At 41.1% G+C, this 47,556-nt stretch carries 38 protein-coding genes and 2 pseudogenes; 25 read left to right on the top strand and 15 right to left on the bottom strand.

The window, feature by feature from the left end; genetic code table 11:
- Together AC570I_RS00200 and AC570I_RS00195 are read right to left on the bottom strand one after the other, a co-directional pair.
- Positions 1–1,345, bottom strand: a pseudogene (locus AC570I_RS00200) (hypothetical protein); the annotation flags it as partial.
- Positions 1,346–1,374: 29 nt separating this feature from the next.
- Positions 1,375–1,881: a T9SS type A sorting domain-containing protein gene (locus tag AC570I_RS00195; protein WP_497403232.1), complete on the bottom strand. Its 507-nt coding sequence runs from the start codon at positions 1,879–1,881 to the stop codon at positions 1,375–1,377.
- A 381-nt stretch (positions 1,882–2,262) separates the two neighbouring features.
- Here AC570I_RS00195 and AC570I_RS00190 point away from each other — a divergent pair, with 381 nt between their 5' ends.
- Genes AC570I_RS00190 through AC570I_RS00180 form a run of 3 tightly spaced genes read left to right on the top strand, consistent with a single transcriptional unit; the run spans position 2,263 to position 5,403 of the window.
- Positions 2,263–2,973, top strand: a complete 711-nt coding sequence (locus tag AC570I_RS00190; RefSeq protein WP_497403230.1) for a glycosyltransferase family 2 protein — start codon at positions 2,263–2,265, stop codon at positions 2,971–2,973.
- A gap of 2 nt (positions 2,974–2,975) precedes the next feature.
- Complete coding sequence (locus AC570I_RS00185) at positions 2,976–3,344, top strand: DUF2304 domain-containing protein (RefSeq protein WP_497403228.1); 369 nt, start codon at positions 2,976–2,978, stop codon at positions 3,342–3,344.
- 10 nt (positions 3,345–3,354) lie between these two features.
- Positions 3,355–5,403 (top strand): tetratricopeptide repeat protein, encoded by a 2,049-nt coding sequence (locus AC570I_RS00180; RefSeq protein ID WP_497403226.1) that lies wholly within the window; start codon positions 3,355–3,357, stop codon positions 5,401–5,403.
- Between the two features lie 2 nt (positions 5,404–5,405).
- On the opposite strand, the gene AC570I_RS00175 is transcribed toward AC570I_RS00180, so the two are convergent.
- Positions 5,406–5,723, bottom strand: coding sequence for a hypothetical protein (locus tag AC570I_RS00175; protein WP_497403224.1), 318 nt, complete (start codon positions 5,721–5,723; stop codon positions 5,406–5,408).
- A 122-nt stretch (positions 5,724–5,845) separates the two neighbouring features.
- On the bottom strand, positions 5,846–6,640 hold the full coding sequence (locus AC570I_RS00170; protein WP_497403222.1) for a glycosyltransferase family 2 protein: 795 nt from the start codon (positions 6,638–6,640) through the stop codon (positions 5,846–5,848).
- 436 nt (positions 6,641–7,076) lie between these two features.
- Between AC570I_RS00170 and AC570I_RS00165 the strand changes: the two genes are divergently transcribed.
- The 8 genes from AC570I_RS00165 to AC570I_RS00130 all read left to right on the top strand — a co-directional run bounded on the left by AC570I_RS00165 (position 7,077) and on the right by AC570I_RS00130 (position 21,389).
- The gene (locus tag AC570I_RS00165) at positions 7,077–7,682 is read left to right on the top strand and encodes a hypothetical protein (RefSeq protein ID WP_497403220.1); all 606 of its coding nucleotides are present in this window, start codon (positions 7,077–7,079) and stop codon (positions 7,680–7,682) included.
- Positions 7,683–7,711: 29 nt separating this feature from the next.
- The gene (locus AC570I_RS00160; RefSeq protein ID WP_497403218.1) at positions 7,712–10,636 is read left to right on the top strand and encodes a DUF6603 domain-containing protein; all 2,925 of its coding nucleotides are present in this window, start codon (positions 7,712–7,714) and stop codon (positions 10,634–10,636) included.
- Between the two features lies 1 nt (position 10,637).
- Entirely contained in the window at positions 10,638–11,954 is a 1,317-nt protein-coding gene (locus tag AC570I_RS00155; protein ID WP_497403216.1) for a hypothetical protein, read from the top strand.
- Positions 11,951–12,856, top strand: coding sequence for a hypothetical protein (locus tag AC570I_RS00150; protein WP_497403214.1), 906 nt, complete (start codon positions 11,951–11,953; stop codon positions 12,854–12,856). Before AC570I_RS00155 ends, AC570I_RS00150 begins: the two co-directional genes overlap by 4 nt.
- Complete coding sequence (locus AC570I_RS00145; RefSeq protein WP_497403212.1) at positions 12,849–16,316, top strand: hypothetical protein; 3,468 nt, start codon at positions 12,849–12,851, stop codon at positions 16,314–16,316. The genes AC570I_RS00150 and AC570I_RS00145 overlap by 8 nt, the downstream gene beginning before the upstream one ends.
- A 14-nt stretch (positions 16,317–16,330) precedes the next feature.
- On the top strand, positions 16,331–17,980 hold the full coding sequence (locus tag AC570I_RS00140) for a Kelch repeat-containing protein (RefSeq protein ID WP_497403210.1): 1,650 nt from the start codon (positions 16,331–16,333) through the stop codon (positions 17,978–17,980).
- A 3-nt stretch (positions 17,981–17,983) separates the two neighbouring features.
- Entirely contained in the window at positions 17,984–19,819 is a 1,836-nt protein-coding gene (locus AC570I_RS00135; protein ID WP_497403208.1) for a PQQ-binding-like beta-propeller repeat protein, read from the top strand.
- Positions 19,820–19,916: 97 nt separating this feature from the next.
- Positions 19,917–21,389: a tail fiber domain-containing protein gene (locus AC570I_RS00130; RefSeq protein ID WP_497403206.1), complete on the top strand. Its 1,473-nt coding sequence runs from the start codon at positions 19,917–19,919 to the stop codon at positions 21,387–21,389.
- 96 nt (positions 21,390–21,485) lie between these two features.
- On the opposite strand, the gene AC570I_RS00125 is transcribed toward AC570I_RS00130, so the two are convergent.
- The 4 genes from AC570I_RS00125 to AC570I_RS00110 form a co-directional block, all read right to left on the bottom strand.
- Positions 21,486–21,698: a hypothetical protein gene (locus AC570I_RS00125; RefSeq protein WP_497403201.1), complete on the bottom strand. Its 213-nt coding sequence runs from the start codon at positions 21,696–21,698 to the stop codon at positions 21,486–21,488.
- Positions 21,699–21,964: 266 nt separating this feature from the next.
- Positions 21,965–22,456, bottom strand: a complete 492-nt coding sequence (locus AC570I_RS00120) for a tetratricopeptide repeat protein (protein WP_497403199.1) — start codon at positions 22,454–22,456, stop codon at positions 21,965–21,967.
- Between the two features lie 243 nt (positions 22,457–22,699).
- Positions 22,700–23,128 carry an O-antigen ligase family protein gene (locus AC570I_RS00115; protein ID WP_497403197.1) on the bottom strand — a complete coding sequence of 143 codons (429 nt, stop codon included), beginning with the start codon at positions 23,126–23,128 and terminating at the stop codon, positions 22,700–22,702.
- Positions 23,129–24,175: 1,047 nt separating this feature from the next.
- Positions 24,176–24,448, bottom strand: a complete 273-nt coding sequence (locus AC570I_RS00110; RefSeq protein WP_497403195.1) for a hypothetical protein — start codon at positions 24,446–24,448, stop codon at positions 24,176–24,178.
- 1,316 nt (positions 24,449–25,764) lie between these two features.
- On the opposite strand from AC570I_RS00110, the gene AC570I_RS00105 reads away from it, so the two are divergent.
- Both AC570I_RS00105 and AC570I_RS00100 read left to right on the top strand, forming a co-directional pair.
- Positions 25,765–25,974 carry a hypothetical protein gene (locus AC570I_RS00105; protein WP_497403190.1) on the top strand — a complete coding sequence of 70 codons (210 nt, stop codon included), beginning with the start codon at positions 25,765–25,767 and terminating at the stop codon, positions 25,972–25,974.
- Between the two features lie 140 nt (positions 25,975–26,114).
- Complete coding sequence (locus AC570I_RS00100) at positions 26,115–26,291, top strand: hypothetical protein (protein WP_497403185.1); 177 nt, start codon at positions 26,115–26,117, stop codon at positions 26,289–26,291.
- Positions 26,292–26,463: 172 nt separating this feature from the next.
- Here the strand turns inward: AC570I_RS00100 and AC570I_RS00095 are convergent, their stop codons facing one another.
- Positions 26,464–28,671, bottom strand: a complete 2,208-nt coding sequence (locus tag AC570I_RS00095) for a TonB-dependent receptor (protein ID WP_497403179.1) — start codon at positions 28,669–28,671, stop codon at positions 26,464–26,466.
- A 201-nt stretch (positions 28,672–28,872) separates the two neighbouring features.
- Between AC570I_RS00095 and AC570I_RS00090 the strand changes: the two genes are divergently transcribed.
- Positions 28,873–29,625 (top strand): porin family protein, encoded by a 753-nt coding sequence (locus tag AC570I_RS00090; RefSeq protein WP_497403177.1) that lies wholly within the window; start codon positions 28,873–28,875, stop codon positions 29,623–29,625.
- 37 nt (positions 29,626–29,662) lie between these two features.
- On the opposite strand, the gene AC570I_RS00085 is transcribed toward AC570I_RS00090, so the two are convergent.
- Both AC570I_RS00085 and AC570I_RS00080 read right to left on the bottom strand, forming a co-directional pair.
- The gene (locus AC570I_RS00085; protein ID WP_497403175.1) at positions 29,663–30,745 is read right to left on the bottom strand and encodes a hypothetical protein; all 1,083 of its coding nucleotides are present in this window, start codon (positions 30,743–30,745) and stop codon (positions 29,663–29,665) included.
- Positions 30,746–30,971: 226 nt separating this feature from the next.
- On the bottom strand, positions 30,972–31,403 hold the full coding sequence (locus AC570I_RS00080) for a glycosyl-4,4'-diaponeurosporenoate acyltransferase CrtO family protein (protein ID WP_497404634.1): 432 nt from the start codon (positions 31,401–31,403) through the stop codon (positions 30,972–30,974).
- 260 nt (positions 31,404–31,663) lie between these two features.
- On the opposite strand from AC570I_RS00080, the gene AC570I_RS00075 reads away from it, so the two are divergent.
- From AC570I_RS00075 to AC570I_RS00060, 4 genes are all read left to right on the top strand, one after another.
- Complete coding sequence (locus AC570I_RS00075; protein ID WP_497403172.1) at positions 31,664–32,155, top strand: hypothetical protein; 492 nt, start codon at positions 31,664–31,666, stop codon at positions 32,153–32,155.
- A 243-nt stretch (positions 32,156–32,398) separates the two neighbouring features.
- Positions 32,399–32,626: a sigma factor gene (locus AC570I_RS00070; RefSeq protein WP_497403170.1), complete on the top strand. Its 228-nt coding sequence runs from the start codon at positions 32,399–32,401 to the stop codon at positions 32,624–32,626.
- Positions 32,627–33,681: 1,055 nt separating this feature from the next.
- Positions 33,682–34,281, top strand: a complete 600-nt coding sequence (locus tag AC570I_RS00065) for a hypothetical protein (protein ID WP_497403168.1) — start codon at positions 33,682–33,684, stop codon at positions 34,279–34,281.
- Positions 34,282–35,032: 751 nt separating this feature from the next.
- Complete coding sequence (locus AC570I_RS00060) at positions 35,033–35,788, top strand: hypothetical protein (protein ID WP_497403166.1); 756 nt, start codon at positions 35,033–35,035, stop codon at positions 35,786–35,788.
- Between the two features lie 107 nt (positions 35,789–35,895).
- On the opposite strand, the gene AC570I_RS00055 is transcribed toward AC570I_RS00060, so the two are convergent.
- From AC570I_RS00055 to AC570I_RS00045, 3 genes are all read right to left on the bottom strand, one after another.
- Positions 35,896–36,141, bottom strand: coding sequence for a hypothetical protein (locus tag AC570I_RS00055; RefSeq protein ID WP_497403164.1), 246 nt, complete (start codon positions 36,139–36,141; stop codon positions 35,896–35,898).
- Between the two features lie 21 nt (positions 36,142–36,162).
- Positions 36,163–38,151, bottom strand: a complete 1,989-nt coding sequence (locus AC570I_RS00050) for an ATP-binding protein (RefSeq protein WP_497403162.1) — start codon at positions 38,149–38,151, stop codon at positions 36,163–36,165.
- Positions 38,152–38,358: 207 nt separating this feature from the next.
- The gene (locus AC570I_RS00045) at positions 38,359–38,985 is read right to left on the bottom strand and encodes an alpha-ketoglutarate-dependent dioxygenase AlkB (protein ID WP_497403160.1); all 627 of its coding nucleotides are present in this window, start codon (positions 38,983–38,985) and stop codon (positions 38,359–38,361) included.
- Positions 38,986–39,266: 281 nt separating this feature from the next.
- On the opposite strand from AC570I_RS00045, the gene AC570I_RS00040 reads away from it, so the two are divergent.
- Both AC570I_RS00040 and AC570I_RS00035 read left to right on the top strand, forming a co-directional pair.
- The gene (locus tag AC570I_RS00040; RefSeq protein WP_497403157.1) at positions 39,267–40,418 is read left to right on the top strand and encodes a zinc-dependent alcohol dehydrogenase; all 1,152 of its coding nucleotides are present in this window, start codon (positions 39,267–39,269) and stop codon (positions 40,416–40,418) included.
- A gap of 4 nt (positions 40,419–40,422) precedes the next feature.
- A complete protein-coding gene (locus tag AC570I_RS00035) occupies positions 40,423–40,908 on the top strand; it encodes a hypothetical protein (RefSeq protein WP_497403155.1) in 486 nt (161 codons plus the stop codon).
- A 240-nt stretch (positions 40,909–41,148) separates the two neighbouring features.
- On the opposite strand, the gene AC570I_RS00030 is transcribed toward AC570I_RS00035, so the two are convergent.
- On the bottom strand, positions 41,149–41,559 hold the full coding sequence (locus AC570I_RS00030; RefSeq protein WP_497403153.1) for a LytR/AlgR family response regulator transcription factor: 411 nt from the start codon (positions 41,557–41,559) through the stop codon (positions 41,149–41,151).
- A gap of 400 nt (positions 41,560–41,959) precedes the next feature.
- Here AC570I_RS00030 and AC570I_RS00025 point away from each other — a divergent pair, with 400 nt between their 5' ends.
- From AC570I_RS00025 to AC570I_RS00005, 5 genes and pseudogenes are all read left to right on the top strand, one after another.
- The gene (locus AC570I_RS00025; protein WP_497403151.1) at positions 41,960–42,415 is read left to right on the top strand and encodes a DUF2147 domain-containing protein; all 456 of its coding nucleotides are present in this window, start codon (positions 41,960–41,962) and stop codon (positions 42,413–42,415) included.
- A gap of 30 nt (positions 42,416–42,445) precedes the next feature.
- Complete coding sequence (locus tag AC570I_RS00020) at positions 42,446–43,366, top strand: helix-turn-helix domain-containing protein (protein WP_497403149.1); 921 nt, start codon at positions 42,446–42,448, stop codon at positions 43,364–43,366.
- A gap of 138 nt (positions 43,367–43,504) precedes the next feature.
- A complete protein-coding gene (locus AC570I_RS00015) occupies positions 43,505–44,182 on the top strand; it encodes a hypothetical protein (RefSeq protein WP_497403147.1) in 678 nt (225 codons plus the stop codon).
- A gap of 331 nt (positions 44,183–44,513) precedes the next feature.
- Entirely contained in the window at positions 44,514–46,952 is a 2,439-nt protein-coding gene (locus tag AC570I_RS00010) for an alkaline phosphatase family protein (protein ID WP_497403145.1), read from the top strand.
- 239 nt (positions 46,953–47,191) lie between these two features.
- Positions 47,192–47,556, top strand: a pseudogene (locus tag AC570I_RS00005) (OmpA family protein); the annotation flags it as partial.

Raw genomic sequence — 47,556 nt, 5'->3', positions numbered from 1 at the left:
GCCCAGTTGCTCCGTTTGCACCAACTGCACCTGTAGCACCAGTTGCACCTGCTATACCTTGAATACCCTGAGCGCCTGTAGGCCCAGTGGCTCCGTTTGCACCAACTGCACCTGTAGCACCAGTTGCACCTGTTATACCTTGAATTCCCTGAGCACCTGTAGCACCAGTAGCACCGTTTGCACCGGCTGCACCATTTAAACCAGGAAGACCTTGTGGGCCTGTTGCGCCTGTAGCACCAACCGCGCCAGTGGCACCATTAGCACCAGCTGCACCATTTAAACCAGGAAGAGCTTGTGGGCCTGTTGCTCCTGTAGCGCCAGTTATGCCTTGAATACCTTGTGCACCTGTAGCCCCAGTCGTTCCGTTTGCACCAACTGCTCCTGTTGCTCCCGTAACACCTGCTAAACCTTGAATACCCTGAGCACCTGTAGCACCAACCGCACCAGTGGCACCGTTAGCACCAGCTGCACCATTTAAACCAGGAAGACCCTGTGGACCTGTTGCTCCCGTAACGCCTGCTAAACCTTGAATACCCTGAGCACCTGTAGCGCCAGTAGCACCAGCTGCACCATTTAAACCAGGAAGACCTTGTGGGCCTGTTGCTCCCGTAACACCTGCTAAACCTTGAATACCTGGAGCGCCTGTAGCACCAACTGCTCCAGTAGCACCTGCTATACCTTGAATACCTTGTGCGCCAGTTGCCCCAGTAGCACCTGCTATACCTTGAATACCTGGAGCGCCAGTTGCCCCAGTAGCACCTGCTATACCTTGAATACCTGGAGCACCAACCGCGCCAGTGGCACCGTTAGCACCAGCTGCACCATTTAAACCAGGAAGACCTTGTGGGCCTGTTGCTCCGTTTGCACCCGCAATACCTTGAATTCCCTGAGCACCTGTGGCACCAGTAGCACCTTGTGGTCCAGTCGCACCCGTAGCACCTCTTGATCCCGGTGCATTAAATGCATATGTAGCATAAGGTACGCTAAGCAATTTAGCCGTTCCCATGTCTACATAACCTGAGCCGGTGTTAAGTTCTGTCTGAATATATTTTTGAGCAGCTGCCCAGTCAATGTTGTTAAATACACCCCTGGAAACGGAACCGCCGCCAATATCTATTGAGAACGTCCCGAACTGATTGGATCTTACCGTGTGGGTTTCCTGATAATCGATATTGCCGGTTGCAGAACCACTTCGTATCGAAATCCGGATACCAAGATTCGCATTAGATAAAATGGTTCCATTGTTGTTCCTTGCAATTCCCTGGAATTTGAAGTTCTGGCTTTGCGCCTGGGCAGCCGCAAGCGAAAACAACAGAACGAGCGTTAATAAAGCTTTTTTAAGCATGGGATGATGATAAAAAATGAATAAGGGTATTATAATTTTACAAGTTTCACAGTTCCTTTGGCCAGATCATTCCGCACACGGACATAATATGTACCGCCTTTAAACCTGGAAATATCCAGATCAAGGTTCAGGCTAAAATCTTTTGTATATTGTATTGACTTAGTAAATAGTATTCTTCCCAGAACATCGCAGATTTCCAGTGTATAATCACCATCTGGCATATTCCGCATATCCAGTTTTGCATTATCTCCGGTAGTTGGATTGGGGAATACAGCCAGCTCGCGGGTAACAATTGCAAAAGGCAAATTAATAAGCTGATCACCCTGGATAAAACCTAAAGTGAGGATTTTGCCTGCATTAGCATTCACGAAAAGCTCTGCAACTGGTTCGCCAATGGTATAAGTTAGAGTGATATTTCCAGCTGTTGCACTTTCGCCGGCAGTAGAGATCACGCTGCGGTCCAATAGCTGGGCATGAGCGGTATTGATGCACAGCATCACCGCAAGGGATGTTATAAGTGTTGAGAGCTTAATCATATCTTGTGTGCTCAAATGTAAAAAAATAAAGTGTTGTAAATTTATAATATTTTCAAATAGGGTATTTTTCCCCTATTTTTTACTTGATTTAAATCAAACTTTGTTGAATGTTGTTGTATTGCTATAGCCACAAAGGCATGGCTTCGAATAACACAAATTGATTACGATCCCCGTCACATCAAGTTAAATGTAACGCTACAAGCACACTATGGCACATCTATTTATTTTGAGGAGTAAAAATTTATAAGATAAAAATGTTGACCGCTTACAGTAATTTTATTCTAAAAAATTCAATTCATTCCCTCGCTTTTGTTTTACGATGTAAATCATTCATTTTTTTTATATTTTTGGAACCATAGACACCCTTGTCCAAGAATTAACGTGAAGAATCTCCTTGTTGTAATCCCTTGTTTTAATGAACACATTGCATTACCGAAACTACTGGATGAGTTGCTGGCACTGAAACTAACAGCAGCCTATACTCTTGATATTGTGGTAGTAAACGATTATTCTACAGACGCTACTGCTGCTGTAGCCAGCAGGTATCCGGTAAACCTGTTAAACCTTCCGGTTAACCTGGGCATTGGGGGTGCCGTTCAATGCGGGCTTCGGCACGCTTTGCATACCGGAGCTGATCTGGCTATTCAAGTTGACGGAGATGGCCAGCATCCTCCCGGGGAAATTCAAAAACTATTGGCCTGCTATGAACGGACAGGAGCAAACCTCGTAATTGGCTCCAGATTTTTGGAGAAAGCCGGATTCCAGTCCTCATTAGTCAGAAGAATGGGGATTTCCTATTTTCACTGGCTGAACAAAGCCTTTACCGGAAAAAATATTTATGACAGCACCTCAGGTTTTCGCCTGTTCGATAAGAAATCAATAGCCCTTGCGGCAAAATATTATCCCGACGATTATCCGGAACCAGAATCACTGGTGATGTTTGCCCGAAAACGACTTGTAGTGTGCGAAACGGCGGTAGAGATGCGAAGCCGGGATGGAGGAAAATCATCTATTGGCAACTTTGCCTCATTATACTATTGCATTAAAGTAACCATTGCCATGATATTTTCTGCAATCCGAAAAGTTAACTAATTATGGGGAGAATTCAACTCATTACGATCATCACCAGCCTCGCATTTTTGTTCTATATCTGCAGGTTAATTATCAAAAACCGCTTACGGGAGGAATATTCAATTGTATGGTTTCTAAGCACATTAATTCTTGTTATTTTCTCCTTTTATGAGGACGGACTGAATCTTCTGGCGCGACTTGTAGGCATCGCGATTCCGGCCAACCTCGTTTTCGCAGGATCTATATTCGCTATTCTGATTTACCTGCTGCACCTAAGTGTGGCAACTTCTAAATTACAGCGACAAAACAAACAAATGGCGCAGGAAATAGCGCTGATGAAAAAACAAATTAACGATATTGAAAGCAAGGAGAACATCAATCCCCTTTCCTGATCTGACAACTATGACAACTTCGACCAATAGAATTCTGATTATTTTTGCCTCTTTAGTACTGGCGCTCCTGATATTTGCTTATGCCAATCATTTCGGCAATACCTTTCACTTTGATGATGCACATGCCGTAGTGGATAATGTGTCCATTCGGAGTCTTAAAAACATCCCTGCATTTTTCTCAGATCCTAAAATGTTCAGCGCTGACCCGCAACACTGGGGTTTAAGGCCACTGGTGACTACAACACTTGCCATAGACTATGCGCTGGGCAAAGGGCTCAATCCGTTCTATTTTCAACTCTCCACCTTCTTGTGGCACATCCTCCTGTGTGCACTTCTATACCTGATCTATCAGAGATTGTTGAGAAACAGCAACACGCCATGGGCGTCTTACATTGCGGCCATTGCAACAGCATGGTTTGCCCTGCATACTGCAAACGCAGAAACGCTAAATTATGTAATCTCACGCTCGGATGTTTTATCTACTTTTTTTATCCTGCTTTCGCTGGGCACATATATTTTCTGGCCGGAAAAACGTAAATACTATTTGTACCTTATCCCTGCAATGCTTGGTGTTTTCGCTAAAGAAACTGTCCCTGTATTGCTTATCATTCTGTTTTTTTATAAATTAATTATTGAAGAAGAGGTTAGCCTGACCCGGATTTTTAAATTACAGCAACTTAAAATTGCATTAAAAGTATTCATTGGACTCCTCCCCCTTACCCTGGCTATTCTGGTCGTGCAGATCTATACCCTTTCCAAAATATCCAGCGTTCCGGGCATAACAAATCCATGGCTTCCCTATGTACTGACGCAAAGTTATGTCTGGTTACATTACTTTATTTCCTTTTTTATTCCTGCCAATCTCAGTGCAGATACCGACTGGGTGGTTATTACCAATTTACTTGATGAGCGGATCATCATGGGGGTGGTATTTGTTATTTTATTGGTGATTGGTATTGTTCGCACATCAAGAACTCCTGAAACAAGACCTGTGAGCCTTGGCCTTATCTGGTTTGCAGCTTCCCTCCTGCCAACTTCACTGGCACCCTTCGCTGAAGTTACAAACGATCATCGCATGTATTTTGCCTTTACAGGGCTGGCACTCGCAGTCGTTACCTATCTGGGACTGAAAGTGAAAGACCTGAACATTGCAAATTCACCATTTTTCAAGTACGCCATTTCAGGGTTGTTAATACTGGTGTTGGGTCTGAACGTATATGGCGTACGCAAACGCAATATCATCTGGAATAGTGAAGAAAGTCTTTGGTATGATGTAACGTTAAAAAGCCCGAATAACGGGCGGGGCTTAATGAATTACGGATTAACTCAAATGGGAAAAGGCAAATATGATATCGCTGAAAGCTACTTCATCCGGGCGCTACAGTTTTTGCCCAATTATTATACCCTTCATATCAATCTGGGTGTTTTAAACGGGGCAAAACAAAACCACCTGGAAGCAGAGCGATATTTTAAACAGGCTATAACTTTGCAACCCAATGCTTTTGAGACTTACGCCTACTATGCCCGTTATTTACTGGAACAGGGTCGGTATACAGATGCGTCACAATATGGGGAGCAGGCGCTCTCACTTAACCCAAACTCACAAATGGCACTCAACATACTTCTCGAAACCTATAATCTTGAACAAAATTGGGTTAAGCTATCAGAAAGAGCCAATAACCTTCTTTTGTTATTGCCTGATGATCAAAAGGCTAAATCTTATCTGGAAGCAGCAAAAAATAAGCAACCGATAGCCGCCAGAGCCGAAAATCAGACCAATACACAAACTCCTACTGCTGCAGATTATTTGAATGCCAGTTTGATCGACTATAATTCAGGTAACTATCTAAAATGTATTGAGGCATGCCAGGCAGCTCTTCAACTGAATCCTAATTATGCTGATGCCTACAGCAATATGGGTGCGGCATACAACCAGCTTGGCCAATGGCAAAACGGTGCCAATGCCTGCAAAAAGGCTTTGGCAATAAACCCAAACCATAAGCTGGCTAAAGGCAATTTGGATTGGGCAATGGGCGCTTTAAAACCTAAAAATAAATAAGATCATTTCTGTAACATTACGAAAATCCCGACCATTACCACCAACGCGCCAATACTCTGTTTCAGATTCAGCACCTCGTTGAGGTAATAGCGGTTAACAACCAAAATAAATACCAGCGAAATCAGTGTAATAAAAACTGATACGGTTGTAGCCGCATCCGAAAGGTAAGGGATTTTAATTAACGTATTATTGATAAGCACAAAAGACATCCTCGATACTACAGCAAGGAACATCGAAAGCGCAAATCGCCAATTGGTAGCAAGGGCAATCAAATTCGAAAGCTGAAAGAGGTTTCCCTGAATTAAACTTTTACTGCCCAATATTGCAATTGAAAAAGCACTAGAAAAACAGTAGAGCGTTGTAAAAAGGAACAAGTACAAAAATTGGGACGTTAAATTTTGCATACGGGTGTTAATTTAGGGGGAATATAAAAAACTCATTCTCACAACTGATTATCTTTGTATCCAAGTTTATAAAAGCGAGACAAAATGCCGGCAATGGCGGATCCCCATATTTTTTTGAACATTGCAGCTTCTTCCCTGCTTCTTTGGCCACTTTCAAGCTGAGCGGTTGTTTCTGATTCCTGGTGTATCCGGTGGAACAGAAGCTTTTTGGGGATATAAATAAAGTAGCCTTTCTGCTGCGCCAGCCTGTACCAGGCCTCCCAGTCCAGTGCACAGAAATAGGACTCATCAAACCTAAAATCAGGCAGATAAGATTTATTGATGGTTACCGACGGACAGCAGATTGCATCGCCCAAAGAAAGGGATATTTTTTTGAGCAAATTCATTTTCAATTGCTTGCTGATTAAAAACGGTAGAAGCAATAACTTTTTAATCAATGCATTTCTTGATCTTCCTCTGATCTTCCCATGAACAAGATCTGCATAATCGGTAAAAATCAACTGAACCCCTTCCTGTCTCAAGCGGTTGTAACCCTGAACCACCTGAGCCGTAAAATCCTTTTCGTAAACATCATCCTGGTGAGCAAGCGTTACCAATGGTGTATTGGCTTTCTCTATCGCAAAGTTCCAGTCAGAACCAATTGATCCCCCTTTTCCTTCATTTATATGATAAGCTAAGCCATATTGCTCAGCCAACGCCTTCAAATGGTTATTTGGGGTCGAGGTGGTCAATATGATTTCACTAGGCAAACTTTGTGATTTCAGGCTGATGATACATTCTTCCAGATAAGGTGATTGCTGGTATCCCAAAATAGCAAAAGTATGAGTGCGCATAAAATTGAAGAATATTGAACTCCGATGTTTTTTATATCGGTAAATATTACAAATCTAATGAATATTCATAATACAGGAGCTGCCACATTAAATTTACCGCCTATAATGCATTACATATGCTCCAATTGTTTTCATCTCACCAGAAATGATCACCGTAAAAATACCTTTTTATTTATTTTCAATTGGATTTATTGGAATTAATTCGAATCTTTAGTCACGCTATCCATACAACCGAACGCTCCAATGCAACATCCCTTTATTCAGAAAATATCTATCTGTTCAGCCTCCGATGTATTCGCTGATCATATACTTCTTTTGATATCCCAAACTCCTGTATTTTACACCAGCATTTGTTGAACCAGGCATCCGTTAGCACTAGCGTCTGCTGATTTGCATTTATTCACATAATCACATACATAAACCAACTCAATCAATCATGCCCGTAAAAATTAATTACCTATCCATCGACCTGAACATTGGTGGACACAACATTCAGCTAGTATCAGACAAAACCAAACCTGTTGCTGACCTGCCTCCGGCGGTACAAAGCAAGGCTGCCCTGTTAAAAAATCAGGATTCTACCACTACTGCGCTTAAAAAAAGTCTTTTGGGAGGCTTGGCTTTTAAAATGGAGGAAGGCAAAGTCATCACGGTAACGATAAAACAGCTTATTGCTTTCATGGACGATAAATTTTCGAACATGAGTAGCACATTTAAATCTTTTTGCACCTCTGCAATGGGGGGGACAACCGGCGAAGCACTGGACGGAATAGAGATCTCAATCTGGAATCTGGAATTCAGTACCAGGATAAGTTTTAGTTTTTGTATGAAACTGGCATTAAAAGATGAGTTTTACAACGCGATAATACCGGCAACCCTGCAGGATATTCGTAAAGTCATCCAGTTAAACAGCATTGGATTTGGACTGGAGTACACCCAGGCAATTGTAATCCCTCCTGACACCAAGGAAAAAACAGCGGAAGAAACAGCCGAAGAAACAGACCCAACTAATCCGGATTCGACGGACGAAGAAACAACATAATTTAGGTTAACCGTGTAAAGTTTTCAAGTTTGAATCTAGAAGCGCGTCTCATTTTCGATCTGCAGCTGGCAGGAGTCAACGTGTCCTTATCCACCGTATTCCATGATCCGGCAATGGCTGGCAATGGGGCCGCTTTTTCCAAACATTTCTTTTCCGGGTCTACTAAAGGACTTAATCTTTCGGTGAGTGATTTGCTTACCGGTCTGATTGGCAAGCTACAGCCAAAGGGGCATGAACATCCAGAAATACCCAACGAAATATTTCCTGAAACAATAATTAAAGACCTTTATGTCAGCTATTCAGGTAGCCGTCATGAATTTTCTGTGGTGGCGCTCGGCCAGGTAGATAAACAATTAGTAGAGTTCTTTTTTCAACACTCCACTGACATTAGTACGCAGTCTACTCGGTATTGTTTTGGATTGAGAACTGACATTAAGGGATTGGAGAATCTACCTATGGTAGGAGAACAGCTCAGCGGTTCCGGGATAAACGGATTAGGCTTTGTGTATGCTTCCAAATCAGGTGAGTTTTATCTTCCACACCTTTCGCCGGAAAAAGATAACGACGTTAATACGGCGAAGGCTACACGAATATCAATAGCTGAACCAGATGGTACCTCTCCCGAATTCTATCAAAAGGGTTTAAATTTTGCAGGCAAACTCAACCTTACGAATTTACCGGATCAGTCGGTAGACCTGAGCCTTCCGGTAGAAAAAAATAAGGAATCTGCAGTCCCTGCTGAAAAACAGGAGCTCAAACTTAAAGATGCTGTACAAGATCCTTTTCACCCGGCAGCGAAATGGTTTCCCTTAAATAAAAAAGTTGGTCCACTTACCCTTTCCAGGATTGGCTTTGCGTATAACCAGGGTGAAATCTCCGTATTATTCAATGCCAGTGTGGCTATGGCCGGGCTTACAATCAATCTTGAAGGTTTGGGTTTAAGCGTAAAACCATCAGAGTTGCTCCGGGGGAACCTGGATTCTCTCAGATTTACGCTTTCCGGCCTGGGACTGAGCTTTAAAAAAGATCCGCTGATGATTAGCGGCATGTTGCTGAGGGTAAAAGAGAAAGCAAATGAAAATATTTCTTTTTATGGAATGGCCCAGATATCGACTTCGAATCTCAGTATTACCGGTATCGGAGGCTATTCACAACTTAAAAGCAATCAAACCTCCTTCTTTATCTACGCGATGTACAACGGTCCTATTGGAGGACCCGCGTTCTTCTTTGTAACAGGTATAGCGGCAGGATTCGGATATAACCGATCGATAAAACTTCCAGAATTAAAGGATGTTGCAGACTTTCCGCTGGTAGCGCTGGCTATGAATCCTTCAGACGGATCAGATATCAATACGCAGTTCAGCGCTGTGGCAGGTTCGCTGGAAAAATGGTTACCCGCAGCCCCAGGCGACTACTGGCTGGCATTGGGCATCAAATTTTCTTCCTTTAAGATTATTGAATCCTTTGTTTTGCTCACGGTTGCTTTTGGTACAAAACTGGAATTTGCCATCATGGGTCTTTCAGTGCTCAAGTGGCCACAGCAGCAGCGTAGCGGCACAAACATTCCTGCAATTGCTTATGTAGAGCTTGCCATCCTGGCTAGATTTGGTCCTGAAAGCGATGTAATTGCTGTGCAGGCTATGATCACGCCGAACTCATTTATATTTGACAAAAACTGCCATTTATCCGGTGGTTTTGCCTTTTACACCTGGATATCAGGCAACCATGAAGGGGATTTCGTGGTTTCATTGGGTGGCTATCATCCTGAATTTAAAGTACCCAGCCATTACCCTAAGGTTGACCGCCTGGCCCTAAACTGGAAATTAAGTGACAAGGTTTCCATTTATGGGGAAATGTATTATGCACTTACACCAAAAGCCATCATGGCCGGCGGCAAATGGGAAGTGGAATACAATCTTTTCTTTTTGAAAGCATCGGTAAGTATATATGCTAATGTATTCATTGAATGGGCTCCGTTTCACTATGAAATAGACGCGGGCATTAGTGTCCGCATTGAGGCCAACATCAAAGTACTTTTCGTCAATGTACACTTTAAACTGGAAATGGGCGCGAAAGTTAGCATATGGGGGCCGCCATTTGCCGGACAGATTCACGTAGACTGGAGTATTTTTTCGTTTACAATACCTTTTGGAGACGCGGGAAACACAAAATCCGTAGCATTGAGCTGGCAGGAATTTGCCACTTCATTTATTCCGCAAAAAAATGGAAACCCGGCACCTATTGATGCCAGAATCACTGCGGGAGTTATCCATAAAATGAAGAATATGGAGGGAAAAGAAATCATGCTGGTGAATCCTTATGATCTGACACTCTCATTGGATTCCTTTTTTCCGCTGAGCTCGATAGAATACTGCGGAAACGCTATAGATGAAGAAGTGCTGACCCAGGTGAGCGGTGCAGATGCCCCTATCCTTTTTTCTCAACGTGAATTGAGCTTTGGAGTGAAGCCTATGGAGAAAATACAGCTGAAATCTGTTTTATCTTTTTGGCTGGAATTAAATGGTGTGAAGGTCTCGCAAAACATCAGACACATTCCTGTTGCAAAAGGCATGGCTTCGGCGCTATGGAAAGGTGCCGGGGTTAAACAATACAATCAAGGCGATAGCATCATCAGAAACATGGTGAGTAAGATCCTGCTTAAAACGGTTGACCCGGCAAGTGCAGCCATCAGCTATCCGATAGTTTATCAAAATATTGGAGAGGATTCAGTGTATAACTTACCTTATTACAACAACGACGATTCAACCTATCAGGAAGATATCGAACTCGTCATCAGCAACCGACTGAAAGAAGGCAATGCAGAAATTGAAAATTTCCTTAAACAGCTTGGATTTACCGGAGGTTTTGATATGTTAAGCTTCGATGAACTGGGAATTGAGGATCCGGCTTTTCGGGCGTCCATTGGTCAGAATATACCCAAAATAAATAAATGATATGTTATTGCATCGAGATAAAATAGCCCTGGGCGAAATTAAACTACAAGAGATAGCTTTACCTCCGCTTAAATCCGGAGATTACCAGTTAAAATCAAGTATTACACTGGAAGAAGTGGAGAATGGAAAGAATGTATTTTATGCTGCGCCTGCAATAGAATTTAAGGTAGCCTCCCCACGTTTTAAACTCGAGTCGGATCTTATTCACAGCCTATATCCGGCGTCTGGAAGTACAGGAGCATATCATAATAGCTTGCCTCATATTGTTTTCAACCGCAAAACCTTGCCCTGGGAAAGAGTTTATGATGTTCGCTCACCCGAAATACCCTGGTTGTCTTTGATCATGCTCACCGAAAAGGAAATCAACGACCAAAAAATTGTATTTAAGGAAATGGCTGTCAAAGACCTTGCTGTCGCCCAGATGCCAGATATGTTGTTACCTGAGCTCGGAGAAATTCAGCCATGGGAAGATCCTGAAGCCAGGGTGAATGTTAGCGAGATGCCACTGGAATTCTTCAGACAACTGGCTCCCGGACCAAAAGACTCCTGCTTGCTGACACACTGCAGGCAAGTAGACACGCTGTCGAAAGAAAATACCGGAAGTAATGAAAAAGGATGGTACTCATCCATCATCTGCAACCGGAGGCCCCAGGCTGGCGAAAACCAAACCATAATCCTTTTTTCAATGGAGGGGCATCAACGTCACTTTGATGGGAAAGGTTCCGGACAAATCAGGCTGGTGGTTTTACAACAGTGGAGTTTTCGCGAACAAGGAAGAACGCTTACTGAAATCGCGCAAAGTTTGTGCAATAATATCTCGCCCTACCGCATCGCTATTCACGAGAAACACCATCCGGAGGAGTATAAAGCTCCCGCAAAAGTGGCAGCAGAAAAAGCCCTCCGGCTGGGCTATATGCCCATGGCGCACCAGTGGCGAAATGGTCAAAAATCCCTAAGTTGGTATCGGGGGCCTTTTGTTCCTGTAGATATTCCACTAGGGGAACCGCATCAGTTTAACAACGCTGATCAGGCGCTGAGGTTCGATGAGCCTTCGGGAATGTTTGATGTTTCTTATTCCGCGGCCTGGCAGCTTGGCCGAGTACTTGCCTTTGCTGATCCGGGCTTCATTAAGGGCCTGGAACAATGGAAAAACAACCGCAAAAATGAAAAACCCTTATCCGTAGCCCGCAAAATATTATCTGAGCAAAAGCAGATCAGGGCTGAGGACCTTAAAGAAATCATGTTGAAAGTAGAAACCGATGAGATTCTTACCGCTTTAATGATTGAGATGTGGGATATAAATACCGATGAACCATGAGCCAGTTTGATTTGTTTTCAGAAACGCGCAGCGTACTTCAGGACAGATCTATTGATCATGATCTTAACACGCCTGAATTGCCCGCCGAAGTAAAATCCTTCCTCGGACGCCTTGGAACCTTGCAAGGTATTCCATCATACTATTTACTGCCCGACGATCGCTACGCAGACGCTGAGAGCATAACCATCGGGATGAATGAGGGGCAAGAGAGCCTCAAAATATTTTCTCTGGACAAAGAATGGATAGCAGCATTAATGGACGGAGCATTAAGTGTAGTCTCAGCAGATGATCAACAGCAACGTTTAATTTTACTGAAAAAGGCTATGAGTGGTCAGTATGTTGCAGAGCTATTTTTTGAGGAAACCAAAAACAGGATTAAAAAACAAATAGAAGGACAATATTCTCCCGAAGATTTTGTTGAAGCGCTCAACAGCCGCATCAAAGAAAAAGGGATAACACTGGATGACAGGGGAATACCTGAACCTGGCCTGGCACAAACAAACTGGCAATACACTGGCTTTTTAATGCGTTCCACACTAATACAGGGCTGGAACAAAGGCCTGGAATTAAAAGTGATGGGTAAAGACCGTAATGATGCAAATACAATACTACCTATCGTTCGAATGGAACAACTGGATTCGGACCTGCTTTTATGCCTATGCGAAGGGAAAATTTCCTGTATAGAAATCACCCAGCCACCAGAGGCAACGCATTTCGAGATCAGCAATAAGAACTTCAGGCAACGGAAAAACAGCCTGCCGGGCGTCCTGGATATATCCCAGATGGCAAATGATCTGGAAACAGGTTCTGCAGTTGGCCTTGCCAGGGGTATGCTTGCCTTGCCAGTAAAAATTACACTTAATATTCAATGGAAAGATTATACTCAAAATTTTCATGACTGACATCAAAACTGAAAATCGGCAGCACCTCTTTGTACCCATGCATTTAGATGCACTGGTGATTAACCACAAGGATTTTAAATGGAAAGATCTTTCAGTAAAATATAGAAATTTAAATAATTACGATGATTTTCAAGGTCTTGGTTCCTTTCTCGAGGCCGATGTTTCTCAGCAGGAAAGGCCGGCAAGGCCTGATGCCTTCGGAATACATCTGCACTGGACGCTACCAGGATATTTCAGGAAGGGAAAATATAATGCTGATCAGGAGCAACTGGAATTTCCACTCGTACCAAACAGATGGCTGATCATCCGAAGTTATGCGGATGGCCAGGGACCAGTGTTGAAGTCGTGGGTATTGGAAAGCGATTACTGGCAGGAAACAAAAATAGGAAATCACAACTGGCTGAAGGAGCAACGCGTAAATGATAGAATCACTAAACTTTTACCGGTAAGCCTTGGAAAAAATTATCTGCTTGGAGACTGGCTAAAAAACACAAAAAGTACTGATGCGGGTTTTCTGACTATGATGGCACCTGGAAATCCTGCATTTGCAGCATCATATATGCATAGTAAAAATGTTTTCGGATTCTTTGATGACATGAAAGATGTTCCTCTGGAAACTTCGCTCACTTACCGCGTTTACGGGTGGTTTTCTCAAAACGAAATGGATCCGCTCCACTTAATAAAAAGCCGGCAGGAGTTTGAGTATTTCCTTGAAAAGGAGTCCTGGAGCCTTGAAGGCCATTTGCCGGAGCCGGATTTTCCAAAACAGTTGATTTGTCACAGCATGCTTAGATCTGTAAAATGGACGGATGTGCAGCAAAGTAGTATTCCTTCAAAAGGCAATGTGAAGATCAGCATAGGCCAATCGCCTACAGACGCCCTCGCCGCTATACTACCATCAAAAATTAATTCTGATCAACTTGGTGTTCCTGCAAATATGCTTGCAGCCTTCCAGTATCAATCTATGGAAAAGCACGGCTTATTTGATAATGGAGCTGGCATGCTGAAAGAAAAGATACAGGAGCGCAGTTTTCGGAATATCGCTTCCGGAACCCAATGGATTTTGCAGGCCGGAAAGAAAAAAGAATCGGCAGATGTAAACGAAGAGGCTTCGAAACACGGGGAACTGATTGACCCTCTCCCATCAGATGTATCAGCATCTTTGAACAAACTCAACGATATTCAGCAAAGGTTTGATCAGTATGGCGCACAACTGGCTCACAACAGCGCAGCCCTGTATGCACTACTTTTAAAAAAACGCTATATTCAAACCGACGCATTTCCTGAAACAGGGAACCCTTCGGTGCTGGTATCCGAAATTGATCAGGAAATCAGCAACCATGAAAAAATAATTGATCAGGTTAAAAGTGGATTAACAGGACTTAAGCGTCAGATTTCTCCCGTGGAGTCGTGGCCTGACGCATACCATGGCGAATTACCGGATGCTTACCGTAAAGTAGGCAGGCTTTTGCTTTCAGTTCCAAACCTTTCAGGTTATGAACTAAAGGAAGTACCCCTTCCAGGTTTTTATGAACCGATGGATCCGGCTCTGGTGATTGACGGCGTAGATCCCGCAGAGCGGTATACTAACGACCTGAATGATGAACCTAAGATATTTTGCAGAACAGAGCGGCATCTGGTACAAAGTATTAACTTTAAGATTTCTGAACAGCGTTATTTAGTAAATACCGGGGATGTAACTTCCGATGGACTCCTGTTTGTGCACCAGGATATTCCTGCGGGCATATCACTGCTATTTGGCGAGTCAATATTTCTTGATGAATCTTATGGCTTACCGGTTAAAGCCAGGCTGCAGGATTTATCAGGCAATATTCCCGATGAGGTGATCAGGGAAATGCTCAAGCAATTGTGGACTGTGGGAAAAGGCGACTACATCCAGCTGGGTGAAGATGGAGACCAAAGGCTACTCCCATCAGGTTATGCGATAAAAAAAAGAATCAAACAACCATGGATCCCCCTGTATCTTGAATGGAGGGTAAAATGGCAATCAATTGAAAAAAGTAACCCCGCTACCCTATACTCCGGCAGAACGCTATTGTCTGCTGATTTGCAGAGCAAGTTATCAGCGCTTAACCTTAAACTGGCTAATGGGAAAAAGAATGCTGTTTTTCAGCAATCCGGAGTAATGTCTCAACGGTTAAGCGGCCTGGGGAACCTTATGCTGATGCGTCAGTCGGCATTACAGCTCCCCCCTTTAAATGACCAACTTGAGTTCGACCGTGAATACCTTCAGCGATATATCGGAAATCAATACGCCTGGATGGAAACACCAGATAGTACTGTGTTTTCACCATTTAGGGATGGATCACTTTCATTAGATCTCGTTCGCGTAATAGATACCTTCGGACAGGTGTTTGAATGTACAAAGGAAATGATCGAAGGCTGTTATGTCTCCAAAGGCCTGCCCGTAACCAAAGGTGAAATACAATTATCCAGGCGTGTTATTCAGCCTTCACGGCTGCGCTTCGAGTGGCTAAGTGCTACAAACCCGGAACAGCGCACCAGCTCAGATCCGGGAACAAGCCCGGTATGGGGATGGCTCATGCTCAACCTGATCGAATCGAATATTACCGTTTTTGATGCGTCTGGAGAAGAGCTTGGTCTGCTGTACAACAAAGATCAGCAAACTGCATTTACCTTTTCCCCAGGTGTGTCGGCAGACATCCGGAACATTAAGCTTAAGTCGTTTATTCAGGGTTTGCTCAACAAGAGGGATAGCTTTTCCGGCCTTTGGTATCAAATCACTGAAATGAAAAAAAGGCTGCGTACATCCACGGCTGGGCAGTCGCTCACAATGGATGTACCTGTTGGTTACCCGCTTGCGCTGGCATCTGCAAGCTATGTGCTCGAAACCCGCGATCCATTGGTAAAAAAGGCAACGTGGAATACCACTCCGGATTCCGAGGCCCCAAAGCCATCTTTCCAGCTCATCATGGGTAGCGGATCGAATGACACAAATGGTTTGCTGGGCTACTTCATACACGATCGAACTCCGGATTCAGGTTTCAGTCAGCTTTATCTTTCACAAGGCCTGACGATCCGTGAACCGGGAGAATATATGAAGGTGAATAATCAAATTCCGCTTCAAATGGGAGAGACTGTCAGCTTATCTTTAATCATGGATCCCCGGGCAGGCTTTGATGCACAATGCGAAATACTACCTGCACTCCGTTGTGAACTTCCTGTCCAGGTCATCAGGAAAACACTCTCCTTATTAAGCCCCCGTTTTCTCATTGCCCCGTTATTGTCACCGGTTTCCGGGTTAAGCATACCGCTTAGAGAAGTTGCAGGGCATGAATGGACATGGTCACAAAAAAAACCTTCCGATCCCACTGAAACGGTACAGGAGAAGCCTCAGTATGACCAGAAGTCAACCTCTGTTCATGCACCTTTAAAAATCAGGGAAGGCTGGCTGAAATTGGTTAGAAAAAATAGTTAAAGGAAATTGAATCTATGCACGAAAATATAAAACATAACCCAGAACTTCTTCTGTCCGCTGACGGGGGTAATACCTGGAAGAAAGGTGTTCAGGTAGTTACCGGATGTCAATATGTTATAAAATACAAAATCATTTTTAATGGTGCCAGTCAGGTGCGGCTTATCATCCCGGTATGTGGGTCAGTTTCCCTGTACCTGACAACCGATCCGGATCAATCACTGATCAACAGTGATGACTGGAACGCGCTTGACGAAGAAATACAAACAGAAGTTGCTGATATCACGATTCAAAAGTTTCCAAAAAGCATTGGCGTATACAACATTAGCTGTAGCGACCCCGAGCTCGCAGAAATAGTATTTCAAATTGGATCAGGTGAAAAACCTGTCTTCCAGCAAACTTCAATAGCGGCATGCTGGTTGCGTGAAGGAAAAAATATAATCGAAGAGTCTAAAGCATGGATTTCTTTAACCAAAAACACCAAAGCACCAATTGTAAACTTTTTCACTGCAGAACGTACAGTTTTGGTGAATAATCAAAAGGCTGCGTTTTCATGGTCCGTTTCGGATGCAAGTTCAGGGGAAATCACCAGCCAAACCAATAAATATTCATTGGAAGGCTTCGCACTTGATAGTGGGCGTTTAAACACAGAACCACTAAAGCAATCCTCTAAATTTATTCTGGAAGTTCAAAACCAGGATCATAAAGCTGTTGTCAATCCCTCTGTTCAAATTAATATCCATGGCAAAAGTGAATTGATGACCGTTAGCAACGCCTTCCAGGAAGCGGATCTCGTTGGCCTATATCCCTTTGGGGATAAACTGTATGCCTTGTGCATTGAATTTGATAACGTGTATTTATATGAAAGTGTTGACGGATTGTTATGGAAACGAAGCGCCTACCACAATCGTGGCATTACCTTCACCAATGGAAAAACAATTGTTCCACAGGAATTCGCCGGCAGTGCTGGCGTAGTGTTCAATGATAAGATTTATCTGATCGGCGGAAGTCGTTTTTATCCGGATCAGGTGAGCAACAATATATTTTTTCTCGACTTTCACGACCTTGGGAATGGCTGGCAACAGGAAGAAATACCAGCTTTTAAACCCAGGATGGGGCATGCCACTGTAGTGCATGGCAATGAAATCTGGATCATCGGGGGATTTATGGATACGGGTACCTGCACTGAAGTATGGAAAAGTACCGACGGACGAAACTGGGTTTCCGGTCCACCGCTTGCTTCCCCCTTGTGTATGGCTTCAGCCATTAGTTTCGAATCCAGGATTGAGCTTTTTGGCGGCTATGGGGATGTGCCTGGAAAACTTGATCAAAGCATCCTGACCGCTCAGGTGTGCGATGGACAGCGCTGGTCAGCATATATTAGTGGGGAGGTTGACAAATCACTCTTCTACAACTGCACTGCTGTTTCTATTGGTGTTGAACGCTTCCTGATCACAACAGTGGCCAATGGCGGCCGTTTATCAAGGGTCAATAGAATCAATGGTATAGACTGGGAACCTTTCGATGGCTGGAGCATGGACAGTTACTGGTTCAACATACAAGCCGTTAGTTTCAAGGGAGTCATCTGGATGTGCGGATTGAGTTATGACGACAAACTCTATACAGCTGATTTACGCTACTTTATCTACGTTCCCCAAAAATCCTAAACCATGAAAAGAAAAAAGATTTTCATTTACCTAAACCTCAGCTTGCTTCTCCTACTGGCACAGCAAATTAGTGGTTTTGCCCAATATATTACCATAATACCGGCGAATACAAAAACCGACAAACTGGATATTAAGATAAACAAAGCTGATACAATAACCTTCTTGCGGGGTTATCCTGGCAATGCCACACTTAAATCCTTCGAGCTCCAGCTGGTACTTTCAAAAGCATCAACGGTTAATCAGATCCTCAGGATTAAATTGAAGGGGAAGCAGATTGGCTATAAAAACATTAGCAGTAAAGCACAGGCTGGCAGCATTTTAAGGATTCCGTTGAATTTTGAGTCCATTTACCAAAGCCCTTTACCCCTTAAACTCGTACTCACCATCGAATCCAGCCAGACGAACGCGAATGCCATCTTATGGGGAGAACAACGTGCAGAGGTAAACAAAATGCCCCGGTTAATTGCAGGCTATACCAATACAAATCCGCTTAGCGCAAACTGGACTCACCTGAAATCCGATCCACAGCAAAGCAATCACCTCCTCATGCGTTTTGAAGGAGCTGATCCCCAATGTATGAAAATCGATCGCTTTTGTGAGATATCAAATATACAAACCTCACCGGTATTGTATAAGGACCGGCTTTTTATTCAGAACTCCATTAATAGCAGTTATCAAATACAGGAAATTGACGCCCTCACCGGCAAGATGAAAGCTTTAACAGGCGATACACTCAGAAAAGCTGTTGCCAGCCCTGCAGTAACAGAAAGTGGCTTACTCTATTATCCATCCGCACGGGGCCTGGAAATTATAGATCTCGAACAAAAGAAAAACATCGCAGCTGTTAAACTTGACGATGAAATAAAACTTTCTCCGCTTATTGGCAAAGATGGAAGCCTTTATGTAGTTACCTCGAAAAACCTCATATACGCCTACTCGGCCTACCCCCAGCATCGCTTGCTGTGGCAATTTGCTGCCAATACACCAGGCATGGCACTGGGAAATAACGGCCGGTTATTGTACCTCTTCGACGCTGACAGCTCACGGGTGCTTGCCATTAGCACAGAAGATGGTTCGCAACGTTTCCAATCGGCTAAGATAAAATCCGACTCTCTGGTTAAGGGAATGCGCATCCCGGTAGTCGACACTGAAGACCAGGTGTATATCAGCGTTCCTGGCAAGCAAGCTGATTCTTTGTTTATATATGATAAAAACCTCATGAAAACCCTCCAAATCGGGGTAAAAGGGCTGTCGCAGGTGACCTGTCTTGCCGGCGGTAAAAGTTTTGTGATCCACGACAGCTCATTGTACAGCATCCAAAGTGGTAAAGAAAATCTCATAGCAAATCTTCCAGATGCAGAGGGAGTTTTTTCACTGGTGAGTGATGGCAGCGGAAATGCTTACATGATGAATAATAAAAATACCTTTTACAGCTGGTATCATGACCAACTACACATTGAAAAAGAGCAGAACATGCCCAGGTTAAACTTTGGTTTGGTATTGGCAAGTAATGGGGTACTATACGCGGCATCAGACAATGCTTTATATTCTTTCTATCCAAAAACCTTTGTAAGTGATTATACTTTGAAGGCAGAAGACCGGGATCGCAGCACAGTCACCTTCAGGGCTAACCAGCTCACTGTGCCGGAGAATTATATCCTGAGCAACCAAAAACTGCTCATGAGTTATGGGCCTCTCACATTCGGCTTAAACACCAATATCGACAAGTCTGCTCAAATTTCAGTACAATCATCAGGTACCGTATCCTTTAAACCTGGTTTGATCATCAAATCTGGCGCGAGCTTTTCTGTAAAAACCATTAAAAATCAAACTAACTGATATGACTTCTTTTAAATTCCCATACCCAGAGATATCCTCTATAAATAAATTTACCCAGCAAAACAGTTTCTTACCGTTGCTAAACAAATCCAAACTCATGAAAAATGCAAAACTGACTTATCTTCTAACCTTAGTTTGTATCATCCTGTCTACCGGGGCAGCCCTTGGCCAAAGTGATCCGCTAACCATAACACCCGCGGGGAAGGTAGGCATAGGGACACCAAAGCCAGAGGCGTTATTGCATGTTGCAGGATCGGTGAAAATAGACAGCAATTTAGTTTTGCAAAACGGTACGGTGAAAAGTAAGACAATGCACATTGCTGGTGGTAGCGGATTTAATCCGAATAAGCAGGGGCTTCATCTTACCTGGAATTACTCATCCAATAACGGCGAGAGTAACTTCGTCAATCACAAAGGAGACTGGGCTGGGGGATTTACCTTTGACAACACATCGAGGGATGGATCTGGACTCACCAGGCTAATGACCATAGACCAGAATGGAAATGTTATCGCAGGAGGAAGTTTGAAATCAGATGCAGACTCATACCTTTTCCACAAAGATACCCATGTACTTCGATACGATAGGAATAATGCATACATTTTTCCTTTTGGAACAGGTATGCCCAGCAATATGCTTGTTGTTGGTGGAGGACCAAACGTGAATTTAGGTTTGTTTGTGACCGGCAAATTAACTGTGGGCTCGGGTCCGGTTTTGGCTTCAGACTATCCTGTAGAAATCAATAGCTACAAAATTGCAGAGGAATACGGAAAACCGGCCGACAAATATATCGAGGGGCCGAGAAAAGATGGAATGGGCGACGGCACCAGTAAAAAGCCTATTTCGATAAAAGGTGTAGGCGGTATTGATGTTGGTTTCGGCCTATATATCCATTCAGACGAACGCATAAAAAATTCGATTACGGTAGATAATACACAAGAAGATCTGAAACTTCTCAATCAGCTACCCGTTTCCAGCTTTCAGTATAAAGACAAAAAGATGTATGGAACCGGCCTTACGAAAGGATTCATAGCACAACAAGTCAAACAAATTTATCCGCGGGCGGTTAGCCAGGCGGAGGATTTTGTTCCGAGCATTTATGCTCCAGCCGAGCGCGTTAGTCTTAACGGAGATCAATTAACTGTATTCATGAAAGCACCTCATCACCTGGTTTCTGGGGACGTGGTGAGAATCGTAACGCAGGATCAATTGAGCCACGAAGGCGTGATCGAAACCCATGACGAAAAAAGTTTCAGGTTAAAAGGCTGGACAGGACCAGCAGAGGAAATCTTTGTTTTTGGGAAGAAAGTAAACGACTTTCTGGCGGTAGATTATCAGCAGTTGTTTTCACTGGGTATTTCGGGGATCCAACAACTATCAAAAGAAACCGAACAACTGAGAAAAGAAGTTGAAATACTGAAAAGCCAGAATAAGCAGCTTGCTGATCTTGTTAGAACTGTGCTGACCAATAATGGAAAGCAGCTGACGCGAAACACGAAAAAAACAAAAAAAGATAACAGTATGGCAGTGAAGGGGCAATATGGCCAAAGGACGAGGGTTGGGAAGATTTAAAGAAGAAAACCAGCCCTTTTCCTATCATATCATTTCAACAAAATTGTTTTAGGATAAGGCTCGTGCAGAAGCCAGATGGATCAAAATCAGGGGCAGTTACAGGCTATGAACAGTCTTCGCTACGTGGCAGGCTTTTAATTCATGGTGAATATACTGAATGATAAAACTTACGCTATCATTCAATAAAACTGCCCCTGGTTGCCCATTGAGCAGAAAATCAATTTCTTGTTCGTTTTCATCCAGAATTGTTCCATTATTTTTATGTACATCCACATGAATAACCTTCCCATATCTTAGTTGATCTGCCATAGGCTGCAAATGTAGTTTATTTTTAATACAAAGTTATGAATGACTTGTCACCGGATAAGTAGCGACCCTTATATATACTTCTACCAACTGCCTAATGTCTTTCGCAGACAACGTATAGCTGATCCGTCCATCCCTTCTCAATGCAGCGGCTACTGATCCTGTTACAGCATGGAGCTGAGATGCATAAATGACTAACATTACCTGGTCATCGTATATTCCGCGCAGGTGCTCACTTGAAGAGGGATCATGTGAGCTACTCGTTGATTTTATGGGCTCAACATTGTTTTTCTGGACTGCGGCTGGCTCGACGGCCCCATATCTATACTGTCTAAATAAAGCTTCGCTTGCGCCTTTATCTTATACCCATCCACAGATAGAATTTTCAAAGGAGATTTAACTATATTGACAGCAATATTTTTAGCATTTTCCCTGTCATTTTCTAAGCGATATAAATTAAATAGATAGTATTTAGCCGTTATCTTATATGGCGTAGTGAATTGGACAACGTTGTACATCTCCTCTGCACTGGAGAATTTTTTTAGTTTCTCATAACATTTCCCCTTTAAGAAATATGCATCAGTATTGGATTGAGCGAGAATACATTTGTCCAATATATCTATACTCGCGCAATAATCACCGTTCTCATACAATGTTTTTGCGTAATCAAATAAAAATGATCCGTTCTCACTTAATTGATCATAAATCTTTGCAAGTTCTATACCACGCTCTTTAGAGCCATTAAAAAGCTTTTTAGACATGCTCCAATTCTCTATGGCTTTATTTTTCTGATCGAACTTCCATATTAAGATAAGAGACATCAGACAAAAGAAAATCCCTATTAACCTAAAAACAAACAATCTACCTACTATTTCAAAATAGCATTTACTCGAATTCGATAAAATGGATAGGATTATAATGATAGATGTTAATATTGGCATACTATGGAAAGGGTATGAGAAAAAAGAGAATATTACCACGCTACCAAGACTAACTTTCATAGTCTAAACAAGATAAAATTTAACACAAGGTCTTAACGAATAGATAGAGTAAACCAAATAAAGAAAGGAAACGAGCCCCATAACACCAGACTCAACAAGAATCTGTAATGGTTCATTGAAGGCATTATTTGGAAGATCAACCAATCTTACATAATTCAAATCCAATTGGCCTGAAGTAATGTATTGGCGTTGCCAAATTTGATAAAACATTGGAAATTCCCCGTAACCAACACCAAAAAACATATATTGTTTATAATTTAATAATGTTATTTTCCAAATTATCAATCGCCCATAAATCGAAGGTTGTTTTATAAATAGTAGGTATGCGAATAGCGAAATTGCCAAGCCAATAGATAGAAAAAGGAATATTTTTTTTACGATTTTTTTTTTGATTTGATGTCTCAGATAAAGCGACTGAGAGAAAAAACACAATTATGTAAATGAGAGATAAGAAAGCCGCTCGAGAGTGGGTGAGAGATAGTATAATTGGGAAAATAAATGTCAACCCAATTTGATACCTAATTTTATTTTTGAATCCATATAAAATAAACGGATATACCAAAACTATCAAGCATGCCGTGAGGCCAGAATTCCCGGAAAAACGCTTGAAATACAATGAATTAAGGCTTGGTAAGTAATTTATAATTGAGTAAGCAATCTCCAGTGTAACAAGAAAGCAGATAACCGTCAGAAGATTAAATAACCTCAATAAGTCGTTGTGAAGGCGAATGATTAGATATAAGGTTGTAACTAAGAAAAAGTTGATAGAAATTTCATTAAAAAAAACGAAATATGATTTGAATCTGCTTCAAAGCAGGATGCTCATGAATAATCCAAATGCAATATCTATATGATTAATTTTGATCGACTTTTTTCGGAATAGTATCTCATATACACAGAAAAAAAGTGACGTTAAGCAAATAATTAAAGCAAAATTGTAGTGGTCAAAACTGTAATTTGGAGAATTATAAAGGTACTTATTATGAAAAAATATTGAAACAAATATTAGGACAATTAATATCTCATGTACAACTGACTTTACTCGCTCCAAAGTTTGAAATGAACGAATTTTCATTTTTGTTATCATTTTACCAAACTTCCATAAATATATTAGGTAGTGAATCTATCGAAGGACATTTTGCAAAGAATCCATAAATATGATGATTAGAAAATAAAAGCTCAAATCGAAAGCAATGTTAACATTAATGTCCTTAAGGATTTTTGTTTTGATATTTTCGTATTTTCAATAACATACTTATTGCAATTATTGCTGCGATAATTGTAATTGTTATTGTTGCCACAAATGTCCAAATTGTAGGTGTGTAAGACATGCCCAATAGAAATATTGGAGCATGCTTAATTGAGTGTTTGTATCCTGAAATAGCATGGCCTATTCCAAGCATAATAATCAAAAATGGAAAAAATAGCTTTAGATAAAGCTTGAAAAATATAGTATTGACTTTCATTAAATATCTTAGTTTATTGATTAATAATTATACCCCTGTCAAATCCGCTTGCGACTTTTGTTACTGGCGAATAACCAAGCAGGGTTTTCCTGATGGTATCACCTGTTTTCACGTCTTTCATCAGAAAAAAACCAGATTCATTTGTATGTGCATATTTTTCACTCCGCTGGTTTCGCAGATAAACGTTTTCCAATGGGAGGTTACCGCCGTATACGATTCCTTTTAAGGTCTGGGCGAAAAGGCTTGTGGAGAAAAGGCTTAGCAAAATGACATAAATGATCTTCATGACGCGAAAATACAAAATCTTATAATTTGATATCAATGTAGCTCGATTTTACAACAGGCTGATTTTCCCTGATCATGTTTCAAAAAAACCTTTTTAATTTTGCCAGACTGTTTCTTGTTGGTTTTATTGATGTTTATTTAAGAATTACAATTTCAAAAAGTACCTTCCCGGTGGGTTTAAGGGGATTTTATCAAGAAAAAGCGGGTTTAAATGGGTTTCAAATGGGTTTTCGTTGCATTTACCCAAGCATGACCCAAGGAATGTCCAAGGAAAGTACAAGGAAAACCCAAGCGAGTTAAGTGCAACGGTACTACGAATCTACTGGATAAGTCGAACTGCGGCAAAGCCACGGAAGGGATATTTTGAAATCAATGTTGTGATAAATAATTCAAAAGAAATCTAAAGCCATTTACAGATATTTTTCAGTTTAAATTTAGCAATTTTCTTAAAAGAACATCACACTTACCCTTAACTAAAGTATCTGATACTGTTTTTTTTTAAATACGCTTACTTGCACTGACAAACTGTTGTCACTGGACAATCGCCTGTTGTGGTTATCTTTCCTTTTAAAACTTGCGCAAAGAGGCTTGTAGAGCATAAGCTCAGCAGGATAGCGTAAAAAATTTTCATCGTGGGGTGAAGCTACTAATTTTTTAAACTATTATATTTATCTAACTTCGTTAACTCCATGTCCTGCATCAAGGAAAAAGACAAGCAAGTTGCACCTACAAATACAATGCTCAGATTGGTTTTACCTGGAAAGATTAAACGGTTTATAACTAATAGTTACTTTTGACTAAGAATTTTGCTCTTAAAAAATTAGTTATATTTGAAAAGATAATATTTGGTTTAATCACACATTTTAAAAAATGGAAGCGATCATTAACATTTTTTTGGACTTTGTTGTTAACCCTATTCTGACACAATGGACCCTGAGAAGGGAGAAGTTGAGGAGAAAAGGTTAAGCATTATTACAGCGGCGCATAAATCCTTATTGATGTCCGTTAAATCTTCAGCAATGATATTAAACCGAGATACTGTGGTATGTATGTTGGTTTTATGTTAAAACGACCTGATCACCTTAAAGCGCTGCCTAAGTTGTCCGAAAGCTTTTGCTGAGCTTCGAAACCTGTCTTATTTAATTATCTTTAATATGACTTGCTGCCATATCTAGAATTATCACCCTACATATTCAGGAATTACTCTAACCCATCCTTTATCAAATCGATAAACGACTCTGCTCCTCACAATAAGAATCCGTAATTAAAACTTTATTTGCAAATACTAAAATTATTAGCAAACTTTGGTTTAGTTTTATGGAATCGAACTTCGTTACATATCAACCCGCGCTTGAGCGCCAAATCCAAAGCTGGTTTTGGTTAAACGAGTATATGCAGCCATGGATACTCAGCCTTGATAAGTTGATAGAAGTAAATGACTCTAATATATTGATCGATTTGAGTGGATTTAATGAATCGTATACCGACAGGTATTTTAAAGGAAAGTTACAGGATGTTGCACCTTAACTTGTTGAGCAAATTTTAAAGCCAAACCTCGCCATATTTCTTCGTTACACCGGCCATCGGAATTATACATTTGGCGTGGTAATCCGCGGCCGGGGCATGTTCTATAATAAATTATTAACCGTTAAAAATGTTGACTGGGAATGAGCGCATGGGGAACAACGCCGGGTGTGGAACGCAATTTCCGCGCAAGTCTAGCATTAAGAGCTAAAGAAACCAATACCTGGATCTACGGTAAAACCACAAAGAAATGGTACACACCCGAAGAATTCGGATTTTCCAAAGAACCCATCAAGGTGCATCGCGTACAGGCAATTTAAGCTTCAACAATGAACTGCTTTCCATCGGTGCTTCATCATCGGTGTGTACTATGCCTTTCGGTGGAAATCGGTGAATGGTTGTCATGTCAAAAAGCGTAAGCTACAACATTCCTCTTTTAGTTTCACTGGCGTGTGTGACTGAGACAAACTTATATCCATTCAGAATAATCTATCAGAATCTAAGCGATACAGTAGCCCTGATATTGAAAGGAGTGCCTGGCGTAAAATGAATCTCCTCAACTGGCAAGGGCTCATTCTGCAGCCTGGATTCGGTTGCAAACTGCGTCTCGTTCCATGCCCTGTTGAAAATATTTTCGGTAATAATGCCAAAGGTAAAACGGTTCCAGGTATAGTTCACATTGGCATCGGTAATAAAATAACCCTTTGCAATAATCGAGTTATCCTCGTTAGCCGGGCGTGAGGCCAGATAGCGTGCCTTAATGCTTCCGGAGAAGTTATTAAGGTCTTTCATGCTCAGTCCCCCGGTAAAAGTAAAAGGTGGCGCGAGGGGAATGTAATTTGCCCCTTCCGGCTCATCCAGTGCCCTGCCGTGGTTGTAGGTCATATCGCCGTTTACAAAAAACCAATTGTTTAATTGGTAGCGCAATCCAAAATCAATCCCTTTTCTTGATGTCCTTCCACTGGGTTCGATTACCCCTTCATCACCAACATATACAAATTCCTGTTGTAGATAGAGATACCAAAGGGCTGCGTTTAATATCAAACGTGGTGCCGGTTTCCAGCTTGCCCCAAGATCTGCTCCATAAGCAGCCGGTAGGATCTGTTGAGTGGTCTGTGCAATCACCACGCGTGAATCATTGCTATGAAATCCCTTCCCCATTTTCAAAAAGAACTGAAGGTCTTTACTTTGATTATATAGAAAATTCAGTTTAGGGCTAAGCGTAGCCTTTCCTGTATGGGCAGCAAAATTACTGTTCAAATGATCGGTATACTTAAAGTTGAAATAATCCAGTCGGACGGCAGGATTGATCAGCAGTTTACCCATATCAATCTCTGTATTTAAAAAGGCATAAGCATTGATTTCAGAAACTTCACCAAACTGAATCTGTTCAAGGGTAGTGCTCCGGTTTAGCGTATGGGAAAGCTCAATATCTTTAACCTGGTCTGCCCTTAATCCGGCACCGAACTGGATGCCATAGTCCGCCCCTGATGTACTGTATTTTTTGTTTAAAACCGATTGCAGACCAAATATGTTCCTGCCCTCTTTCTGTTTAATCTGGTCTCCATTCACCGGATCATTAAGAAAAAATGTAAAATTGCTGTAAAGCTCAAAATCATAACGGCTATAAAAGGCACTGGATTTGAGCGAAGTACTTCCGTTGATGAACTTATCATATTGAAGGTTGAGATTGGTACGGCTGGTCTTTCCGCCCTCATTCGCGTCAATAGCCCCGAAGCGGGAAATGAATCCTTCATCTACTGCACGTTGGGGAATCTGACCGAAGGCCAGCCATGAACTATTAAAGTGCATCGCTGAAAGAGAAAGCCTCTCGAGGTTATTGAACGACCGGGTATATTTCCCCATCATGTTGAGCCTTTTAAAATCCTGGCTCGCCTCAAAAGGACCATCAGTCTTAATGTAACTTCCGGCTACGTAGGCAGCCTGTTTGGCATCGTTCACCAGGTTGATCAATCCAAGTCCTTTAAAGGTATTGAACTTCCCGCCCTCAAGGGTTAGGGAGTTGTTATCCAATCTGTCCTTTGTCTGAAAAGCGACGTAGCCTGCCGTAGCCAGGTTACCTTTATCTGCATGATAAGGGCCTTTATCAAAATCAATCTTTTCCACTAGTTCAGGAATCAGGAAATGCATATCTGCATACCCCTGTCCATGCGCATGACTTACCATATTTACCGGCATCCCGTCCACAGAAATGTTGATGTCAGTTCCATGATCCAGGTCGAAACCACGAAGGAAGAGTTGTTCTGCCTTTCCCCCACCGGCATGCTGACCGATAAACAGGCCGGGTACTTTTCTTAAAAGTTCCTGAGAAGAATTTACCGGGGTTGTGGCAATATCTACAGCCGCTACAGAAGATAGATGATTAATCCCTTCGGATACTACCACCTCATTGAGCTGAACATTTGAAGGAGATAAACTGATGTTCATTCCTGTTCCGCTTGCGACTGTTGTTACTGGCGAATAACCAAGCAGGGTTATCCTGATGGTATCACCTGTTTTCACGTCTTTCATCAGAAAAAAACCTGATTCATTTGTATGTGCATGTTTTTTGCTCCGCTGGTTCTGCAGATAAACATCTGCTAAAGGGAGATCGCCTGTTGTGGTTATCTTTCCTTTTAAAACTTGCGCAAAGAGGCTTGTAGAGCATAAGCTCAGCAGGATGGCGTAGAAAATCTTCATCGGGGGGCGAAGCTACTAATTTTTCAAACTATTATATTTATCCAACTTCGTTAACTTCATGTCCTGCATCAAGAGAAAAGACAAGCAAGTTGACACCTATTAGACTGTCTTTAGTATTCAGTGGCAGATTTAATATGATCCCAGCTGTAGCGATTTGTCATATTTCTCCGTTTAACCAGTTACAATACCAATAATCGCTCAATGAAAAAGAACCAGTTAAAATCCCTGTTTACACAATTAACAGCATCACTCAGATCTGGTAAATATTTATTTGGATGTATCATTTTCTTCCATACCTTAATTATCTGCACATCCACAAAAGCTCAGACTGAATTTGGTATAAAAGCAGGTGCTAACTTCTCTAAAATTAATATTAGTAAAAGTGGTTCAGATATGCAGGAATATCACTTCAGCCCAGGTTTTCAGGTTGGGTTAACTTTTGAAGTGCTTCTGACCAATAAAATCTTTCTGCAGTCCTCATTTTCTTATATCAGAAAGGGATTCAAATCCCCTACTGCGGGATACTTCGGTTACAAAACTAACCTGCGATTAAAAGCCGATTATCTGGAACTTCCGGTACTTTTCCTGTTTAAACCCCAACTGGGAAATGGAAAACTATTGTCGGGTGCCGGGCCCTATTTTGCTTATGGTACCGGAGGTAGCTGGAAGTCAGATGAGGGAGTAGGCGTTGGAGATATTAACATTGGGAACAAAGGTGATGTGATTTTTCGAAATGATGGTTTTGATGGAGGTGCGATTGAATCCTATACCTATGGCCGTCCCCTTGATTTTGGCTTGTCTGGACTATTAGGCTATGAAATCAATCAACAGATCTCTTTTCAACTGGAGGGAAAGTTCGGGTTGGCAAATTTGCAGCCGCGATATGGCGATTTCACACCGGAACAGAAGATTAGAAATTTATCAATTGCTTTGTCTTTAGGATTTAAATTCTAATTGATGATAGCACTTACGATAATCAAACAGCTCATATTTACAAACTACCCGCCATACGGTAATACTGGCAATTTTTCATTTCGCCAATTAACTGTTGTCCGCTATTCCATCTCTTTATCCGGTTGGACAGCTGTATTTCAGACCGCGGCTTGATTTCCCCTGAAAGATAATAGTATTCCAGCATAAACTGCCGCATGCCTTCATGTACCGCTAACGTTGAACCGTTAAGAAGCAAATCAGGGTTTGTTTTGACAAGTGCTGAAAATGCATCGGCTAAGGAAGCAGCATAATAAGGACAATCCCAATCATGCCTGAACGGATCATCACCTTTTATGTTCACTTTTTGAAGGGGGTGAGAAACATCTTCAATCAGTTCGATGGCTGCATTGCCAAAAACACTGGAATAAGTATTTACGAAGTGATGCCACCAACGGGGATGCTGGGGAAGTTGTTTTAATAAGGTATCACATATCAAAATACGCCTGGGAAATTCAGGTGTTTGGGGATCGACTATCACCAGTGATGTTCCAAAGTGCCCTTCAGTAATGGAATGACGGGAACAAATCACAAAAAACAACAACTGACCTGGATTTACATCGTCCTGAAGAGCCTGGAACGACCTGATTTCCTGGAGCCGGTCGGCCAGATATCCATCTTTAAACAATACGTGAAGGTTTCCTTCCGATTTCAAGGTGGAGTACTGGCTGTTTTGAGTAAACACATTTGCATTTGCCGGTCGGCTGGTAAAGTGATTACCACTGTTATAGCGTAATTCCTCAGAACCTTCCGGATACGTTTTAATGTCGGCAATATCACCTGCTTCGGTTTGTTTGTTTGGCTGCACCGACCGGAAAGGGATATGTCCCGCTACCTGTTCCATTCGCCGGGCAAGATTATAAATGCGCTGTTCTGAGCGCGAAAATAAAGGATCGCCACTGATGCTATCGAAATGTACCATATGTTCCGGGCGATTGAGGTGAAAGAAGATACTGTCGTCACTTAATAGTTCTCCCATGGGATTTTCCGAACTAATAAAAAAATCACGCAAGGCGTCATTTTCCAGATAAGTCTCATTACGCTGGTCAAACTGAATTAACCCAGGCGTAGATTGCTTAATCATCCAGGCACTAAGAAACGATGAATATCGGATTCAAAAGCCATATTCATTTTGCACGCCTCTGCTGGCGTTAGGTTACACGGCTTCATAAATATACAGCAAATAGGTTTAGGAGTTGAAAGCTAAATATAGTAATCAAAACTTATGAAGTCAAGGCCTTAAAGATTAAATAATCGTTAAAATATGTCGCTATGGTTGCTGCCCGATGTATAGGGTACCTCTTGAACCATCACAGCCCTCGCCTGCTGATCATTAATCTTTCATTCAAAATCTGGTAATATCTGTCAATCCGTCTTTTGTTCTGCTGCTGGAGTAAACTTGGATATAAGTTCATTATGATATTGATCATTAGCATCACAACAGCAAAAAGGTACAGGCCATGGATGATTTTTATGAGTATAAAAACCAGCATAAACAGAAAGGCGATGATATGACCCACCTCAGCTCTCGTCATCTCGGATCTATATTCACCCACCTCACTCAACATGATTCTCTTTTTTATGGATAGCTTAGGATTGAAATACTTAAAAAAACTATGGAAAATTATCCATTTGAATGGTTGTAGACTCAGGATTTTATTTATCCGCTCACTCTTAACGAAGTTCAGGCCTGCAAGCCTTTCATGATAAAATTTGGTTTTAAAAAGTAATGCGGTGAGGATCAGACCGATTATCCAGGAAATAAGGCAATAGAGAAACTGTATGTAATATATTTAACCATGCTTTTTTACCTTAAATTTAGACTATAGTTTGGTGAAACGGGCTATAGAACACTAGGCTATACAAATATACGTTATTAAACTAATAATCTATGTCCTTGGCCTGACGACGAGCTATTTCTACATTTAACAGTTCATAATTATGTTGAATAAGTTCATTGAAGGAGGCAAGGCTTTGTGTTAATGAATTTTTTACGATAGAGATGAAATATATATCCGTATTTATACTTCTCCTAAGCAGCCATGTTTTGTCTGCCCAGCCCCTAACTAGCACGCCAGCAGGGTGCGCCATTACAGTGGGTACCCAATACAGGATTTATCAGATCGTAACTACATCATATAATAGCAGACCAACTTATCAAGGAACAGGGGGAGTGAGATACACCACATGGACGGATGGCGGTACTGGAGTTGACCAGACGCGATTGAGTTGCCTTACCCTAAACACCGGAGCATCTAATGCATGTTATGTGAAAACCGGTACTGGCACAACTGCAAGCAATTATACATCAGGAACAAATACAACATTCACTATAAATGCTGGAACAGCTTACAATGAGAGTGGTGTTGGGACTTGTACCAATGTACCTATTGATAATGATGTGGGGATGTTGGTTCTGGCTGGCTGCCTGATCGGAATTGTGATAAATAAACGAAAAAGTTTGATTTTTCATAGCTTGCCAAACGTTAAATAGCAATTCAGAAAGGCATTTAGTTAAGAACATCAATAACTAGCTGTTTAATATCAAATCAGTTGACCACCCTGTGCGGAAGAAACCTTTACATCGCAAGTGGGCTCTCCGTCAGATGTTAAATAGACAGCATAATTCAGTAGTCTTGTAAATATTTTTTTTAAAATTATTGAACAGAACGCCCAAAGATGCTCAGGTATTTGGTATTGTTCTTGTTATCAAAACTTTACCTAAAATGAAAAACTTATGAATTCAAATGATTTCAATGTACAGATTTATACTCATGCGCATGCACTGAGGAATTATGCGTTAAAGTTTACAAATGACGAAGAAGATGCAAACGATCTTTTTCAAGATACAATGATTAAAGCCATTCGGTTCTTTCATAATTATCAGCAAGGAACAAACCTTAAAGGCTGGCCGTTTGTGATCATGAAAAATACATTCATAAACGATTATAGAAATCGTTCATAAAGATATTAATTATGTAAATCCTCCAAAAGATGTTTACATAGAAACATTAACAAAAGCAGGAGTTCCCGCTGAATATGTTGTAATGTTTGCAGGTTTTGCCGAGACCATTAAGCAAGGAGAATTTTCAGCTGTGAATACAGATTTAGAAAAAATTTTAGGTAGAAAACCAGTGACTGCTAAAGTGTTTTTTAAAGAATATTATGCTTCTAACTAGCATCCTAAAATAAATATCTAGCGAACAGTTTAATGATTGTTCGCTCTTTTTGTAAACTTTAATTTAGATAACCTAATGCCCCCCTCTTTTGCAAAAATGGCAAAAAGGTAATCTTAAATTTTTCGAAGCTTGGCTCTTAGTAACGCATCATCCCATACCTACTAACCCTGTCTCATAATTCCCTAATTCTTTGTTAGGTTTCGGTGATGGAGAGCTTAGAAACACTAGTGGTTCCAAAGGCGCTTATTTTCTATCCTACTTATTTTCGCTTTCTTCCTAACTTCTCATAAACTCACTCCATTAATTAAATGACGCATTCAGTTTTTGATAATGTGTAATTGATAAATTTTAGGTCAAAGCCAACGGTTGTTTTTATGCTGGAAAAGAATATTAAGACGAGGAACTCTGTTTTAAATGCCAGTGCATTAGTCACATTAAGATATGCCTTTTTTTACCCTGCATTTTTGGATTTTTAACAATCAATTTACTAAATTAGCATTACCCCCATTGTTACAGATCATCTCATGATTTACACAGCGGCTAAAACTGTTAAATCTTTTTATCATGAGTGAATTAACCTTCAACTGGTTCAAAGCATCGTGTTACCATCGGTTATGCAATCTACAAGCCTGCCCCTCCAGATGCGTTTATAAATACACTTAGTTGGAAATCTGATCATACATTGATAAACTCTTCCCATTACGAACTCAACAGGTTCAGCGCTTAAACTCTTTGTAAATTCTTACCAGGGGTAAAAAAAATACAATATCTCTACATTTCTTAACAAAATTGATATGAATAAAACGCTCCATTCAACTACAAAACCTGCCTGTCGGCACTCATGTACACCGCCCGTGAAATCCAAACACAATTTTATGATTTCTGCTTATTCCTCACCTTCAAAAAAAGCCTGAAGCACTATGGCTATAATTTAAAAGAGTTGGATGAAGAGATTTTGGTTCAGGATGCCGATTTCTTTGCAACCGTCGAAGATCCCTTTGTGGTAAGATCGTATCAATCCATGATTATTTGTATGGCATTAGCAGATGATATTGAGCTGATACATGGAATTACCACATTTGAATGCCTGGACAGTACCGAGATCGAAGAAGCATCAGCCCGCTATAGTCCCACCATACAGGATCACCTCATCACCAAAAGTTACGCTCAACTACTGTTCTATTACATCACGTTCTACGATTCCATTTTACTGAGCCTTTACTATTATGCCTGCGCCCTGACTTTAGAAAGCTACGATATACCTAAACAAATGCGCACACGCCTGCAATATTCTTTTGAAGGGAGCTACAAACACCTCGATTTGAAAAATGCCGATGTAGTAATGATATTGGAAACAATGGAAGGTTTTATTAAAGAGCAGCTAAACATCAAGGATTTGGTTGAGGAATTAAAACCTAATATCAGTTGCCCGAAGGTATAAAGGTAATCTATCAAATAGAACTCAAAACCAAGGCTCAACGCCAGGCGCTTTGACAATCTGTTTTACCAGCGGGCTTTTTGTCCGTACTTTAAGCCTGAAGCAACGATAAAGGCTAAATTCTCTCAATGGCGAGCTACAGGTTTTAGATCCACCTCCGGCCAGGTATATATTGAACAGGTCTTCGGGATGATAAGAATTTACATACAAATTCGTAATTAGTGTCTACTAAACACCAATTACGAATTTGTTTCTAATTTAAAAAGTTGCAAACATTTTCTCAGGGCTAACTTAAGTCAATTACAGTAGTATTGATTTCACTTGTAAGTTATTTAGCCTCTAAGGCTGACCAGGAAATATAGGTCGAACTTAACAATTGTCTCAAAAAACGAACGTTTTTTCCCCCGGTTGCTTCTTGCTTTGAGCTAATGATTTCCATAAAGTTCGGCAAAACCAAATTGCTCATAAAGTGTTTAGATGTTAATAAAATCTAAAGCCCTTGTCATTGAAATCTTTATCAAAAACCCGATGGCGGATTGAGCCGGGCCGTATAACAGTTTACCCATACGGTCTATCCTATATTCTTGCTGCCGTACTGTCCATTTTTTTCCTGAGCGGATACTTGGTCTATCTTTATTACCTCCGAAATTCTTTTACTTCTTCTCTGCCAATACTTATTATCCTGACGGCGGTCGTTTCCTTGTTCATCCTGTGGGCGGGCACATCTGTAGAGTTTGACACTAGTGCTGGCATCATGCGAAAAAAAATAATGGGCTTGCTAACCATATCCTCTCTTCCCTTTTCTAAAATATACGGCATTTCACCTGTTTCCAACATGGCTGGTTCCTATACCTACAGGCTATTTAAAAAAAATGATCGATACGGAAAAGGGATATTGGTATCATCCAGTTATGGAAAAAATGATGATCCCAATGCAATCGCCTTTGTCGATGAGGTTATCACACCTATACACCGTCATCTGGAAGCGCATGATAGCCCGGGAGATTTCGCCCCACACCATATTGATGAGTATAAGTTTTTTATTCCAAATGGTGGCGCATACATTCTTAAAAGAAACAGAATCGGCAGTCTGCTACTTGGCGTTTGTCTTTTGGCTATAGGTGTTCATGAAATTACCCCCTATGCATGGCTGGGCGGCGGCTTTAATATCGGTAGAGTTTGCTTTCTGCTTTTTACCCTGGTTGGAGGACCGGCCATTATCCTGTCAGGTTTTACCGAAATCACTTTTGACAAGGGTTCCAGAATGCTCACGCGAAAAAACCCTATCGGATTGGGGAACAGAACTTATTCATTTGATGATTTTAATGGAATTCAAACGGTTAGAAAATCAACTAATATGATTTATTCGGGAACCGATGTACAGTTATATTTTTTAATACCAGGCAAGCAGAAAGAAGATGTATTGGTTTTATCAAGTTTCTTTAGCACAAAAAAAGTGGAACGCTTTGTAGCGGAAGTTAACAGCATCTTTATTAAACAAACCATATAACTATTGCGCTATCTAACCATCCACGGTAGCTGTTTTCAGATTTTCAACTCTATAAAATCTATCAAATAATCTGGGAAGATCGGCTTGGCTAATCCCCATTCCTGAATCTATAATCCTAAAACAGCGTTGTGTTCATCTGCGAAGCAATCAATAAATATTTCAGTATTATTAGGTGAATATTTTATAGCATTACTAATCAGGTTATTAATCACCTGACCTAGTTTATCTCTATCTGCATTGATAAATAGTTTATCACTAAACTTTTGAGTAATATGATGACCACAACTTGTTGTCATATATTCATCAACCACTGCCCTAACCACGTTCGTCAATTCAATCGTTGCCAAATCCATTCCAATTTTAAACTGCTGGGATTAGGGTTTAAATACAGGTATACTAAAGAAAAAGGTCGATCCTTTTTGGGGAATACTTTTTACCCATATCCTACCATGGTGTCTCTGGATAATTTCTGAACACAGGTAGAGACCGATCCCAAATCCAGATATGCCTGCAGTGTTATTTCCCTCCACCCGATAATAACGGTCGAACAATTTTTCCAAGTCTTTTTCAGCGATACCCATACCCTCATCATGTACGCTGACCCTGGCACAACCTTCCTCTGCCACACAGGCAATCCGGATAGTAGTATCTGGTGCGGAGTATTTTAGTGCGTTGCTGATCAGGTTAGTAATGACCTGACCAATCTTATCGCGATCGCCTTCTACCCAGGTTGTTGATACGGGATCGAAAATAATATGATGGGTAGTATTGGCTGGAATCGTTTCCTCTTCAATTTCCTTTACCAGGTCTTTCATATCGAAGCGGTGTTTATCTATATGGATTTTGCCGGCTTCCAGGCGGGAGACGTTCAGAAAACCATTGATCATTGTTGTCATTTTGCTCACCTGCTTCCTTCCTTTCTCGAGTATGGTTTGTGAAAGCCTATCCTCGCCCTTTTTTGCCTTCGCTTCGAGCACTTGAAGAAAGCCACTCAAAGAGGTGAGCGGTGTTTTCAGCTCATGGCTAACCATGGCAATAAAATCATTTTTGCGCTGATCATCCTTTTTTGCTTCGGTAATATCCATAACAATGCCCGAGAAGTTGTCTAATTCTCCTTTTTCATCTTGAGTAACCCGGCCAAGCGAGCGTAGCCAAATGATCTCGTTATCGTTAAAGCGCTTCTGCTGATAAGTGATATCATAATCTAACCCTTCTCTGATCGACCTTTCGATATCGGCCAGAATGATTGGTCGGAACTCCTCAGTTACTTGACCGATAGCCTGTTCATAAGTCATTGGCGAACTGCTTTCATACCCGAAAATCCTGGCCAGCATATCGTTGTATTGCAGGTTTTTTGATAGCGGGTTAATGTGCCAGATCCCCAGGCGAGCTGCTGAAACTGCTAAATTGAATTGCTTGTTCAAACGTTCCAAATCTTTGCGGGCCTTAACCTGATCGGTTACATCAACAGCCATATCGATCACGCCGGTGATTTGACCATCCTCAATCAGAGGGCTATAGGTGAAATCATAATACCCGGTTTCCTGTTGCCCATTGCGTATCAAAGTAACTTGATTACCATAACCACGAATGGTTTCGCCGGTTGTGAATACCTTACAAAGCAGTTGGTAAGCTTCTTGCCCGGCCAGTTCTGGTATCGCATCAAGTAAAGGTTTGCCAACAATGTCTTTGGTTTTGCCCAATAATTCAAGCATTTGAGGGTTGGCAGCCTCGATGTTTAGATCAATACCACGAAATAAGACAATAGCAACAGGTGCCTGGTTGATTAAACTGCGGCCACGTGCATCACTTAACAAACTGGCACTAAGTAATTGTTTGTTTTCTTCGTCAGCCGCTTTCAACAACCTGACGTTCCGTCTGAGTTCCATTTTATCCATCACCTGGCGGGCGATAATCCTCAAGGCTTTCTTTTGTTGATCCGTAAGCTTTTTCGCAACCGAATCGATTACGCAAAGTGAGCCTAAAGCAAACCCTTCCTGATTGACAAGAGGAACGCCTGCATAAAATGCAATATCAGGATGACCTGTTACCAATGGATTATCGCTAAACCGCTCATCCTGGGTCGCATCCTCTATCTCCATCAATTCTTTAGGGTCGAGAATTGCATGAGCGCAAAAAGAGTAAGCCCTGTCTGTTTCTGCAACTCCCAGACCATAGTTAGATTTGAACCATTGCCTTTCCTTGTCCACCAGGCTAATCAAGGCAATGGGTGTACCGCAGATACCCGCCGCCAGCTCAGTCAGGTCGTTATATTCCTCTTCCGGGAGTGTATCCAAAATTTGGTACGAATGGAGCGCAAGAAGACGATCTTGTTCATTCTGCGTTTGAGAATAGACTGACATATTTTATTTTAGAATTCATCAAAGATACACACTTATAAAAATATTTAGAAACCAGACAACGAGATGATCGATTGTACTTGTGGTATGCTCTCTAAGGCTAACAGACATTTCAGAACGGGATGTTTGAAGCAATTTTTTCAAGGTAAAGTAAACTCACAAATCCAAAATTCTGCTTAATCGTTTGGAAGCAGCTGCTCACCACCATGTTTAAACAAAAATCTTAAACTTTTCTTTTAAAATTTCTGCTACCTTCCCTTCCTGATTTATCGGCTTAACCCTTGAAGGCTTAACTTTTCTGTAAGTGATAGACACCCTTCTTTGTCTATGTTGAAATTCTCCGTTTAGTTTGTCTTTCTTTCTAGGTGGTATACCATGGCTCCATCTTTTGCGCGAATCATCTTGCATAATATACATTGAACGCCTTGGAATCTCCACATCAATTACTTCCAGATTGGCACCTTTAATGAAACGCATCACGCAGCCACTTCCTAAATTAACGCCACAAATCTGGTTTTCATAATAGGCCCGGTCTTTATGCGGTTTAATGCCCTCTCCAGGGACATATTCGTTTATAATTACCTGATCCGGTTGATACTGCAAGGTCCCTGTACTCACAAGTTTTTCTGATAGCTGATAAATTTTTGGCGGTATTGGAACGGGAAATGGGATTAAATCATAGGGGGATTCCAGCTCGTTGCGGTATCCATAATACTGCAGTCGCCTGGAATAGTCGACTGCCCAGATTTGGTTGTCAATTTCAGAAAGTAATTGTTTTTCCAGTTCCTCATCGATAAAATCAGGAAATAAATATAATCCGGGAATTGATGTCTCCATAGTTTAAACCGTGTTTTTATGTGATATGGCGATGTCAGAACACGCAACTGGCCAAAATTGTTGGGATATTTTGGATCTATTGCAAATTTACAACTTGTGCCATCAAGTAAGCCTGGTAGCGGATTGCTAGCGAACTAAATTAACATTTAGGGTGGTACAGATGAAATTTATAAAACCTTATTCATTTAATTATGGTTGTAAATTATGATATCTGGACGCTAAAAATGACCTTTCTGAATGCGTTGAGGAAAACATATTAATATTACTTAAACCACATCATCATGCTAGCAATGAATTACAGGGGGCCATTCCGCGTCCGCGCCGAACAGCGCCCCATGCCAGAAATTCTCCATCCCGAGGATGCGATAGTACGTGTAACACGAACATGTATCTGCGGCTCCGATCTGCACCTCTATCATGGAATGGTTCCTGATACCCGCGTAGGCTCAACATTTGGGCATGAGTTTATAGGTATTATTGAAGAAGTAGGCCCATTGGTAACCAATGTAAAGATTGGAGACCAGGTATTGGTGCCCTTCAACATCGCCTGCGGAAAGTGCAACTTTTGCAAACAGGGGCTGTATGGCAATTGCCATGAATCTAATTCCATGGCTACCGCTGTCGGTGGAATATTTGGCTATTCGCATACAGCCGGCGGTTATAACGGTGGTCAGGCCGAATATGTAAGGGTTCCATATGCGAATTTCGGCCCTACAGTTATTCCTGCTGATATGGATCCCGACGACGCTGTTCTGCTTACCGATGTGGTACCTACCGGTTACCAGGCAGCAGAAATGGGCGGTATTAAAGAAGGTGATACTGTTGTGGTTTTTGGCGCCGGGCCAATTGGGATTATGGCTGCCAGGTGTGCCTGGTTTTTTGGTGCCGCCCGTGTAATCATCATTGACCACATCGAGTACCGCCTGGAGTTTGCAAAAAACTATTCAAAGTGCGAAGCATACAATTTTAAATCAATGGCCGACCCAGTCGTTTTCCTGAAAAAGACCACAGACTGGTATGGTGCTGATGTGTGTATTGATTGTGTAGGATGTGAAGCGGAAGGCAACACTTTACAAACCTTTACCGGTAAGGTAACATTGATGCAGGCAGGTGCTGCAACTGCATTACAATGGGCTATCAATTCGGTAAAAAAGGGTGGAATTGTATCTGTAGTTGGCGTTTACGGCCCACCTTTTAATTATGTACCTATCGGTAACGTACTTAATAAAGGGATTACCCTTCGGGCAAATCAGGCCTCCGTAAAAAGGTTGCTTCCGAAACTTATCGAACATGTTCAATCTGGCAGGCTAAATCCGAAAGGCCTTATCACCCATCGTGTTCCATTGGAGGAGATTTCCGATGCCTACAACATCTTCTCAAAAAAACTTGACGAATGTATCAAAACCGTGTTAATCCCTTCAGCTAAACATTAAAATCATGAATATTGAAAACGAAGATTATAAAAACATTCCAGGATGGGGAATGGATATAGACTTAGATAATGAGCCTACCTATCCCATGAAGAATTATACCGGAGATGATCATAAAAGAAGTGATTACGAACGTTCCGAACAGCAGAAGGTCGATGTTGAACTTTTAAAATCCAATGAACGGCCGCAATATAGTGTGGTGTTTGGAAATACCGTACCGCCATCCGGATTAAGCGGAATGATCAGGCGCTATGCGTTTAAACATAGCGAGGACAGATACCGGCACTGGATCCCCCTTATCATGGCCGATAGGGTTAATGCCTGGGAGGGTATTATTGAAGATTTAGCAAAGGGCATTATTCCAAATGTACTTGCCGAGCGAGGTATAAAATCGGAGCTTCGGTACAATGCTAAAGGATTTGCAACCAAAATGTTCGTTACAGCGGCGGTAAGCGTGCTGATGGTTGCATGGATCAGAAACAAGAAAAAATAGTTTCCTGTCAAATCGAAATTTAATACCCTTGAATTAAAAATGCCGCACATGCGGCATTTTAATTTACCTATATATCGATCTTAAATTTAACGTGGTAACAAACCATATGAAGCTTTCCAATTCATAAGCGCTGTGGTGGAAGTGAATATCTTGTTAAGCGCTATGATGCATCAACAATAGATTTTTTTTGAAGACAAATCTTTAACCTAATGGTTTTTAGGTTAACTATCGGCCTGGTGTTTATGAGTAAGGACTCAAATTTCTTAGACGGCTACTCAATCGCTTATGGAGCAACTGATTGATAGCCAGTAAAAACTTGGTAAACCTGATAGGTTTTGAAAGAAAATGGTCTGCCTCTACCTGAAAGGCCTGCAGCGCATGTTCGGGATGACCGGTTACAAAAATAATGAACCGGACATGCTCACGAATGAGTCTTGCAACATCCAAACCAGAAATTTGCATATTAATATCAAGAAAGAGAAAGTCAATATTTTTGAAATTTTCCTTCTTTTTCAGCGCCTCCACAGGATTTAGGTAAGATTTTATCAATTGCAACTTTGGAACCAGTGAGATATGCTCTTTTATTACCTCAATTCCATTTGAATCATCATCAATGATGATACAGCTATATTTTTTTACTGATTTTTTCATTCATAAAAGATTTAAACGTTGTGGATCAACATGGGTACTCGAATGCGCTCGAAACGGATACGAAGCAGATGTTTGTTGAAATGGTGTAGTACAACAAATTGTTAAATCTAAAGGAAATCAATCTAACGTTGTTTTCCCAATGTATTCCTACCCTACAGTGTTATAAACGTAGAATTTTACCTTACGGTTTTTATGAAATTTGCCGCGGCAGATTTGCGACTATAGCTTTTAAGTGAGTATGAGGCGTAATCTACATTCTGATGGTTATTGATTTTTTAACGAATGACTTTGAAGTGTTTTCGAACACAAGAAAAGTGTATTTGAACACGTGTGACGAATTCATTTGACTGAACTTTGCCTTGTAATAAAATGGTAAGTCGCCTTAAAATGAAACGAGACAATGAAACATCTGCTTTTAACAATCCTTTTTCTTAATTTTTATACCCTGTTGTTTTCACAATCGAAAGCCGATAATATTGTTGGTGTATGGTACAGTCAGGTAAAAGAGGGCAATGTGCAAATATTTAAGACAGGTGAAAAATACTATGGGAAACTGATCTATTTAAAAAATGCTGTCGATATTGATGGAAAACCCATTTTAGATGTCAACAATCCTGACAAAGAAAAACGAAAAATGCCGCTGGTAGGCATTCTTTTATTGACAGAAATTACATTTGATAACCAAAAAAATAGCTGGAAGGGAAAGCTTTATGATTATGATGGGCAGAAAGGTAATACCTATGACTCTTATTTAACCATTACTAAAAACGGTAGCCTCAATATTAAAGGCTTTTGGGGAATCTCTTTCTTTGGCTTAAATCGCGGACTGACTTTGGAAAAAGTTGATGTGGAATAATCTTATATTTAAATCTTTTAAATTGCCGGAATGAATCAGCAGCAGCCTTACCGAATAACAACAATTAAGGATTACCATAAAATACTGGGTATAGCCAATCCTGAGCATCCGATGATTAGCGTGATAAACCTTGCTGAAATAACACCATATCGAAGTGAGGAAACAATCAGGGTGGTTTTTGATTTTTATATTATCTCACTGAAAAAGGTGGAAGAAGGAGATGTGCATTATGGTTATGGACAACAAAAGTATGATTTCGATGACGGTATACTATTTTTTATAGCTCCTAACCAGATATTTTCATTTAAAGCTGATGATGCTTTTAGGAGTGCGGGAAGTATGCTGCTGATTCATCCTGATTTCCTGTGGGGCAATCCGTTAGCCAAAGCCATTAAAAAATATGAGTTTTTTAATTATGCAATAAATGAAGCGCTTTTTGTTTCTGAAAAAGAAGAAATTGTTTTGAAAAGCCTTATCAAAAATATCGAGCAGGAATATCGTTCACATATTGATCAATTCAGTGAATCGATTATGATCTCTCAGATTGAATCATTCCTTAATTATTCAAATCGGTTTTATATGCGTCAGTTTCTTACCCGTAAAATATCTGGAAATCAAATACTGGATAAACTGGAAAAAATTCTTGACGACTATTTTAACAATGAAGACATTATTAATAATGGATTGCCTACCGTACAGCATATTGCGCAACAGCTCAATTGTTCTCCCAACTATTTGAGTGGTATTTTGAAAACCCTTACTGGTCAGAACACCCAGCAGCACATTCATGAAAAAATCATTACAAAAGCAAAAGAAAAACTTTCCACTACTACACTCACCGTTGGGGAAATTGCTTTTGAGCTGGGATTCGAATATCCACAGTCGTTTAGCAAATTATTTAAGAGTAAAACCGAACTTACTCCGGTTGAATTCAGGGCGTCTTTTAATTAATTTTAAATTATCAATCGCTATATGTTGGATTTTCTAGCCTTATTGAAATCGAGAAATGAGTGCTTATTTTATTTTGGGATGCTATGTCTTTTCCTTGCAGTTTTAATCCTGATCCTATCAAAAATTGTTTATATACAGATGAATGGTGTAAATGCATGGTACAAACCGGCCAAATTTGCGCTATCAATAGGGATTTTTAGCTTAACGATGGGGTGGTATACCGGATATCTTGATGCTTATAAATACATCAGCGTATACAATTGGTCAGTGATTATCTTTCTGGGATTCGAATTGTTTTACATCACACTTCAGGCTTCCCGGAGTCAGCTGTCACATTATAATTTCAGTTCGGGTTTATATACTTCACTTACTGTAGCAATGGCTATTGCAGCGATAGCTGTTACCTTGTACACTGGTTATATTGGTATATTGTTTTGTACCTACAGGTTTGCCACCCTTCCTGATTATTACGTTTGGGCCATTCGTTTAGGAATCTTTTTATTTGTCATATTTGCTTTTGAAGGCGCCGTGATGGGTGCAAATGGTTCGCCCAGGATAGGTGTTAATGACGGCCAAACAATACCTTTTCTGAACTGGAGTCTTAAATATGGCGATCTGCGCATCGCCCATTTCATCGGAATGCACGCTTTGCAACTGTTGCCATTACTTGCAGTTTATCTACTCAAAGACCTTAAGATAGTTTTTTTGACAGGCTTCCTGTACGCTATACTTGCGTTTTTTTGCCTGGTATTAGCGCTTAATGGTAAGTCATGGCCAAATGCCCGGTCTTTTACTAAAGTGGGTAAATTCCATTGAAGCCTGAGCTTAAAAAAGGGGATGGCCATCCGGCAGATCCCCCTTTCATCACTAACTAATTTACATTCGCGATCCGCAGACCGGTTCTCTTGTATTACTTTACTGTTTTAATTAACCAGGAGAGAATAATGCGAAACGCTTCTGGTGCTACCAAGGGGGAAAGCGAAACGATTCTTTGTAAAATTCTTGTTTTTAGGGCAACTTTAATACTGGATTAACATTCCGAACTTACTTTTGAAAATTACTAACGGTTTACATGTTTTATTGCTGATCTGCAATTTTGTTCTCGCTTGATACCTTTTAACCTGCATCCATAATTTAAATATTTACAATGAAAAAATACATCGCCCTGTTTATCATCACCATTATCTATCAGGGGGCATATGCTCAATGGCTTGGGAAAATTGAGAATACCAAACAGGTTCTTCTACCTAACGGCTGGAAATTAAGTCCGGCAGGGCATTCTATTCCCCTTGGCGATTTACCATTGAATATGCAGGTGAGTACTTCAGGAAAATATATAGCGATTACCAATAACGGACAAAGTACCCAATCGCTGCAGTTGATAGATGCTAAAAGTGAAAAAGTACTTGACGAAAAGACTTTGGCTAAATCATGGTACGGCCTTGCATTCAGCAAAGATGAAAATCATCTGTATGTATCGGGAGGGAACGATAACATCATTATTAAATTCACGATCCGTAATCAAAAGCTTGCAGAGAGCGATACCATAAAACTTGGGGAACCCTGGCCGAAAAGCAAAATAAGTCCCGCAGGCATTGCAGTAAATAAATCAGGCACAAAACTTTTTACCGTAACTAAAGAAGATAGTTGCCTTTATTTTATCAATCCTGCAAGTAAACAAATAACAGGAAAAATTCAATTGCCGGCGATCGCATACAGTTGTGTCCTTTCATCGAATGAATCTAAATTATACATTTCGTTATGGGGAGGTCGGGCGGTGGCAGTAGTAAATACCGCTGAAGAAAAAATAATAGCAACCATTCCTGTCGGCGATCATCCAAACGAACTTTTGCTTAATAGAAAGGGGAATTATTTGTTTGTGGCTAATGCAAATGATAATTCTGTTTCGGTGATTAATACGCTAACCAATAAAGTTATCGAAACAATCGCCACCACTTTGTATGCAACTCAATTAACAGGCTCGACCACAAACGGTTTAGCCCTGAGTGTTAACGAAAAAACCCTTTACATTGCAAATGCAGACAATAACTGTCTGGCAGTTTTTGATGTCAGCCGCCCTGGAACCAGTCAAAGTCAGGGCTTTATTCCTGTTGGATGGTACCCTACTAGCGTTAAGGTTACAGGCTCAAAGATTTTGGTTTCTAATGGTAAAGGCAATACCTCCATGGCAAATCCTAAGGGGCCACAGCCGGTTTCAAAGGCCGATAACAGTGGCTATCAAATGGGAAGCACGGCCAATAACAAGCTTCAGTATATCGCAGGTTTATTTAAGGGTAGCTTGTCTTTTATTGATGTGCCTAAGCCTGAGCAATTAAAAACTTACACCCGGCAGGTTTATGCCAATACTCCCTTCACTGATAAGAAAGCCACAATAGCGGATGGCGAAGCAGGAAATCCAATTCCCCGTAGGCAGGGTGAGAAATCGCCCATTAAGCATGTATTTTACATCATCAAAGAAAACCGCACTTACGATCAGGTGCTGGGAGATGTGGCAAAAGGTAACGGCGATTGGACGCTGACGCTTTTTGGAAAAAAAATTACGCCGAACCAGCATGCTTTTGCGGAGAACTATGTGTTACTGGATAATTTCTATGTGGATGCGGAAGTGAGCGCTGACGGGCATAACTGGAGTATGGCCGCTTATGCAACTGATGTGGTAGAGAAAACATGGCCTACAAGCTACGGCGCACGTGGCGGAAGTACGACTTTTGAAGGCGGCAGACCGGTAACTTATCCGAAAGATGGCTTTATCTGGGATTATTGTCAGCGAGCTGGAGTGAGCTACCGCAGCTATGGTGAATTCGGAGATTACGCGAAAGCAAATATAAAGTCGCTTCAGGGACATATGTGTCCCGCTTCACCGGGATTTGATATGGACATCACCGATCAGGTAAGGGCTGATGCCTGGATACATGATTTTGATTCTCTTTTGGTTGCAGGTTCCGTTCCCCAATTCAGTACGCTCCGGGTGTCGAATGATCATACCAGCGGACAGAAAAAAGGAAAAGTTTCACCACAATCTGCAGTGGCAGATAACGATCTTGCTGTTGGGAGAATATTGGAAAGGCTTTCGCACAGCCCGATTTGGAAAGAATCTGTGGTATTTATTCTGGAGGATGATGCCCAGAACGGCCCGGACCATGTGGATGCACACCGGTCTCCGGCCTATGTAATTGGCCCCTACGTAAAAAGAAAATCAGTTGTTCACACCATGTATTCTACTTCGGGATTCTTAAGAACGATGGAGCTGATTCTGGGCTTACCCCCGATGAGTCAATATGATGCTGCCGCCGTTCCGCTGTTTGAATGTTTTACGGCCAAACCGGATTTCACACCATATAATGCCATCACGCCTTTGATTAATCTGAATAACAGAAACGTAGTCGTTAATGAGAGCAGCAAACGATCAGAACTTTTCAATTTTGCCAAAGAAGACTCAGCGCCCGATCTGGATTTGAATGAGGTGATCTGGAAATCAGTGAAGGGTGAAAATTCTGTAATGCCTGCGCCTAAGCGAAGCGCCTTTGTGATTTTGGAAAAGAGAAAAAAGGACGATGATGATTAATTGTGATATAGTTAATTCAATTGACTGATATTGGAGATATGTTAAGCGACCTTGATTAAATCTGAACTGACAACCGATTTAATAATAACGTTTTCTATTCCAAAGCCGTATTTTACTGCATTATTAACAAAGTTTTACCAAAGCCACAAAACTGCAGGTTGTATGATTTTTGTAACGATCCTGAAACATTAATTATTGGTTCCTGTTGTTAAGCCAAATTAAAAATGAACAACATGAACATGAAATTTACAAAATCGACAATGTTGATTGCTTTATTGGGCCTGTCGTCACAATTGTTTGCGCAAGACGCTAACATGACTACAACTGGTCGCTTTTCTCCAACCCAGTTCCGTACCTGGTCAATTGGTGTTCACGGAGGTGTATTAAGTCCTAACACGATTTTTAACGGGAAAGACAGAGATTTCCAGACTGCTAAAGAAAACATCGGCTACGGTGGTTATATCAAAAAACAAATTCTTCCTGCATTAGGTATCCAGGCAGATTTCTTAGCTGGTAAAGTAGAAGGTTTAAGAGCAACTACGGGTTTAGATGCTAATGGCAACTATACTTCAACTAACAATTCTGAATTTAAAACCAATATCCA

Source organism: Pedobacter sp. A2324 (assembly GCF_059693705.1).
Note: the sequence above shows the minus strand (reverse complement) of the source record. Positions and strands in the feature narration are given on the sequence as shown.

Coding starts and splice junctions, on each gene's coding strand:
- AC570I_RS00060 (WP_497403166.1), top strand. CDS start 35,033: ATGCGAAAAAAAATAATGGGCTTGCTAACCATATCCTCTCTTCCCTTT.
- AC570I_RS00170 (WP_497403222.1), bottom strand. CDS start 6,640: ATGCGCACTCATACTTTTGCTATTTTGGGATACCAGCAATCACCTTAT.
- AC570I_RS00095 (WP_497403179.1), bottom strand. CDS start 28,671: ATGAAGATTTTCTACGCCATCCTGCTGAGCTTATGCTCTACAAGCCTC.
- AC570I_RS00015 (WP_497403147.1), top strand. CDS start 43,505: ATGAATGGTGTAAATGCATGGTACAAACCGGCCAAATTTGCGCTATCA.
- AC570I_RS00110 (WP_497403195.1), bottom strand. CDS start 24,448: ATGAAGATCATTTATGTCATTTTGCTAAGCCTTTTCTCCACAAGCCTT.
- AC570I_RS00050 (WP_497403162.1), bottom strand. CDS start 38,151: ATGTCAGTCTATTCTCAAACGCAGAATGAACAAGATCGTCTTCTTGCG.
- AC570I_RS00125 (WP_497403201.1), bottom strand. CDS start 21,698: ATGGCAGATCAACTAAGATATGGGAAGGTTATTCATGTGGATGTACAT.
- AC570I_RS00040 (WP_497403157.1), top strand. CDS start 39,267: ATGCTAGCAATGAATTACAGGGGGCCATTCCGCGTCCGCGCCGAACAG.
- AC570I_RS00100 (WP_497403185.1), top strand. CDS start 26,115: ATGAGCGCATGGGGAACAACGCCGGGTGTGGAACGCAATTTCCGCGCA.
- AC570I_RS00045 (WP_497403160.1), bottom strand. CDS start 38,985: ATGGAGACATCAATTCCCGGATTATATTTATTTCCTGATTTTATCGAT.
- AC570I_RS00130 (WP_497403206.1), top strand. CDS start 19,917: ATGAAAAATGCAAAACTGACTTATCTTCTAACCTTAGTTTGTATCATC.
- AC570I_RS00010 (WP_497403145.1), top strand. CDS start 44,514: ATGAAAAAATACATCGCCCTGTTTATCATCACCATTATCTATCAGGGG.
- AC570I_RS00165 (WP_497403220.1), top strand. CDS start 7,077: ATGCCCGTAAAAATTAATTACCTATCCATCGACCTGAACATTGGTGGA.
- AC570I_RS00035 (WP_497403155.1), top strand. CDS start 40,423: ATGAATATTGAAAACGAAGATTATAAAAACATTCCAGGATGGGGAATG.
- AC570I_RS00135 (WP_497403208.1), top strand. CDS start 17,984: ATGAAAAGAAAAAAGATTTTCATTTACCTAAACCTCAGCTTGCTTCTC.
- AC570I_RS00105 (WP_497403190.1), top strand. CDS start 25,765: ATGGAATCGAACTTCGTTACATATCAACCCGCGCTTGAGCGCCAAATC.
- AC570I_RS00020 (WP_497403149.1), top strand. CDS start 42,446: ATGAATCAGCAGCAGCCTTACCGAATAACAACAATTAAGGATTACCAT.
- AC570I_RS00145 (WP_497403212.1), top strand. CDS start 12,849: ATGACTGACATCAAAACTGAAAATCGGCAGCACCTCTTTGTACCCATG.
- AC570I_RS00185 (WP_497403228.1), top strand. CDS start 2,976: ATGGGGAGAATTCAACTCATTACGATCATCACCAGCCTCGCATTTTTG.
- AC570I_RS00195 (WP_497403232.1), bottom strand. CDS start 1,881: ATGATTAAGCTCTCAACACTTATAACATCCCTTGCGGTGATGCTGTGC.
- AC570I_RS00075 (WP_497403172.1), top strand. CDS start 31,664: ATGAAATATATATCCGTATTTATACTTCTCCTAAGCAGCCATGTTTTG.
- AC570I_RS00065 (WP_497403168.1), top strand. CDS start 33,682: ATGTACACCGCCCGTGAAATCCAAACACAATTTTATGATTTCTGCTTA.
- AC570I_RS00030 (WP_497403153.1), bottom strand. CDS start 41,559: ATGAAAAAATCAGTAAAAAAATATAGCTGTATCATCATTGATGATGAT.
- AC570I_RS00150 (WP_497403214.1), top strand. CDS start 11,951: ATGAGCCAGTTTGATTTGTTTTCAGAAACGCGCAGCGTACTTCAGGAC.
- AC570I_RS00025 (WP_497403151.1), top strand. CDS start 41,960: ATGAAACATCTGCTTTTAACAATCCTTTTTCTTAATTTTTATACCCTG.
- AC570I_RS00090 (WP_497403177.1), top strand. CDS start 28,873: ATGAAAAAGAACCAGTTAAAATCCCTGTTTACACAATTAACAGCATCA.
- AC570I_RS00055 (WP_497403164.1), bottom strand. CDS start 36,141: ATGGATTTGGCAACGATTGAATTGACGAACGTGGTTAGGGCAGTGGTT.
- AC570I_RS00140 (WP_497403210.1), top strand. CDS start 16,331: ATGCACGAAAATATAAAACATAACCCAGAACTTCTTCTGTCCGCTGAC.
- AC570I_RS00070 (WP_497403170.1), top strand. CDS start 32,399: ATGAATTCAAATGATTTCAATGTACAGATTTATACTCATGCGCATGCA.
- AC570I_RS00180 (WP_497403226.1), top strand. CDS start 3,355: ATGACAACTTCGACCAATAGAATTCTGATTATTTTTGCCTCTTTAGTA.
- AC570I_RS00155 (WP_497403216.1), top strand. CDS start 10,638: ATGTTATTGCATCGAGATAAAATAGCCCTGGGCGAAATTAAACTACAA.
- AC570I_RS00085 (WP_497403175.1), bottom strand. CDS start 30,745: ATGATTAAGCAATCTACGCCTGGGTTAATTCAGTTTGACCAGCGTAAT.
- AC570I_RS00120 (WP_497403199.1), bottom strand. CDS start 22,456: ATGTCTAAAAAGCTTTTTAATGGCTCTAAAGAGCGTGGTATAGAACTT.